At 52.9% G+C, this 57,671-nt stretch carries 39 protein-coding genes, 1 tRNA gene and 2 rRNA genes (2 of these 42 running past the window's edge); 16 read left to right on the forward strand and 26 right to left on the reverse strand.

The window, feature by feature from the left end; translation table 11 throughout:
- The 4 genes from H027_RS0108505 to H027_RS0108520 all read left to right on the forward strand — a co-directional run.
- Nucleotides 1-2,312, forward strand: a 23S ribosomal RNA gene (locus H027_RS0108505); it begins 575 nt to the left of the window's first position.
- A 75-nt stretch (nucleotides 2,313-2,387) separates the two neighbouring features.
- A 5S ribosomal RNA gene (rrf, locus tag H027_RS0108510) occupies nucleotides 2,388-2,502 on the forward strand.
- A 62-nt stretch (nucleotides 2,503-2,564) separates the two neighbouring features.
- A tRNA-Asp gene (locus H027_RS0108515) sits at nucleotides 2,565-2,641 on the forward strand.
- Between the two features lie 73 nt (nucleotides 2,642-2,714).
- Complete coding sequence (locus H027_RS0108520) at nucleotides 2,715-3,758, forward strand: glycosyltransferase family 9 protein (protein ID WP_024872036.1); 1,044 nt, start codon at nucleotides 2,715-2,717, stop codon at nucleotides 3,756-3,758.
- On the opposite strand, the gene H027_RS0108525 is transcribed toward H027_RS0108520, so the two are convergent.
- On the reverse strand, nucleotides 3,755-4,531 hold the full coding sequence (locus H027_RS0108525; RefSeq protein WP_024872037.1) for a glycosyltransferase family 2 protein: 777 nt from the start codon (nucleotides 4,529-4,531) through the stop codon (nucleotides 3,755-3,757). The genes H027_RS0108520 and H027_RS0108525 overlap by 4 nt on opposite strands.
- The gene (locus H027_RS0108530) at nucleotides 4,531-5,592 is read right to left on the reverse strand and encodes a glycosyltransferase family 9 protein (protein ID WP_024872038.1); all 1,062 of its coding nucleotides are present in this window, start codon (nucleotides 5,590-5,592) and stop codon (nucleotides 4,531-4,533) included. The genes H027_RS0108525 and H027_RS0108530 overlap by 1 nt, the downstream gene beginning before the upstream one ends.
- Nucleotides 5,593-5,797: 205 nt before the next feature.
- Between H027_RS0108530 and H027_RS0108535 the strand changes: the two genes are divergently transcribed.
- Nucleotides 5,798-6,889, forward strand: a complete 1,092-nt coding sequence (locus H027_RS0108535; RefSeq protein ID WP_024872039.1) for a glycosyltransferase family 9 protein — start codon at nucleotides 5,798-5,800, stop codon at nucleotides 6,887-6,889.
- A gap of 9 nt (nucleotides 6,890-6,898) precedes the next feature.
- Here H027_RS0108535 and waaF read toward each other — a convergent pair whose 3' ends face one another.
- The 9 genes from waaF to malK (H027_RS0108580) all read right to left on the reverse strand — a co-directional run bounded on the left by waaF (nucleotide 6,899) and on the right by malK (H027_RS0108580) (nucleotide 17,822).
- A complete protein-coding gene (gene waaF, locus H027_RS0108540; RefSeq protein ID WP_024872040.1) occupies nucleotides 6,899-7,933 on the reverse strand; it encodes a lipopolysaccharide heptosyltransferase II in 1,035 nt (344 codons plus the stop codon).
- Nucleotides 7,934-7,974: 41 nt separating this feature from the next.
- Nucleotides 7,975-9,072, reverse strand: coding sequence for a glycosyltransferase family 9 protein (locus H027_RS0108545; RefSeq protein ID WP_024872041.1), 1,098 nt, complete (start codon nucleotides 9,070-9,072; stop codon nucleotides 7,975-7,977).
- A 19-nt stretch (nucleotides 9,073-9,091) separates the two neighbouring features.
- On the reverse strand, nucleotides 9,092-10,345 hold the full coding sequence (locus tag H027_RS0108550) for an O-antigen ligase family protein (RefSeq protein ID WP_024872042.1): 1,254 nt from the start codon (nucleotides 10,343-10,345) through the stop codon (nucleotides 9,092-9,094).
- Entirely contained in the window at nucleotides 10,342-12,108 is a 1,767-nt protein-coding gene (locus H027_RS0108555; protein WP_024872043.1) for a bifunctional glycosyltransferase family 4 protein/polysaccharide deacetylase, read from the reverse strand. Before H027_RS0108555 ends, H027_RS0108550 begins: the two co-directional genes overlap by 4 nt.
- A gap of 42 nt (nucleotides 12,109-12,150) precedes the next feature.
- Nucleotides 12,151-13,104 (reverse strand): ADP-glyceromanno-heptose 6-epimerase, encoded by a 954-nt coding sequence (rfaD, locus tag H027_RS0108560; RefSeq protein ID WP_024872044.1) that lies wholly within the window; start codon nucleotides 13,102-13,104, stop codon nucleotides 12,151-12,153.
- 72 nt (nucleotides 13,105-13,176) lie between these two features.
- On the reverse strand, nucleotides 13,177-14,313 hold the full coding sequence (gene malK / locus H027_RS0108565; RefSeq protein ID WP_024872045.1) for a maltose/maltodextrin ABC transporter ATP-binding protein MalK: 1,137 nt from the start codon (nucleotides 14,311-14,313) through the stop codon (nucleotides 13,177-13,179).
- A gap of 150 nt (nucleotides 14,314-14,463) precedes the next feature.
- A complete protein-coding gene (gene malM / locus H027_RS0108570; protein WP_024872046.1) occupies nucleotides 14,464-15,333 on the reverse strand; it encodes a maltose operon protein MalM in 870 nt (289 codons plus the stop codon).
- A 66-nt stretch (nucleotides 15,334-15,399) separates the two neighbouring features.
- On the reverse strand, nucleotides 15,400-16,638 hold the full coding sequence (locus tag H027_RS0108575; protein WP_272912536.1) for a maltoporin: 1,239 nt from the start codon (nucleotides 16,636-16,638) through the stop codon (nucleotides 15,400-15,402).
- Nucleotides 16,639-16,712: 74 nt separating this feature from the next.
- Nucleotides 16,713-17,822, reverse strand: coding sequence for a maltose/maltodextrin ABC transporter ATP-binding protein MalK (malK, locus tag H027_RS0108580; RefSeq protein ID WP_024872048.1), 1,110 nt, complete (start codon nucleotides 17,820-17,822; stop codon nucleotides 16,713-16,715).
- A gap of 448 nt (nucleotides 17,823-18,270) precedes the next feature.
- On the opposite strand from malK (H027_RS0108580), the gene malE reads away from it, so the two are divergent.
- The 5 genes from malE (at nucleotide 18,271) to H027_RS0108605 (ending at nucleotide 25,843) form a co-directional block, all read left to right on the forward strand.
- Nucleotides 18,271-19,452, forward strand: coding sequence for a maltose/maltodextrin ABC transporter substrate-binding protein MalE (gene malE, locus H027_RS0108585; protein ID WP_038149229.1), 1,182 nt, complete (start codon nucleotides 18,271-18,273; stop codon nucleotides 19,450-19,452).
- Nucleotides 19,453-19,523: 71 nt separating this feature from the next.
- Nucleotides 19,524-21,110 (forward strand): maltose ABC transporter permease MalF, encoded by a 1,587-nt coding sequence (gene malF / locus H027_RS0108590; protein ID WP_024872050.1) that lies wholly within the window; start codon nucleotides 19,524-19,526, stop codon nucleotides 21,108-21,110.
- A gap of 11 nt (nucleotides 21,111-21,121) precedes the next feature.
- Complete coding sequence (gene malG, locus H027_RS0108595) at nucleotides 21,122-22,012, forward strand: maltose ABC transporter permease MalG (protein WP_024872051.1); 891 nt, start codon at nucleotides 21,122-21,124, stop codon at nucleotides 22,010-22,012.
- A gap of 393 nt (nucleotides 22,013-22,405) precedes the next feature.
- Nucleotides 22,406-24,709: an isoamylase gene (locus H027_RS0108600; protein WP_024872052.1), complete on the forward strand. Its 2,304-nt coding sequence runs from the start codon at nucleotides 22,406-22,408 to the stop codon at nucleotides 24,707-24,709.
- Between the two features lie 156 nt (nucleotides 24,710-24,865).
- Entirely contained in the window at nucleotides 24,866-25,843 is a 978-nt protein-coding gene (locus tag H027_RS0108605; RefSeq protein ID WP_237657936.1) for an MBL fold metallo-hydrolase, read from the forward strand.
- Between the two features lie 42 nt (nucleotides 25,844-25,885).
- Here the strand turns inward: H027_RS0108605 and malQ are convergent, their stop codons facing one another.
- Both malQ and malP read right to left on the reverse strand, forming a co-directional pair.
- Nucleotides 25,886-27,967: a 4-alpha-glucanotransferase gene (gene malQ, locus H027_RS0108610; RefSeq protein WP_024872054.1), complete on the reverse strand. Its 2,082-nt coding sequence runs from the start codon at nucleotides 27,965-27,967 to the stop codon at nucleotides 25,886-25,888.
- Nucleotides 27,968-27,976: 9 nt separating this feature from the next.
- On the reverse strand, nucleotides 27,977-30,412 hold the full coding sequence (gene malP, locus H027_RS0108615; protein WP_024872055.1) for a maltodextrin phosphorylase: 2,436 nt from the start codon (nucleotides 30,410-30,412) through the stop codon (nucleotides 27,977-27,979).
- 212 nt (nucleotides 30,413-30,624) lie between these two features.
- On the opposite strand from malP, the gene malT reads away from it, so the two are divergent.
- Nucleotides 30,625-33,390: an HTH-type transcriptional regulator MalT gene (gene malT / locus H027_RS0108620; protein ID WP_237657937.1), complete on the forward strand. Its 2,766-nt coding sequence runs from the start codon at nucleotides 30,625-30,627 to the stop codon at nucleotides 33,388-33,390.
- Between the two features lie 61 nt (nucleotides 33,391-33,451).
- On the opposite strand, the gene mak is transcribed toward malT, so the two are convergent.
- Nucleotides 33,452-34,366: a fructokinase gene (gene mak / locus H027_RS0108625; RefSeq protein ID WP_024872057.1), complete on the reverse strand. Its 915-nt coding sequence runs from the start codon at nucleotides 34,364-34,366 to the stop codon at nucleotides 33,452-33,454.
- A gap of 57 nt (nucleotides 34,367-34,423) precedes the next feature.
- Between mak and H027_RS0108630 the strand changes: the two genes are divergently transcribed.
- On the forward strand, nucleotides 34,424-35,239 hold the full coding sequence (locus H027_RS0108630; RefSeq protein WP_237657938.1) for a response regulator: 816 nt from the start codon (nucleotides 34,424-34,426) through the stop codon (nucleotides 35,237-35,239).
- Here the strand turns inward: H027_RS0108630 and H027_RS0108635 are convergent, their stop codons facing one another.
- From H027_RS0108635 to H027_RS0108665, 7 genes are all read right to left on the reverse strand, one after another.
- Nucleotides 35,240-36,265 carry a carbohydrate kinase family protein gene (locus tag H027_RS0108635; protein WP_024872059.1) on the reverse strand — a complete coding sequence of 342 codons (1,026 nt, stop codon included), beginning with the start codon at nucleotides 36,263-36,265 and terminating at the stop codon, nucleotides 35,240-35,242.
- Complete coding sequence (locus H027_RS0108640; RefSeq protein ID WP_024872060.1) at nucleotides 36,265-37,125, reverse strand: ketose 1,6-bisphosphate aldolase; 861 nt, start codon at nucleotides 37,123-37,125, stop codon at nucleotides 36,265-36,267. The genes H027_RS0108635 and H027_RS0108640 overlap by 1 nt, the downstream gene beginning before the upstream one ends.
- Nucleotides 37,126-37,135: 10 nt before the next feature.
- Nucleotides 37,136-37,825: a D-lyxose/D-mannose isomerase gene (locus tag H027_RS0108645; protein WP_024872061.1), complete on the reverse strand. Its 690-nt coding sequence runs from the start codon at nucleotides 37,823-37,825 to the stop codon at nucleotides 37,136-37,138.
- A complete protein-coding gene (gene xylB, locus H027_RS0108650; RefSeq protein WP_024872062.1) occupies nucleotides 37,826-39,271 on the reverse strand; it encodes a xylulokinase in 1,446 nt (481 codons plus the stop codon).
- Nucleotides 39,272-39,375: 104 nt separating this feature from the next.
- Nucleotides 39,376-40,317: an ABC transporter substrate-binding protein gene (locus tag H027_RS0108655; protein ID WP_024872063.1), complete on the reverse strand. Its 942-nt coding sequence runs from the start codon at nucleotides 40,315-40,317 to the stop codon at nucleotides 39,376-39,378.
- A gap of 46 nt (nucleotides 40,318-40,363) precedes the next feature.
- A complete protein-coding gene (locus H027_RS0108660; RefSeq protein WP_024872064.1) occupies nucleotides 40,364-41,347 on the reverse strand; it encodes an ABC transporter permease subunit in 984 nt (327 codons plus the stop codon).
- A 25-nt stretch (nucleotides 41,348-41,372) separates the two neighbouring features.
- On the reverse strand, nucleotides 41,373-42,896 hold the full coding sequence (locus H027_RS0108665; RefSeq protein ID WP_024872065.1) for a sugar ABC transporter ATP-binding protein: 1,524 nt from the start codon (nucleotides 42,894-42,896) through the stop codon (nucleotides 41,373-41,375).
- Between the two features lie 157 nt (nucleotides 42,897-43,053).
- On the opposite strand from H027_RS0108665, the gene H027_RS0108670 reads away from it, so the two are divergent.
- Together H027_RS0108670 and H027_RS0108675 are read left to right on the forward strand one after the other, a co-directional pair.
- Entirely contained in the window at nucleotides 43,054-45,666 is a 2,613-nt protein-coding gene (locus H027_RS0108670; protein WP_024872066.1) for an ATP-binding protein, read from the forward strand.
- Between the two features lie 216 nt (nucleotides 45,667-45,882).
- Nucleotides 45,883-46,131, forward strand: coding sequence for an Lpp/OprI family alanine-zipper lipoprotein (locus tag H027_RS0108675; RefSeq protein ID WP_024872067.1), 249 nt, complete (start codon nucleotides 45,883-45,885; stop codon nucleotides 46,129-46,131).
- A gap of 207 nt (nucleotides 46,132-46,338) precedes the next feature.
- Here H027_RS0108675 and yjfF read toward each other — a convergent pair whose 3' ends face one another.
- From yjfF to H027_RS0108700, 5 genes are all read right to left on the reverse strand, one after another.
- Nucleotides 46,339-47,346, reverse strand: coding sequence for a galactofuranose ABC transporter, permease protein YjfF (gene yjfF / locus H027_RS0108680; protein ID WP_024872068.1), 1,008 nt, complete (start codon nucleotides 47,344-47,346; stop codon nucleotides 46,339-46,341).
- Nucleotides 47,339-48,358 (reverse strand): galactofuranose ABC transporter, ATP-binding protein YtfT, encoded by a 1,020-nt coding sequence (ytfT, locus tag H027_RS0108685; protein WP_051448971.1) that lies wholly within the window; start codon nucleotides 48,356-48,358, stop codon nucleotides 47,339-47,341. The genes yjfF and ytfT overlap by 8 nt, the downstream gene beginning before the upstream one ends.
- A gap of 13 nt (nucleotides 48,359-48,371) precedes the next feature.
- A complete protein-coding gene (gene ytfR, locus H027_RS0108690) occupies nucleotides 48,372-49,880 on the reverse strand; it encodes a galactofuranose ABC transporter, ATP-binding protein YtfR (protein ID WP_024872070.1) in 1,509 nt (502 codons plus the stop codon).
- An 84-nt stretch (nucleotides 49,881-49,964) separates the two neighbouring features.
- Nucleotides 49,965-50,924 (reverse strand): galactofuranose ABC transporter, galactofuranose-binding protein YtfQ, encoded by a 960-nt coding sequence (ytfQ, locus tag H027_RS0108695; RefSeq protein ID WP_024872071.1) that lies wholly within the window; start codon nucleotides 50,922-50,924, stop codon nucleotides 49,965-49,967.
- A 398-nt stretch (nucleotides 50,925-51,322) separates the two neighbouring features.
- Nucleotides 51,323-52,255, reverse strand: coding sequence for a L,D-transpeptidase family protein (locus tag H027_RS0108700; RefSeq protein ID WP_024872072.1), 933 nt, complete (start codon nucleotides 52,253-52,255; stop codon nucleotides 51,323-51,325).
- A 176-nt stretch (nucleotides 52,256-52,431) separates the two neighbouring features.
- Between H027_RS0108700 and recC the strand changes: the two genes are divergently transcribed.
- Together recC and recB are read left to right on the forward strand one after the other, a co-directional pair.
- Nucleotides 52,432-55,935, forward strand: a complete 3,504-nt coding sequence (recC, locus tag H027_RS0108705) for an exodeoxyribonuclease V subunit gamma (protein WP_081741443.1) — start codon at nucleotides 52,432-52,434, stop codon at nucleotides 55,933-55,935.
- Nucleotides 55,932-57,671, forward strand: partial view of an exodeoxyribonuclease V subunit beta gene (gene recB / locus H027_RS0108710; RefSeq protein ID WP_024872074.1) — the beginning only. 1,800 nt of this gene lie beyond the right edge of the window; only the first 1,740 of its 3,540 coding nucleotides appear in the window; its start codon is at nucleotides 55,932-55,934; the stop codon falls past the right edge of the window. Before recC ends, recB begins: the two co-directional genes overlap by 4 nt.

The following is a 57,671-nucleotide window of genomic DNA, read 5'->3' on the forward strand; positions in this document are numbered from 1 at the left end:
CTTACATTCTGTAGCAAGGTTAACCGAATAGGGGAGCCGTAGGGAAACCGAGTCTTAACTGGGCGACTAGTTGCAGGGTGTAGACCCGAAACCGGGTGATCTAGCCATGGGCAGGTTGAAGGTGCCGTAACAGGTACTGGAGGACCGAACCCACTAATGTTGCAAAATTAGGGGATGACCTGTGGCTAGGGGTGAAAGGCCAATCAAACTCGGAGATATCTGGTTCTCCCCGAAAGCTATTTAGGTAGCGCCTCGGACGAATACTACTGGGGGTAGAGCACTGTTTCGACTAGGGGGTCATCCCGACTTACCAACTCGATGCAAACTCCGAATACCAGTAAGTACTATCCGGGAGACACACGGCGGGTGCTAACGTCCGTCGTGAAGAGGGAAACAACCCAGACCGCCAGCTAAGGTCCCAAAGTACTAGTTAAGTGGGAAACGATGTGGGAAGGCTTAGACAGCTAGGATGTTGGCTTAGAAGCAGCCATCATTTAAAGAAAGCGTAATAGCTCACTAGTCGAGTCGGCCTGCGCGGAAGATGTAACGGGGCTAAACTAGTCACCGAAGCTGCGGATTTGCCGAAAGGCAAGTGGTAGGGGAGCGTTCTGTAAGCCTGTGAAGGTGTGTGGTAACGCATGCTGGAGGTATCAGAAGTGCGAATGCTGACGTGAGTAACGTTAAAGGGAGTGAAAGACTCCCTCGCCGGAAGACCAAGGGTTCCTGTCCAACGTTAATCGGGGCAGGGTGAGTCGGCCCCTAAGGCGAGGCTGAAAGGCGTAGTCGATGGGAAGCGGGTTAATATTCCTGCACTTTTTGTAACTGCGATGAGGGGACGGAGAAGGCTAAGTAGGCCAGCGGTTGGTAGAGCTGGTGAAAGGTGGTAGGGAAGTACGGTAGGCAAATCCGCTGTACTATATTCCGAGAGCCGAGACGAAGTGACTACGGTCATGAAGTTACTGATGCCACGCTTCCAGGAAAAGCCTCTAAGCTTCAGGTTACAAAGAACCGTACCCGAAACCAACACTGGTGGTCAGGTAGAGAATACCAAGGCGCTTGAGAGAACTCGGGTGAAGGAACTAGGCAAAATAGTACCGTAACTTCGGGAGAAGGTACGCTGATGTTGGTGAAGAGATTTACTCTTGGAGCGAATGTCAGCCGCAGTGACCAGGTGGCTGGGACTGTTTAACAAAAACACAGCACTCTGCAAACACGAAAGTGGACGTATAGGGTGTGACACCTGCCCGGTGCCGGAAGGTTAATTGATGGGGTTAGCGCAAGCGAAGCTCTTGATCGAAGCCCCGGTAAACGGCGGCCGTAACTATAACGGTCCTAAGGTAGCGAAATTCCTTGTCGGGTAAGTTCCGACCTGCACGAATGGTGTAACCATGGCCACGCTGTCTCCACCCGAGACTCAGTGAAATCGAATTCGCCGTGAAGATGCGGTGTACCCGCGGCTAGACGGAAAGACCCCGTGAACCTTTACTACAGCTTGACACTGAACATTGAACCTACCTGTGTAGGATAGGTGGGAGGCTTTGAAGTGATGACGCTAGTTGTCATGGAGCCGTCCTTGAAATACCACCCTGGTATGTTTGATGTTCTAACCTTAGCCCGTTATCCGGGCCAGGGACAGTGTCTGGTGGGTAGTTTGACTGGGGCGGTCTCCTCCCAAAGAGTAACGGAGGAGCACGAAGGTGGGCTAATCACGGTCGGACATCGTGAGGTTAGTGCAAAGGCATAAGCCCGCTTAACTGCGAGACGGACAGGTCGAGCAGGTGCGAAAGCAGGTCTTAGTGATCCGGTGGTTCTGAATGGAAGGGCCATCGCTCAACGGATAAAAGGTACTCCGGGGATAACAGGCTGATACCGCCCAAGAGTTCATATCGACGGCGGTGTTTGGCACCTCGATGTCGGCTCATCACATCCTGGGGCTGAAGTTGGTCCCAAGGGTATGGCTGTTCGCCATTTAAAGTGGTACGCGAGCTGGGTTCAGAACGTCGTGAGACAGTTCGGTCCCTATCTGCCGTGGGCGTTGGATGATTGAGTGGGGTTGCTCCTAGTACGAGAGGACCGGAGTGAACGAACCGCTGGTGTTCGGGTTGTCATGCCAATGGCACTGCCCGGTAGCTAAGTTCGGAAAAGATAACCGCTGAAAGCATCTAAGCGGGAAACTTGCCACGAGATGAGTCATCCCTAGGACTTTAAGTCCTCTGAAGGGCCGTTGGAGACGACGACGTTGATAGGTGAGGTGTGTAAGCGTAGTGATACGTTGAGCTAACTCATACTAATGACCCGAGAGGCTTAACCATACAACACCCAAGTGGTTTCAAACCCCAATGCTTGTTTGACTGATTGAATGATAGCTTTCCAATGAACCGAATATGCCTGGCGGCGATAGCGCGATGGAACCACCTGTACCCATTCCGAACACAGAAGTGAAACGTTGTAGCGCCGATGGTAGTGTGGCATTCGCCATGTGAGAGTAGGACACTGCCAGGCACCGAATTAATGCGAAGACCTTGACTGGGTGACAACGGTTGAGCGAGCATGAAGGAAAACGCGGAGTGGTAGTTCAGTCGGTTAGAATACCGGCCTGTCACGCCGGGGGTCGCGGGTTCGAGTCCCGTCCACTCCGCCAATAAAATGAAAAAGCCCTGAGCAGTTGCTCAGGGCTTTTTGCTATTCAGTCGACAGCAATAAGGAGCAGCTGTATGCGGGTTCTGGTCGTTCGGAATGACAAAATTGGGGATTTCATGCTGGCGTGGCCTGCATTTGCCATGCTGAAACAATCCTGTGATTGTGAAATTACTGCTTTAGTTCCGAAATACACAGCACCTCTGGCCGAATTGTGTCCATGGATTGATAAGGTCCTGATTGATCCGGGGAAGAATGGTTCTAAACAAGACCAAGCAAAACTGTTGACGCAGATACGACGCCAATTTGATGCGGTTGTGACATTGTTTTCCACAACGCGGATTGGCTGGTTAGTTTGGCGCGCAGGGATTCCTTATCGTCTGGCTCCTGCGACCAAACTGGCGCAAATTTTTTATAACCATCGTCTGACACAACGTCGTTCACGTTCGGAAAAACCGGAATATGAATATAATTTAGATTTGATCCGACGTTTTCTGCACGACCAGCAATTATCTGTTGTTGACCCGGCACCACCCTATCTTTCTTTCCCTCATGAGCAATTGTCTGCTATCCGTCTTCAGATAGCGAATGAACTGAATATCAGCTCATCCGTTGGTTGGTTGATGGTGCATTGTGGCAGTGGTGGCTCGGCGAATAATTTGTCGTTAGAACAGTATGCAGAACTGGTTATGCTTCTGCAGAAAGCTAAGCCGAATTGTTGCGTGGTTCTGACAGCAGGGCCTGGTGAAGAGACAAAAACGGCTGAACTGGCTGAACTATTACGCCAAAAAGGTGTGCAGGCAGTTGTTTATGTATCGACAGAAGGCTTAGTACGTTTTGCACAGGTACTAGCGAACGCCGAGCTGTTTGTTGCCGGCAGTACCGGTCCATTACATATCTCGTCTGCATTGGATGTACCTACTGTGGGTTTTTTCCCGCAACGTCGTTCTGCTACACCATTGCGTTGGCGACCACTTAACAGTGATGGCCGTCATCTGGCTTTTTCTCCACCGGAAGGTGAATTCAGTGAACAAAATATGAGTCTTATCAGTATGCCTGAATGTGCACAAGCCATCGCAAAATGGTGGGGCGGCTGGGTCTCTGAAGACAAGCCTGATTAATCAGGCTTGTTTTTTTGTTTTCGCGACCAGAGATCGGCATATTTCACAAAGGTGGAGTGTGCGGATAGGACAGAGAGTAAAAAACCAGCTTTTCCATCCAGGAAGCCTGTTCGCAACAGGTACATCCGCAGGAAGCAGCCAATGGCGTGTATGATCCCCTGCCACAAACTGGTTGTTTTTCCCTTTGCTTCGCGCCCATCAGCCCATGCTTTTGCATAGCGTGCTGATTTAACGAGGTAATGTTCTAGATTTTTATACGGGATATGCAGCAAATCACCGGTGAGTGGTTTAAGTGCTATCTGGTTGTTTATTTCTACTTTTTCATGGACTAACGCGGCGTTATAGCGCGTTAGCCGGGTTGGATAAAAACGGATCACTCGGTCGGGATACCAGCCACAGTGACGGATATAACGGCCGAATACCCAGTTTAGGCGGGGAACTGTATAGGCAACATTCTCTGTCGGGTTGCTGAGTATGCTCTGGATACTTTCCTGCAATTGCGGTGTGACACGTTCATCGGCATCCAGCCAGAAACACCAGTCACTGCTGACGCGTTCCTGTGCCATTTGACGTTGGCGCCCATAACCCTGCCAGCTGGGCTCTATTTCATATTTAGCATTAAATTCAGCGGCAATGTCAGCGGTATTATCACTGCTGCCGGAATCCAGAATAACGATTTCATCAACCCATCCGGCAACGGATTGGAGACAGGCTCGCAGGTTTTCCCCTTCATTTTTGACGATCAGGACTGCCGCAACGCTTGCTTTACTCATCATGAACCTTTAATTGCAGGAAAATCTTGCAGCAGTTTATCAAATCCAGCCTTCACTTGTTCTATTGTGATCTGTTGCATCGCGGAATCGTCTTTTAACCGGGTGCGCCAGGCTAGTTCGCCAACCGGCTTACCGGTTTGTGCGGTGATGAGCGATTCATAAACGCTGACAACGTAGGGGCGACACAGGTAGGGCCCCGTACGTTGAGGATTATGGTGTGCATATAAACCGAGGACGGGAATGCCGGCTGCAGTTGCCATGTGTGTGGGGCCTGTGTCGGGTGCCAGCACCATGCTGGATTGTTTAATCAACGCCATCAGTTGCTTAAGATTCGTCTTACCAATCAAACTGAGGGGATTGCTCTGGCTGAGATTGCAGATTTCTTCTGCCATTGTTCGTTCCAGTTCACTGGGGCCGCCACACAGGATAACTTGCAGACCGTGTTCGGCTGCATAATCGGCGAGTGCGGCATACCCGGTGGTTGTCCAGTTTTTGAAGGCTTTACTGGCGGCAGGACAGATTAGCAGTGTCGGTTTGTTTTGTATTTGCTCCTGCGCCCAGGCATCGTCTGTTGTTGATGTGGGAATATACCAGCGCGGGGTGAGATCCTGTATACCCAGCGTCTGAGCAAACGCCATGAAACCGTCGAGTACGTGCAGAGAAGTCGGTGATGTGACTTTGATATTGGTGAACAGGCTTTGGCCGTCACCAGCGCGTTGTTTGTCAAAACCGAGTCTGATTTTGGCTTTGATCCCCAGACTCAACACACTGGCTCGCAGGGCGCTCTGCATATGCAACAGGGCATCAAACCGGATGGAACGAAGCTGACGCCAAATCTGCAGGTAACCTTTTAGCCCGGCTTTTTTATCGAATGCGATCACGTCGATGCCGGGTAGATCCCCAAGCAATTGCGCTTCCATTTTCCCCATGATCCAGACAATCCGGGTTTGTGGCCACTGGCGTTGAATGGCCTGTACCATCGCAACTGCGTGGACACAGTCACCGATCGCAGAAAGACGAATAAGGCAAAGGGCTTTGGGAGGGCTGGAAAACAACGGCATAGCAATGACAGGCATGATTGATTATATCGGCATTATGCGTTGTGGTGACAGGATTGTAAAACAGCATCATTTTTATCGATTCAGTGACTTAGTTCGTTTTTTCTCATATTGAATAATCGGAGTAAAAACTTTTGTAACTGAAACATGGCACAATGGCAGACAGATAATTTGCATTGGCTTTTAAATCAGTAAAGAGGCGGTGGTTGTGAAATATTTGGTTGTGCAAACCAAGCAGATTGGTGATGTGCTGGTATCTACCGCCCTGTGTGACAATTTGAAAAAACATGACCCATCTGGTGAGGTGCATTATCTGGTGATGGATTACTGTGCGGGCATGGCACAAGGCAATCCACATATTGATAAGGTGATCCAGATTGATAAATCCCAGCGCAACTCCTGGCGTTATATGTGGCCATTACTGAAACAGTTACGGCAGGAAAAATATGATGTTGTGGTCAATAGTCAGGGACAAATGATTGGTTTGCTGACGTGCTTGTTCAGTGGTGCGCGCATCCGGATTGGGTTCGATTCTTTTCCCTGGCGGCTGGGACATAACCGTATCGTTCACTTTGGCCGTGATACGGAACATCAGGGAAACTGTTCCCTGCTGGATGATCGTTTTGCTCTGCTGAAACCGCTGGGATTACAGCGGGAAGACCGGGCTTATCATCTCTGGCTGAGTGATGCTGAAATCATGGCAGCGAAACAGCAGTTAGTGTTAGCCGGCGTGGATTTGCAGCGACCATTGGTAGCCATGGGGGTGAACTCCCTTGGTGCTTATAAGCGCTGGGCGTTGGATTATTTTGCGCAGGTAGCCCAATGGTTGATGGAACAATATGGGGCGCAGATCCTGATTTATGCGGCGCCGAATGAGCGAGACTATAACCGGCAATTAAAACCATTATTGCCGACACAATGGCAGCCCTTTGTATTTGATCAGATTGAAACAGCGAATGTGCGGGGGTTGGCGGGTCTGATGGCGCATTGTTCGTTATTTGTCGGCAATGATACCGGCCCGCGGCATATTGCTCAGGCGCTGGATCTGCCACTGTTGACCATAGTGGCACCCAAGGGAGCTAAAATTATCGCGAATCCGATCAATCACCCGCGTTATCGGGCGATCGATGTCTGGGATGTGATTGGCGAATCACAAAAACAGCAGTGGCAATCTGTTCTGGAGAAGGATGGCGATGATCAAGCGCTCTTTCGTTTGCTGACACCACAGCATGTGATGGCGGCTCTGAGCGCACTCATTGAGGAGCAGAATCCGGGTATGCATACACACCCGGTATCTTAACTATACGGTTTATACCCGGTCGGTCAGGTTGTTCAACGCCTGCCAGACCTGATCTGGCGGTAATTCCTTCAGACATTTAAGATGACCCAGCGGGCATTCTCGCTTGAAGCAGGGACGGCAAACAATATCAGTGTGAACGATTTGTACCTTGTCAGCCAGTGGCGGAGTATAACCTGGTGAGGTCGAACCATAGACGGCAACCAGCGGAGTTTTGACTGCAGCTGCGATGTGCATGAGACCCGAGTCGTTACTGACGACTTTGGTGCAGGCGGCCAGCAGATCGATGGCTTCCTCCAGCGACGTTTTCCCTGCCAACAGATGGCAGGATGCCTGTAGTTCAGCGGGCAAATGCTTTTGAATGGCGCTAGAAACCGATTGATCCTTGTTGGAACCGAATATCCAGACTTGTCCACCTGCTGCAATCCAGCGTTGGGCTATTTCGGCATAATGCTGCTCCGGCCAGCGCTTGGCTGGGCCGAATTCGGCTCCAGGACAAAGCCCCAAAACCGGTTGTTCAAGCGATAATGCCAGCCGAGTCAGAGCCTGTTGCTGTTGTTGCGAATTGACTCGAAGAGTAGGAAAAGGGATACCCTGCAGATCCACCGATGAACGCATCTGGCTGGCAGGGAAGGCCAGTGCCAGATAACGCTCCACCATCAGCGGAAAGGCGTTCTTATTGCGCCGCAGGTCATTCAATAAGCCATAACGGCTTTCACCTTTCCAGCCGGTGCGCGTTGGAATACCGGCAAACAGCGGAATGAGTGCCGACTTCAAGGAGTTGGGGAGAATGATGGCTTGCTGATACTGCTGTTGTTTCAGCATACGGCCTAATTTCCAGCGTACACGTAAGTTGAGATCACCATGACCGAGCGGCATTTCAATGGCGTGATCCACCTCGGGCATCCGCGACAGCAGCGGCAGACACCAGCGCGGAGCCATGACATGCAATTCCATATCCGGCTGCTGTTCTTTCAGGGTGATATAGAGGCTTTGCGACATCACCATATCGCCAACCCAGGATGGGCCGATTATCAGGGTTTTCATCGATAAGTTTTCAGATTATATATTGCCAGCATATTAATAGACTATGTTAGTCCATTGCTCTCTATTTCTTGCCACCAAGTCAGAATTTGTTGTGGCAATTCTGCCCATGGCAAGGCATTGATATCTTCTGGTTGACGTTTTTCAGCAAAGACAACACGACTGGTTTTGGTATTTGGTCCCCATTCTGCAAAATTAATGGGGTCGGGATTATATAAACCCAATATGGGGGTATTGAGCCCTGCTGCAATATGGATGGTCGCGGTATCGACAGAGATTAAACCTTTAGCCTTCTTGATTTGAGCGACTACATCCGAAATAGTCGTGCTTTCTGGATAACAAAATGTGCGGGGTAGTTGGCTGCATAATTGGATGATTTTTTGTTTATTGTCTGGTGAAAATAATAAACAGAACCGGACATCACTGGGTAACGTGTTATCTAATGCGTGTAGCAGTCGCTGAATACTTTCCGTAGAAAGCCGTCTGGACTGGCCGCTTCCAAAAGGATTGATTGCGATAACCGGGTTTGCTGGCCAATAAGGTGTGATTGCCTTCTGGCTTGCAGGACTATACGGCAATAAATAATCGGTTTGGGGTGATGAGACACCGCAAACTTTCACTAATTCAGCAAATTTATGACAAAAATGAAGACCGGATGTTTTCTGACCAAGCTTGATATTAATGCATGCGAGCTCATCATCTAAACCTGCCACATACTGACTTGCGATCATGCGAATGAAGAAAATATCTTTCATCTTGAGCTGTTGCCCAAAATGGACGAGTAAATCAATTTGACCTATTTGTTTTGCCAGATGTGCTAATTGACGATAATTGGTTCTTTTCGGGCATTCATAGACGATGTCGGCCCCAAAATGTTCCTTGAACAACCAGGCCATGGCAGGAGAGGTGATCACTTCAATACTTGCTGCTGGATATTGTTTTTTCAGTTCTCGGAAAATCCATGATGATACGATCGCATCACCCAGCTTGGCATCCCAGCGGACCAGAACGATTCGCTGAAGATGCGGGATAGGGAGTGGTGCTATGCGTGGTTTATCAAATAGGACACGTCCTAGTGCTCTTCGGAACTGATCGCGCCCCAGTTGCAGACGCGATTTTAGATATGGAAGGATGGTTCTCATTTCATGGCAATCTGTATTTTTATACCGAGGCGAGAGATATCTTTTGTGTATTGGCATACTGAGCGGAAAATAGCATGCACACACTAAAAGAATAAAAAATAATTCCGGAGTTATGATTTAAAAACGCCTGACTAAGGCAATAGTCGATGGTGGAAAGGATAAGAATAATACCGCATGCAGCGATAACTGTTTTTTCAGGATCAGATGAGGATTGGTTCAGTTGCTGTTTAAATATAAATAACGGCAGCAAGAACAGGACGAGTACAGCGGCTAAACCGATCACACCACGTTTTGCCATTTCATCGAAAAATTGATTGTGAGCATGGGTATTCGCATCATAAGCGTCTTTACTGATAAAACCGGCATCGTATTGCTGCTTTTGTGAAATGCGAACACTGTGATTGCCCCAGCCGAATATGGGCTTTTTAGCAAAGCTATCGAGTGCACTTTTCCAGAATTCAAAGCGTAGCCCCAGCGAGGTGTTTGTTGTTTCGCCGGAAACATACTGACTGATATCCTGCTTGGCGGCTTCAATGCGTTGCGTGACACCACTTTGTGGAATGAGACAAAATACCACTAACAGGCAAAGTGTGGCGGTTAAAATTAATTTCGCGCGTTTGGATAACCAACACTCAAAAATACGATAACCGACAAATAAGGTCACGGGTAACAACACCCAGCCGCCACGGGAACCGGATAACAGGCTGCCTAAAATCCCCATAATGCTGGCTACACTGAAAAAACAGAGATAGCGATATCGCATGGTTTTTATGGCCCACATGACGCCACATAAACTAAACAGACCAAGCGACATACTGATATCGCCCCCCTGAATCGGAGTGATCCATTCAAATGCACGATCGTATCCTGAGATCTGACGATCCCAGATCGCATGGAGGCCTGCGGCAATGGCGCCTGTAGCAATGCCATTCATCATCCAGAGAAAACGGGGAGGATAGCGTAGGCAAAGCAATAATATGGATACTGTCATTAGTGCTCGACTCGGGCGATCGAACTCTTTGATGGTGCCGCCATCCCATACAATGGAGATGGCCTGAATGACGACGTAACTGAGTAGCGCCAACAAAATTAACTGAGTGTGCGTATCCAACACCGGATATTTTTTTCTGTTTATCAGAATGGGCAATGACAGTAGTAATAAAACTGATGGACCATAGGAATAACCGCTTGGAATACAGATACAAAGTGCACCGAATAAGAAATAGCAGAGCTGGATTATCCAGTATTTTGTTTGTTGATTATTTTGGATCATTTCACTTTCCGAAAGAGATAGTTTCCACGGATTTTTCGCCACAGCCCAAACACATCAGTTTTCGGAAAAATAGCGATACGGCGGATGGCCCATTTATCCTGGTGCATAGCCAGCGGGCCAGAGTTGGTGGCGACCGCGAATTGATAGCCGCTGTCGGCGACGATCTGTTTGCTGGTTTCGTTATAGTCGCCGTAAGGATAGGCGAACGTCGTCAGCGGATGGCCGAGTAACTGTTCGAGTTGTTGTTTATTCTCTGTAATTTGACGACGTTGTTCATCGTCATTCAGTTGACTGAGACGTGGGTGGGTCAGAGTATGCCCGCCTATTTCGACATGACCACTGGCAGCGAGTGTTTTCAGTTCATCGCGGGTCATCAGCGATACGGGGCGATCCGGATTTTCGCTGACGTCGACGTCCCAGCGGTTGTGATCTTCACCGGTGACGGCGAACACCACGGCTTTGAAATTATATTTCTGCAACAACGGCAACATCAGTGTCAGGTTATCGCGGTAACCATCATCGACGGTGATGATGACGAATTTCTTGCCCGGCTGTAAGCGGTGGATAAAACCGTGCGTAGCCAGATCCTGAAAGGTCAGCGTCTCATAACCAAGGCGTTGCAGCAGTTTGAAATGCTTCTCCAGCATGTCGACGGGCAGCCAGGTGCCATGCACGCCTTTCTCGCTGTCATGCTGAATGAAACGGTGATACATGATCACTGGGACTTCGCGTTGCCGGGTATAGATGTAGGCATCCTGATAGACGCTTTCCAGAGCCGCAACGACGCTGTCGAGCTGGTATTCGCGCTGGATCTGCTGACAGACGACGGGGTCGCTTTGTCGCAGCAGAACACCTCGTGTGAGTTCGTTTTTCAGCGCAGGAAAATCGATATCGAGATCTTTCGGGCCGATGTCACCGAAATTACTGGCCAGTGCCTGTGGCAGATTTTCTGCCGTAATGATGCCAATTGCTTTGGCCTCACCGATCGCCAGGGTTGGTCGCCCGCAAAGCAGGGCTTCCATGGCAACCCGACCGGCGCCGATCACCAGATCGGCCTGTTGCATGCGGGCGGGAATGTCCTGTACGTATCCGACGAAGGCGACTTGGTTCTGGAAACGGGCAAAACGCTCCGTCACCTGACTGCCGCTGATCACCTGCACCTGATACCGTTCCAGATCGATGACCTCATCCAGCAGACGATAGCAGACATCGCCTTTGGGACCGGTGAGTCGGCCGACGATCATGATCAGCGGCTTGTCATTTTGCGGTGGTGCGATAGCGGTGAATTTATCGGTTTCGATACCATTGCGGATCACCTGTATTTTGTCGGCCGCTACGCCGAGGGAATCGATCAGCTGCTGCTTGATGTCTTCGCAGACGGCCACTGCCGCATAACCCAGGGCATGGAATGCCTTGCGGGAGGCATGGACCGGCTGGCGGCCATGGACGGTGGTGATCATCGGGGTGCCAGTCAGTTTGCAGGCGACATAACTGCTCCACCCGGCAGCGCGACTGTGGGCGTGCACGAGCTGGATGTGATGCTTTTTGATCAACCAGATGAGATAGGCCACATGCCAGAAACGGCGCGGAATGCTGCGTTTGTTAAAGCGCAGCTTGAAGTAGCGTCCTTTCGTCGGTTTGGTCAGCGTATCGGATACGAAAAAGACCTGATGGCCTTTTTCGATCAGTTTGTCACCGATGGTAGTGGCATAGACTTCCGCCCCAGTTACTTCTAACTGGGAGAGGGCCATCAGGATATTCATGTATCAACCTCGCAAAGCGGGGCCTGAGACCCCCGAACCGCTTTATTTATTCAACCACGCCATGTAGGCGGCAACGCCTTCGGCCACGGTACGGAACTGGACATCACAGCCCGTGGCGCGCAGCTTGGTCAGATCGGCCTGGGTATAACTCTGATAACGACCTTTCAGGTGATCCGGGAACGGGATGTATTCAATTTCCCCTTTACCGTGATATTTGACGACCGCTTCGGCGACATTCTGGAAGGGCTCGCCACGACCGGTACCACAGTTGAAGATACCGGATTTTTCCGGGTGATTCAGGAACCACAACACGACCTTGGCCACATCTTCGACATAGACGAAGTCGCGGGTCTGACCGCCGTTCGGGAAGCCGTCACAGCCTTCGAACAGTTTGACGTTTTCGCCCTTCAGCACCTGATTGTTCAGATGGAAAGCGACGCTGGCCATGCTGCCTTTGTGCTGCTCGCGCGGACCATAGACGTTGAAGTATTTCAGGCCGACGATCTGGCAGTCGGTTTCCGGCATGATACGACGCACATATTCATCAAACAGGAACTTGGAATAACCGTAGACGTTCAGCGGCTGTTCAAAGCGGCGATCTTCGATAAAGTTGTCGTTGCGACCACCGTAGGTTGCCGCAGAGGAGGCGTAAATGAACTGCACGCCATATTCAAGACAGTAATGCAGCAGGTCTTTGGAGTATTCGTAGTTCACATCCATGACGAACTTGCCGTTCCACTCGGTTGTTGCGGAGCAGGCGCCCTGATGCAGAATGGCACTGATGCCACCCCATTCCTCAAAATGGTCACCGGAAACGATGCGGGCAATAAACTCGTCTTTGTCGATGTAATCGGCAATGTCTAAATCGACCAGATTGACGAACTTGGTACCGTCGGTCAGATCGTCAACCACCACGATGTCTTTCCGACCGGCTTGGTTCAATGCTTTTACCAGATTACTGCCGATAAAACCGGCGCCACCAGTTACGATGATCATGTGCTATCGCCTCGCAGACGTTATCTAATGTTGTTCAGTTTCCACTGAGATTATGCGGGTAGTTTACCATATTTAACGATCGCTGCAGTTTGTTCTGTCAGCGACGCCGGGTTCCGGATGCAAACGTGTGCAGGCGCGTCCGTCGGCGTGGAACAGATGACAGCGCGTGGCCGGCAAACCGACCTGATAAGCGGTGCCTTCAACGACTTCGGCCACATCGTGATGACGGTAAACCAGCGGTGTTTCTAATCCGTTCAGTAACAGATGAATGTGCGTTTCATTGCCGAGTTGTTCGACGACCTGAATTTCACCGGACAGGTGATGTTCGGCTTTTTCGGCATCCAGTAAGTGTTCGGGGCGAACACCCAGGATCATCTCATCACCGGCCGTGACGCTGGTGCCGTCGACGGGCAGCCAAAGCAGGGTTTGACCGTCCAGTTCAACTTGCACCCGCTCTTTTTCTGCCGCTTTGACCGTGACCGGTAAAAAATTCATTTTCGGGGAACCGATAAAACCGGCCACAAAACGATTGGTGGGGTAGTGATAGAGCTCCAGCGGAGTGCCCACCTGGGACACCTGGCCACCATCCAATACGACGATTTGGTGGGCCAGTGTCATGGCTTCAACCTGATCGTGGGTGACATAAATCATGGTGCAGCCCAAGCGTTTGTGCAGCTTGGCCAGCTCGATACGCATCTGTACCCGCAGCGCAGCATCGAGGTTGGAAAGCGGTTCATCCAGCAGGAAGACATGCGGCTCGGCCACCAGTGTCCGGCCGATCGCGACGCGTTGCCGCTGACCGCCGGAGAGTGCTTTGGGTTGCCGTTCCAGCAAATGATCTAATTGCAGAATTTCAGCGGCCTGCTGTACGCGCTGGGCAATTTCGAGCTTGTTGGTGCCGGCCAGTTTCAGGCCAAACGACATGTTGTCGGCCACCGACAGGTGCGGGTAGAGCGCATAGGATTGAAACACCATGCCGACACCGCGTTCGGCGGGCGGGATGTCATTCATGCGCTGTTCGCCGATAAACAGATCGCCGGAGGTAATGTCTTCCAATCCGGCAATCATGCGTAACAGGGTGGATTTACCACAGCCAGATGGGCCAACGAAGACGACGAATTCGCCGTCGTTGATGGTGAGATTAATATCTTTGGAGATGGCGTTCTCGCCAAAAGTTTTGCAGACATTACGCAGGGTTACACCCGCCATACCAGACTCCTTTTACGACGTGTTGCTGCTGGTTAAGGTCAGACAGTGTGCCTGTAGTTGTCGCTAGAGGAAATCGTGAAAGCATTTTTTTGCGAGGTTTAAAGGTTTTTGGCAGAGGAATGGCCTGATATTGCATCAGGCCAGGAAAGCTTATTTGCGGGGCTGGATACTGTTGACAAAGGTTGGTCGTGCGCTTTTCGAACCAAGGTGTTCGGCTTCTTCCACTAACGTCATGGCTCGGGTCATGTCGCCTTTCGTGACAGCTTGTTTGATCTGTTGATTGAAATAGGCTTCTGTTTCCGGCAACAGGGCGGTGGTCGCTGGTGCGACGCTGGTGGACGTTGCCACTGGCACCGCTGTGGCAACGTCGGTCGGGTTGCTGCCAATGGTCACGGCGTCATTATTGCGTTCGGTGGTGACCCGCAGGCTCAGTTTTCCTTGGGTTGAATGCTGGGCAATCGGATCAGGAATATTAGGCGGTTGGTTCCCGGTGGCCTTGGCATAGGCTTTGGCGGCTCCTTCCAGCGAAGTGGTTTTGCTTAAATCTTGCGGGGTGGTGTAAATCAGCAGATAAATATTTTTTTGTCCGGGGGCTGGTGCCAGTTTAATGGTGCCTTCCAGTCGATCGCCGGTAAACAGCGAGGCAGGCTGATAGCTGAACTGATTACTGGAGTAAAACGCGGCAGGTTGTTGTTGCTGATCCAGCACCAGAATATTGGGCGCAAACACTTGCTTGTTGTCGATTAGGCTGCGCAGCCGCAGGGTCAGGGTGCCGTGATCGGCGGGGAGTTGCAGCGCCAGCACGTTGCCACTGATCTGATTCAGCGCCATGCTCTGGCCTGCGGTATCCATGTCAAATTCGGTATTTTTACCGGCGGGCAGCGTTTGCCAGTGAATGGCTTGTAACTGTGTTGCCGTGATAGCCGGTGCGGTGGAGACGTTATCTTCTGTGGCGGAAACAGGGAGTGCCAGGCTACCCAGCGTAAACGAGATCAGGAATGCAAGCGTGGTGTATTTCATAACAGCGACCTTATATCAGACGATAACAAAACAAATCGCCGGCTCAACCGAGCCGGCGTTGAACTATTACCACCAAGCTTCGAATTGAGCGCCGAAGGTGACCTGGTTATGGTCAGCCAAACTGCCTGCGCTTGTGCCGAAATTCTCATTCCATTTCGCATAGGTGGTGTACAGGCGGATTGCAGGACGAGCCCAAATGTTGTTGCCGGCTTGCCATTGTTGCGCCAGTGTTACTTTGTACTGGTGGTTCTGTTCGCTGGTGGCTTGATCTTTCACGTGATCATAGCCAGCTTCCAGCAGGGTACTCATAATCGGTGTCCATTTGTACATCGGACGGAGACCGGCACTGTACCAGGTGCTGCCGCTGTGGTTGTCCAGGTTGGTATCCTGGTATAAACCAACGTACATCATTTCCCATTTGTCGTTCAGGCTGATGGCACCGTGGTCAATTACGCGAACCATTTTACCTTTGTTGCTGGTGCTGGCGCCCTGAGAGTGACCATTGTTCCAGGAAGTCATCGCATCAGTTGCGTATTGCACCACAAATTTGTTGAAGCCACCCATCATGCTTTGAGTGTGTTCAGCCGTTGCCATCACACCGCTTTTTGATGCGCCGTCAGCCAGAGAGTAGTCTTTGGCTGTGTTGGCGTGACCATAGTCAACACCCAGTTCCAGCGTGCCGCCCTGATTGGTTGCCAGATTAGCTAAGCGAACGTCGAAGATGTCGTTATTAACATCTTTGGTTTGAGTTGCGCCGTTGATAAACGCACTGGAGCCGCCGCTTTCAGTATCACGAGTTACGGCAGCAGACAATTTACCAAAGCCCAGATCCATGTTTTCCAGACCGGCACCTGGGCCAGAGATATCCCAGTAGTAGAAGTCGATCATGTGAACGTCATGACGCTGATAGAAGCGTTTACCTGCCCACAGGGTTGAACCTGGTAATGCCGCAATCAGGTTTTTACCCTGTACGTTCATTTCACGGAAAGCCGGGTTGGTAGATTCCCAGTCATTTTGTTGTGACACAGAGTAGGCCACGTTGCTATCCAGAGCGAAAACCTGATCGCCGTCTTTATACAGATCTTGGCCCAGTTTCAGTTCAGAATAGGTTTCACATTCGTTACCCAGACGGTATTTGGCACCTGCACCTGCCAATTTGTGACACTGTTGCTCGCCACCACTGCCAGTCCAGCCGATACCGGAACGGGCATAACCGTGAAAATCGACGGCCATGGCTGAAGCTGAAGTCAGCACGGCACCAATGGCCAGAGCCAGTGGCATTTTTTTCATCAGATGATGCATCATTGTTGTTTTTCTCCTTGCACTTGGCGTTGAGATTGGCCCGGGTGAAACACGAGGGTTCCGGGCCAAGGTAAGGGCTAGATGCCCAATTCTTTATGCAAACGGCGACAGGCTGTGCCGTCTTCACGGAACAGATGGCAACGATGAACCGGCAGTCCGATTTCGATCGGCGTGCCTTCTTCCACCAGGGCGACGTCGTTATGGCGATAGACCAGGTTTTGCTGGATGGTTGGCATCTGGACATGGATCTGGGTTTCATTGCCGAGCTGTTCGACGACACTGACTTCACCGCGCAGACGGTATTCGGCGTCGTCACCGGGCAGCAGATGTTCCGGGCGGATACCGAGCGAGAGCATGGTGCCCGGTTGCAAATCACGGCCCTCAACAGGGATCCAAAGCTGTTGCTGATCGTGCAATTCAACCTGAACCCGTTCCGCTTCGGCGGCGATGACCTTGACCGGCAGGAAATTCATTTTCGGTGAGCCGATAAAGCCGGCGACGAAACGGTTAGCCGGATAGTGATAGAGTTCGAGCGGTTTACCGACCTGTGCGATGCGGCCACCGTCGAGTACGACAATTTTGTCGGCCAGCGTCATCGCTTCGACCTGATCGTGGGTCACGTAAATCATGGTGCTGCGCAGACGCTTGTGCAGGCGGGCGATCTCAATGCGCATCTGTACACGCAAGCCGGCATCCAGATTCGAAAGAGGCTCATCCAGCAGGAACACCTGCGGTTCGGCGACCAGTGTTCGACCGATAGCAACACGCTGGCGTTGTCCGCCAGAGAGGGCTTTAGGTTTGCGATCCAGCAGGTGTGCCAGTTGCAGCACTTCCGACGCATGGTTGACCCGTTGCTGGATCTGCGGTTTTTCGGCACCGGCCAGTTTCAGACCAAACGACATGTTGTCGGCGACCGACAGATGCGGATAGAGCGCATAAGACTGGAACACCATGCCGACACCACGCTCGGCTGGTGGCACTTCATTCATGCGGCGATCGCCGATCATCAATTCACCGGCACTGATATCTTCCAGACCGGCGATCATGCGCAGTAAGGTGGATTTACCACAGCCGGACGGACCGACAAAGACCACAAACTCGCCGTTATTGATCTCCAGATTAATGTCTTTGGAAATCGCTACCTCGCCGTAGGTTTTGCATACATTACGCAGTGTCACGCCCGCCATGAGTTACTCCTTACCACTACTACCACTGAACCGTTCCGCATTGCCTGTGCAACCGGATTACTGACTGAGATGCATAGTGAGGCGTGTTGACGAGGACGAAATCCTCCGGTGGAGTACTTTTTTGAGGGGGATGAGATGGGTGGAGGAGGTTGGAGGAAAACCCGGAGGGGAGCGCGAGGACAACGAAATATTGTGAGGCTGACCTCAATCTCGATACGCATTTTTGTTGCGCCAGCGCACAAAATCTATGGTTGTGTCGACTGGGTCACATAAAACGGGGGGAGGGGCGTAGAGAGGAGGAGGATGCTGGACTAGCTACGCCATTGCAGACTGTGTACCGCTGCCGGAAGAGAATGAGTCATCCCCTGTGCTCAGTGACAGTGATTAACACACTTTTCCGCCACATTTATCCATGCGAAGTGTTATGCCATTCAAGAAGGACGTGACAATGAAAAAGATAAAAACCCTGGCCCTGACCGCGTTAGCCGCTCTGGTGATTTCAGCTCCGGCCATGGCCAAGCTGCAGGAAGGAAAACTGGTTATCTGGATCAACGGTGACAAAGGTTACAACGGTCTGGCAGAAGTCGGTAAGAAATTTGAGCAGGATACGGGCGTTCCGGTAGTGGTGGAACATCCAGACAAGATGGAAGAGAAATATCCACAGGTTGCAGCTTCTGGTGATGGTCCGGATATCGTGTTCTGGGCTCACGACCGTTTTGGCGGTTATGCGCAATCTGGTCTGCTGGCTGAAGTTCATCCTTCCAAAGAGTTGAGAGCTAAAATGTTCCCATTCACATGGGATGCCGTTCGCTTTAATGGCAAGCTGATTGGTTATCCGGTCGCCGTAGAAGCGCTGTCGCTGATTTACAACAAAGATCTGATCAAGACACCGCCAAAAACCTGGGAAGAAATTCCTGCTTTAGATAAAGAACTGCGTGCGAAAGGCAAGAGTGCCATCATGTGGAACCTGCAGGAACCTTACTTCTCCTGGCCGCTGCTGGCTGCGGACGGTGGTTATGCCTTCAAGGCCACTTCCAGTGGTTATGACGCGAAGAATGTGGGTGTGAACAATGCGGGTGCACAAGCCGGTCTGCAATTCATTGTGGATATGGTGAAAAACAAACACATCTCTGCTGACGTGGATTACTCCATCGCCGATGCGGCCTTCAACAAAGGTGAAACCGCGATGACCATCAATGGTCCGTGGGCGTGGAGCAACTCCGACAAGAGCGGTATCCACTATGGCGTTGCTCAGTTACCAACTTTCAAAGGCAAACCATCGAAGGCTTTCGTCGGTGTGTTGACGGCCGGTATCAACTCTGCCAGCCCGAACAAAGATCTGGCGACCGAGTTCTTGGAAAATTATCTGCTGACCGACCAAGGTCTGGATCAGGTGAACAAGGACAAACCACTCGGCGCGGTTTCTCTGATGTCTTATCAGAAGAAACTGGAAGCGGACCCACGCATTGCGGCCACCATGGCCAACGCGCGTGAAGGTGAAATCATGCCTAACATTCCGCAGATGACCGCGTTCTGGTATGCCGAGAAAAACGCAATCGTCAATGCGACAGCTGGTCGTCAGTCAGTGAAAGCCGCATTGGATGAAGTTGCAAAACAAATGACGAAGTAATATCCCCGCTCGTCAGTAGTCGTAAAAGAGGGCGGGCTGCCGCCCTCAGTTGTAATTAGACGGAGTGTCTCATGCAGTTATCTGTTGCCCATCCCACTCCGCCGCGCCTGCCACAGAATCAGAAGTGGTGGCGCAGCGCGATGTTTACCCGTTCGTTACTTGGCCTGGTGGCTGTGCTGAATGGCTATTTAATTGTGCAGATGTACGCGCAGCGCGAATATCTGTTTGCGATGTTGACGTTACTGTTGGTTGGAACCGGCTTGTATCTGTTTGCCAGTCGCAAAGCTTACTCGTGGCGTTATGTCTATCCGGGTCTGGTGGGCATGGGGCTGTTCGTACTGTTTCCGTTGTTTTGCACAATCGGTATCGCCTTCACCAACTTCAGTGCCGTGCATCAACTTAGCTTTGAACGGGCTCAGACTGTGCTGCTACAGCGCCAGTTCCAGAGCGGCAACACCGTGAATTTTAACCTGCTGGGCAGTGATGGCCACTGGCAACTGCAACTGCAGGATGACGCGCATCAGCAAGTCTTGTTATCGGCGCCGTTTGCGCTGGACAAGCAACCACAGCGCTTAACGATGGTGCCGCAAACCGCGGATGCCGGTTTAAGCAAAGCACCGTTGAAAGTGATCACCAAAAACCGTCAGGCACTGGGCCAACTGACTGCCGTGATGCCGGATGGCAGCGAGCTGGTGATGAGTTCATTACGGGAATTTTCCGGCATCAAGCCGCTGTACAATCTGCAAAGCGATGGTCGTGGGTTGTTGAATAACCAGACCGGCGTGCTCTATCTGCCAAACAATGCGACCGGTTTTTATCAGGCGGTCGATGCCAAGGGACAATGGGTTAACGATGCACGTCTGAGCCCTGGCTACACCGTGAATATTGGTTGGGCTAACTTCCTGCGCGTATTGCAAGATAAAGGCATCCAGCAGCCGTTCATTAAAATCTTTATCTGGACGGTGTTGTTTGCCAGCTTAACCGTGCTGTTTACGCTGGCGGTGGGCATGGTGCTGGCCTGTCTGGTGCAGTGGCAGCCGTTGAAAGGCAAGGCGGTGTATCGGTTACTGCTGATCCTGCCGTATGCGGTGCCCGGCTTTATCTCGATTCTGATTTTCAAAGGGTTGTTCAACCAGAGCTTTGGTGAAATCAACATGCTGTTGCAGCAGATGTTTGGTATCAAGCCGGAGTGGTTCACCAATCCGATGTTGGCCAAGGCCATGATCCTGATCGTCAACGTCTGGCTGGGTTATCCGTACATGATGATCCTATGTATGGGGCTGTTGAAGGCGATCCCGGATGACCTGTATGAAGCGTCAGCGCTGGATGGCGCGACCCCAGGGCAGAACTTCTTCCGCATCACGCTGCCGCTGCTGATCAAACCGCTGACACCGCTGCTGATTGCTTGCTTTGCCTTTAACTTCAATAACTTTGTGTTGATTCAGTTGTTGACCAATGGTGGCCCGAACATGCTGGGCACCAGCACGCCGGCCGGTAATACCGATCTGTTGGTGAGCTACACCTACCGTATCGCGTTTGAAGGCAGTGGCGGACAGGATTTCGGTCTGGCTGCCGCGATTGCGACGTTGATTTTCCTGCTGGTCGGTGCGTTGGCTGTGCTGAACCTGAAAGCCAGCAAGTTAAGTGTGGAACAATAAGGAGCTGTTGTATGGCTATCGTTCAAACCAAAGCATTACGTTATCGCCTGTGGGCTGCCCACGCCGGATTGGGATGCTTTATCGCCTTGATCATGTTCCCCTTGCTGATGGTCATTGCCATCTCCCTGCGTAGCGGTAACTTTGCGACCGGGGAGCTGATCCCGTCCCATCCGTCACTGGAGCATTGGAAGCTGGCGCTGGGTTTCAGCGTCACCAATCCGGACGGTTCGGTCACGCCGCCACCTTTCCCGGTGCTGCTGTGGCTGTGGAACTCGGTCAAGGTGGCGTTTGTCACCGCGACCGGCATCGTGACCTTGTCCACCACCTGTGCCTATGCCTTCGCCCGCATGAAATTCCGTGGCAAGAGTGCGCTGCTGAAAGGGATGCTGATTTTCCAGATGTTCCCGGCGGTGCTGTCGCTGGTGGCGTTGTATGCCTTGTTTGATCGCATCGGCCAGTACATTCCGTTTCTGGGCCTGAACACGCACGGCGGGCTGATTTTCGCCTACCTGGGCGGCATCGCCCTGCATGTCTGGACCATCAAAGGCTATTTCGAGACCATCGATGGCTCGCTGGAAGAGGCCGCTGCACTGGATGGTGCAACCCCGTGGCAGGCATTCCGTCTGGTGCTGTTACCGTTGTCGGTGCCAATCCTGGCGGTGGTGTTCATTCTCTCCTTCATCGGTGCCGTCACCGAGGTGCCGATTGCTTCGCTGCTGTTGCGTGACGTCGACAGCTATACGCTGGCGGTGGGCATGCAGCAGTATCTTTATCCGCAGAACTATCTGTGGGGTGATTTTGCGGCAGCGGCAGTGTTATCAGCAATCCCCATTACGGTGGTATTCCTGCTGGCACAACGCTGGTTGGTCGGTGGTCTGACAGCGGGAGGTGTCAAAGGGTAATTCAGTTTCTTTATGGTTGTGTTCATTAATCTTTCCTTGTTTTGACGGAGCTTATTTCCGAATGCCAGTCTGATGACTGGCATTTTTTTAAATGCAGGTGATTTCATTCAGCGATAAATATTAACTTCAAATTTTTATTGGTTATTTCTGTCAGAGATTTGAATTTAATAAACACACAACAGGGAGGTCTTTAAAAGGAAATAAATAATATGAACATCACGGAAAATTAATTTTCAGATTTTCCATGAGGGACGTCATGCCGTTTTGCGCCAGTTGTTTGAGCAATAAACAAACATCTCTGATATCAACACGTGCGCGGATGTCTATTCATTGCGTTGTTTGTCGGTTGATATGGGGAGAAATAGCAATAACCAAACAATGCGAGTGAAAATAATGAAATTAAATAAATTGTCTCTGACCTTATTGCTGACGCTGGGCGTCGGTGCTTTTAATTTTCCTGCGGTTGCTGCCATTAATACGGATAATTTGGGTGCAAGTTATTCCGCCGATCAATCTCAAATCGCATTTCGGGTATTTTCTTCCCGTGCGACGCATCTTGAAGTTTATATTTATTCCGTTGCAGCCGGGCAGGACGAAGTCGCCCATTTCCCGTTGACGAAAGACAGTAATAATATCTGGTCAGTCAATATTTCCTCGTCGCAACTGCAAGCACTCGGCGTGACCGGCACTGTCTATTATGGTTACCGTGCCTGGGGCCCTAACTGGCCGTATGATGCCAACTGGACCAAGGGCAGTAATGTTGGTTTTATTCAGGATGTTGACAGTAACGGCAACCGCTTTAACCCGAACAAATTGCTGTTAGACCCTTACGCACTGGAGATGTCGCACGATCCGGTCAATGCTAATTGGTCTGACGGGACGATTTATGCGTCAGGGCCGACCTATCGTGCGGTCGACAGCGGGTTGAATGCGCCGAAAGGCATCGTGCTGACCGGTGATAGCCAGTCAATAGGTGTTAAACCGACTCGCGCTCTGAAAGATGATGTGATTTATGAGGTCAATGTGCGCGGCCTGACGATGAACGATTCGGCGATCCCGGCGGCCGACCGGGGCACCTATAAGGGGGCAGCCGAAAAAGCCGACTATCTGGCTTCGCTGGGGGTCACGGCGGTGGAATTCCTGCCGGTGCAGGAAACCCAGAACGATACCAATGATGTCGACCCGACCTCGACCACCGGTGATAACTACTGGGGCTATATGACGCTGGATTATTTTGCGCCGGATCGTCGCTATGCCGCCGATAAAACCCCGGGCGGGCCAACCCGCGAATTCAAGGCGATGGTGAAGGCATACCATGATCGCGGTATCAAGGTGCTGATCGATGTGGTGTATAACCACACCGGCGAGGGTGGTGCATGGAATGCCAGTGATACCAGCACCTACAATCTCTACTCCTGGCGGGGGCTAGATAACCCGACGTATTACTCGCTGACCTCAGACATGCAATCCTCCTGGGATAACACCGGTGTCGGCGGCAATTACAATACGCACAACGTGACCGCGCAGAATCTGATCGTCGACTCGCTGGCCTACTGGTCCAATACGCTGGGGGTGGATGGCTTCCGTTTCGATCTGGCGTCGGTGCTGGGTAACACCTGTGAACACGGCTGCTATAACTTTGACAAGATGGATTCAAACAACGCACTTAACCGCATTGTCCGTGAACTGACGCCACGTCCGGCAACGGGTGGCAGCGGTGTCGATTTGATTGCGGAACCGTGGGCCATTGGTGGCAACTCCTATCAGGTGGGTGGTTTCCCGAGTGGCTGGTCGGAATGGAATGGTATTTTCCGCGATACGATCCGCAAGTCGCAAAACAAACTGGGTAGTGAAGCCATTACACCGGGGCAACTGGCAACGCGGTTTGCCGGTTCGGCTGATCTGTATCAGGATGATGGCCGTAAACCGTGGAACTCGATTAATTTCATGGTGGCACATGACGGTTTTACGCTGAAAGATCTCTACAGCTGCAATAGCAAAAATAATTCGCAGCCATGGCCGTACGGGGTCTCGGATGGCGGTGAGGATAACAACAACAGTTGGGATCAGAACAGTGTCGCGGCGGATCAGCGCAAAGCTGCCCGCAACGGGTTGGCGCTGATGATGCTCAGTGCCGGCACGCCGATGATGACTGGCGGGGATGAATTCCTGCGTTCCATCAACTGCAACAACAACCCTTATAATCTGGATTCGGTGGCGAACTGGCTGAATTTCAGCCTCAATGCCGATCAACAAACCTTCGAGCTGTTTACCCAGCGCCTGATTGCGTTCCGCAAGGCCCATCCGGCACTGCACCCTGTCGATTTCTACTCGGGTGTGGATAACAACGGTAACGTGATGGAGCAGTTGCGCTGGTTTGAGCCGAACGGTTCGGTTGCCGACAGCACCTATTTTAATGATTCCAACAATCATGCGCTGGCCTACCGGATTGATGGTACCGAGTTTAATGATCCGGCTTCCAGTATCTATGTGGCCTACAACGGCTGGAGCGACAACGTCAACTTTGTGCTGCCGTGGCCGGGGACGGGCAAGAGCTGGTACCGCGTGATGGATACCTCCAACTGGAATGAAGGTGGCGCCAACATCGTGGCTCCCGGTTCAGAAACCTATATCGGCGGCGAAGGCACCAACTATGGCCTCAACGGCCGAGGTGTGCTGGTGTTGATCGCGAAATAACCGCAATTTAAAAGGTTCGTTCTTGTAGCGAACCTTTTTTCAAACCCACCTGCCAAACGGTGTTTTGCTGACTGACCCGCACTGCGACGGGTTATTTTCTGCTACGCTTTTCTAAAGATAGATTTATGGTCTGTGTTTCCTTGGTGGCAGGAAGGTATGACGATGCGTTACAGCAATCAGGATGGCAGCCAGCGATCCTTTCCTTTCAAACATGTTCTGCGCCGTCAGACCGGCTGGCATGCAGAACGTCAGCCGCGTTCTCCCGGCACCGGCGTACCGGTACCGCAGGTGCATAACGATGGTGCCGAGCTGCATCATCCTCTGCATGACACGCTCACCTGGATTGGTCACTCCTCTTTTCTGCTGCAACTCGGCGGGCTCAACATGCTGATTGATCCGGTGATGTCCTCTTCACTGGGGGGCGTCGTGCCACGTAATGTTCCGCCGGGCTTAAGCTGGTCGGCGCTGCCGAAGAAAATCGACGTGGTGATGATCACCCATAATCATCGCGATCATATGGATGTGCCGACGCTGAAGCGACTGGGTGCGGAACCGCACTATCTGGTGCCGCATGGTATGCGGCGCTGGTTTCTGAAAAACGGCTTCCCTAAGGTGCAGGAGATGGCATGGTGGGAGCAGGCGCATATTGGGCAGACCACCATGACCTTCGTGCCGGCGCAGCACTGGAGTCGTCGCGGCCTGATGGACATGAACACCAGCTGGTGGGGCGGTTTTGTCATGGAACATGACGGCTTTCGTCTCTACCACGCCGGGGATACCGCCTGGTTTGACGGGTTCCGTGAAATCGGTCAGCGGTGCGGTGCGTTGGATGTCGCGATGCTGCCGATCGGTGCGTATGCCCCGCGCTGGTTTATGCGTTACCAGCACATGGACCCGGATGATGCGCTGCGGGCGTTCATGGCGCTGGAGGCCAAGCTGTTTGTGGCGATGCACTGGGGCACGTTCAAGCTCACCGATGAACCCTTAACGGAACCGCCGCTCCGGTTGCGAGACCTGTGGCATCGACTGCAGTTACCTCAGGGGAGGCTGGCCATTCCGGCCATTGGACAGACACTGGAATTTGCCCGGCATGCTTTGTCTGACGAGCTGCAGACAAAATATCTGGGGGCATAAAAAAGGGACTGCCAAGGCAGTCCCAAATACCGAACAGCGGGATTACTGTCGGCGGCGCCGGTTTATTTCGGCCAGAAGCGAGATGACATCAGGATTTTGGAACATTGCTTCTAGCGGAGTGCTCAACTTGCGACGCCAGTTGGGGTAAATCTCATGGGTGGTGCCAGGAATATTGACCGGCATTGTCATGTTCAGCCAGTCTTCCGGTTGCAGGCCCAGCAACGCACTGTTGCTTTGTGCCACGTGCAAATGAATGCCACGGTTCAGTACCGGGTTCATCATCATGCCGTGGGCGTTACGGCTGTATTCCTCTGGCAGACTGTGCTGGCTGTGCAGACTGTCGAGCATGCGTTGTTTGGCATGTTCGCGATCGGCATACAGACTCGCCAGTACTTCGGCATCCGGATACAGACCGAGGTGTTGCCCCAGCGTCAGATCATCCGCCTGCCAGTAGCCGTACAGCGTTGGCATATCATGGGTCGACAGGGTGGTCATCGCCTGCGCCGGATAATCCTGTGGCGCATAGAAGCCGCTGTCCGGTGCCGGAGCGCGTTCAAAGTAGAACACCTTGTAGGAATAGACGCCGTTGTCACGCAGCTTGGCGACAATCTCAGCCGGTACGGTGCCGAGATCTTCACCAATCACCATGCACTGATGACGCTGACTTTCCAGCGCCAGAATGGCGAGCAGATCATCGACCGGGTAGCTGACAAACGCGCCATCTACCGCGGTGCAACCCTGCGGCACCCACCACAGACGCAGCAGACCCATGACATGGTCGATACGCAGCGCGCCACAGGCTTTCATGTTGGCCTGGATCAGGTCGATGAAAGGCTGATAACCACGTTGCCGCATCACCTGCGGACTCATCGGTGGCAGACCCCAGTTCTGACCGAGTGGGCCGAGAATATCCGGTGGTGCGCCAACAGAGGCTTTCAGGCAATACAATTCACGGTCACACCAGGTTTCGGTGCCGCCTTCGGTCACGCCGACCGCCAGATCGCGATAGAGCCCGATCAGCATTCCTGCATCACGTGCGGTCTGCTGGCATTCCTGTAACTGGCCTTGCGCCAGCCATTGCAACCAGGCATAGAAACGGATCTCGTCGCCATGTTCCTTACGGAACTGCATGCGGGCAGAACTGTCCCATTGCTGATATTCGACGGGCCAGGCTGGCCAGCCCCAGGCGTTGGCATCCTGCTGTTTCAGCCAGGCATGCAGGGCATCGTAGGTCGCCTGTTGTTGCAGGCTTTCACCGTGTTGTTTGCAGAACTGCTCAAACTCCACCACGCGGGGAATGTCGTGCGGCAGCGATGCAAAATACTGATAGGCCAGTTTCAGACCGGTCAGTTTCAGGGCGGTGACTTGCGGATAATCGACATTGTCGCTGGCGCGCGCCGCCTGCAATTGCTGCTGGACTTCCGGATTTTGCCACCAAAGCTGAGCCGCCGAACTTAATTGGAAGTCGGGCAGTTTATGCACGGCAATGTAAATGATGTTTAACCAGCGACGGGAGGATGGGCTGTACGGACTGGCGCTGTCAGGGCTCGCCGGATAGAGGGCATGCAACGGGTTCAGACCGACAAAATCGGCCCCTTGCGCAGCCAGTGCGCTGACCATTTGTTTCAGATCGGCAAAATCCCCGATCCCCCAGTTTTCCTCTGAGCGCAGGGTATAGAGCTGGACACAAGCACCCCAAGTCTTGTTGCCCTGTTGAATGGCTTCCGGTTCATAACAACGGGCAGGGGCAATGATCACCCGGCTTTCGGCGATGACTTTGCGGCCTTGCAACAGGCAAAGTTTGTAATAGCCGAGCGGCAGATTTTCGGGCAGGGTCAGAAAACCGTGCACCACACCGCCGCGCATGGCTTTGCCGGTTTCCGGCTGTAACCGCCAGTGACAGACATCATCGACGGAATCTTGCAGCAAAATGCGCGGCACCTCGCCCTGGCGGAAGACATTCACCGGTGGCAAGGCGCTGCTCTGGAGGGGGATGTTGCCCAGTGCGTCCAGAATTTTTTCCTGCGTACTGGGAGAGATCCGTACCGGCTCGCCACTCGCACTGATATAACTGTCGGCAATACCGGCCGCTTTCGCGGCCGCTTCGATAACTGAGATATCCATGAGGCTTCCTTATTTTGCAGGTTGCCAAATTTGGCGCTGGTAGTCACGGATTGAGCGATCGGAGCTGAACATGCCAGTCCGCGCGGTATTCAGGATGCAACGACGCAGCCACTCTTCCGGTTGTTTGTACAGCGCATCGACCTGCTGTTGCGCCTGCCAGTAGGCATCGAAATCAGCCAGCACCAGATACGGATCACCCGCTTCCATCAGGCTGTGCCAGAGCGGTTGCAGTGCCTGTGGATTTTCCGGGGTGTAATAACCGCTCATCAGTTCATCCAGCGCCGCTTTCAGACGTGGGTTCTGCTGATAGTACTGCTGAGGGTTGTAACCCGCAGCCTGGATCGCTTTCACCTGCTCGACGGTGTGACCGAAGATGAACAGATTGTCACGGCCGACCTGCTCGGAGATTTCCACGTTGGCACCGTCCAGCGTACCGACGGTCATGGCGCCGTTCATGGCCAGTTTCATGTTGCCGGTACCGGACGCCTCTTTACCAGCCGTTGAGATCTGCTCGGAGACATCCGCCGCCGGGATCAGCAGTTCCGCCAGAGTGACGCGGTAATCCGGCAGGAATACCACTTTCAGTTTATCGTTGACGAACGGATCGTTGTTGATGCGCTCCGCCACCTTGTTGATCGCCAGAATGATGTTTTTCGCCAGGTGGTAGCCAGGAGCCGCTTTGGCTGCAAACAGATAAACACGTGGCGGTACCGACAGGCTTGGGTTAGCACGCAGTTCCTGATAACGGGCGATGATCTGCAGCAGGTTCAGGTGCTGACGTTTGTATTCATGCAGACGTTTGATCTGCACGTCGAAGATCGCATGCGGGTCGAGCTTGATGCCCTGTGTTTTCAAGACATAGTCGGCCAGACGTTGTTTATTGGCAAACTTGATGTCGCGGTAACGGTGGCGGAAGTCGGCTTTGGCTGCAAACGGTTCGAGATCACGCAGGGTATCGAGATCGCACGCCCAGTCGATTTTCAGTGTTTCATCCAGCAGCGTTGCCAGTTCCGGGTTGCACTGTTTCAGCCAGCGACGTGGCGTGATGCCGTTGGTGACGTTATGGAACTTCTGTGGCCACAGTTCGTTGTATTCCGGGAACAGATCGCTTTTCACCAGATCGGAGTGCAACTGCGCGACCCCGTTGATGGCAAAGCAGGTCACTACACACAGGTTGGCCATGCGGATGCGGCCATCATAAATCACGGCGACTTTCTCGCCGATGCTGCCATCATTCGGCCACTGTTGTTGTGCCAGTGCCATGAAGCGGCGATCGATTTCGTCAATGATGTAGAAGTGGCGTGGCAGCAAGGTGGCGACCAGATCCTGCGGCCAGCATTCCAGCGCTTCCGGCAGCAGGGTGTGGTTGGTGTAGGCAAACAGACGGGTACAGATCGACCAAGCATCTTCCCAGCACATCTGGTGTTCATCCAGCAATACGCGCATCAGTTCCGGGATCGCGATGGTCGGATGGGTATCGTTCAGCTGGATCACTTCGTAATCCGGCAGCGATAACAGGGTGCGACCCGCAGCCAGATGACGATGCAGAATATCGGCAATCGAACAGGCACAATGGAAGTATTGTTGCATCAGGCGCAGTTCTTTACCGGGCTGATGGTTGTCACTCGGATAGAGTACTTTGCAGAGCTTGCTGGCGTTTACACCGTTTTCAACGGCATTTAAGTATTCGCCGTCATTGAATTTTTGCAGATCGAGCGGGGTCGGGTGGTTGGCGTGCCACAGACGCAGTTTTTGCACGACCTGATTGTGATAACCAAGGATCGGCAGATCATGTGCATCACCCTGAATGGTGACGGCAGGCACCCAATATTGACGCCCTTCCACATCAGTGCGGACTTCACCGCCAAACCCGACTGGAATGGAGAAATCAATGTGCTTGGTCAGCCATGGATAGTGTTCGCTGTGCCAGTCATCCGGCGCTTCATGCTGTTCGCCATTGCGGAACGACTGACGGAACAGACCATACTGGTAGCTCAGACCATAACCGGTTGCCGGCTGATCGATGGCGGCCATGGAGTCGAGGAAACAGGCAGCAAGACGGCCCAACCCGCCATTACCTAAACCTGGGTCGACTTCCTGCTCCAGCAGATCCGAGAGTTCACGGCCATATTTTTTCACGACGTCCGTGACCACGTCCACGCAGTCGAGACTGATCAGGTTGTTCAGGGTCAGACGACCGACCAGAAACTCCAATGACAGGTAGTTGACATGGCGATCGGCACCACTGGCGGCTCGCAACTGGCCTTCGGCCCGGCGAGCTGCAACTTGTTCGTTTACGGCTGCACTGACCGCTAACCACCATTGATAGGGAGTCATTTCGGTTGCAGATTGCAAACCAAAACGTTGCCATTGACGGGTCAGCGCTGCCTCAAAATCGCTGGCCGAGAATGGAGCTGCTTTCTTACTTTGTTTTTTGCTTATCATTCGTTTTGTCCTTCGTCATCAGGAAAACCCAAATCTATTGATGGCTATCCTGAAGCGAAAAATCAGCCGTTACCTCCTCCTGAAAAAAGATTAATGGGGAGGATGAGTAGGGCGTAGGACAGTCGATTAGTGAGCAGTTAGTATGGTTTTGTGAAGCACTGTATTGAAAAAAGATCCCCCTGCAGGCACCGTGTGCCGCAGTTGGAAATATTATGCTGTGGCCGTTGCGTGACCACAGAACACTGGAAACGACGTTTATGCTGATCCCTTCAAAATTGAGCCGCCCGGTCCGCCTGCAAAATGCCATCATCCGGGAGCGTTTACTGCAACGATTGCAGACCGCGCTCGACTATCGTCTGGTCTTGCTGCACGGCCCGGCTGGTTATGGCAAAACGACGCTGATGGCCCAGTGGGCAGCCACCTTGCCACACGTGGGCTGGTTTTCGCTGGATGACAGTGACAATCAGCCGGAACGGTTTGCCCGTTATCTGATTGCCGCATTGCAACATGCGACGGGCGGGCATTGCGTGAAGAGTGAGGCGCTCAGTCAGAAGCACCAGTATGCCCGTCTTTCGTCGCTGCTCAGCCAGGTCTTTGCCGAACTGGCTGACTGGAGCGAACCGACGTATCTCATCATCGACGATTACCATCTGATCGATAATGAGGATATCCATGAAGCCATGCGCTTCTTCCTGCGTAACCAGCCGGATAACCTGACGCTGGTGGTGATCTCCCGCTCACTGCCTCCGCTCGGGATCGCCAATCTGCGGGTCCGCGAGCAGTTGCTGGAGCTGGATAACCGTCTGCTGGCGTTTAACCATGCGGAAGCGCAGCAGTTTTTCTGCAACCGTCTGGCGACCCCGATGGATGAACAGGACAGTGCCTTCCTCTGTGATGAGGTGGAGGGCTGGGCGACCGCCTTGCAGCTGATTGCGCTGTCATCCCCGGATTCGCGCGCGACGGCGCATCAGTCAGCCCGCAAGCTGTCGGGGTTGAACACGGCCTATCTGTGGGAATATTTGGCGGAAGAGGTGATGGATCGCATCGACGAGCCGACCCGCAGTTTTCTGCTGCGCTGCTCGGTGTTGCGCTCGATGAACGATTCGCTGGTGGCGAAACTGACCGGACGGCAGGACGGGCTGGCACAACTCAGCGAGCTGGAACGACGTGGTCTGTTTGTACAGCGTATGGATATGGATGGCGACACCATCTGGTTCCGTTTCCACCCGCTGTTTGCGTCGTTTTTGCAGAATTGCTGCCAGCAGCAACTCTCGGCCGAACTGCCGGAATTGCATCGTCGGGCCGCGGCAGGCTGGCAGGCACTGAACATTCCATCCGAGGCGATCCATCATGCACTGGCGGCCAACGATGCTCTGCTGTTGCGGGAAATTCTGTTGCAATACGGCTGGTCGCTGTTTCATCACGGCGAGCTGGAATTGCTCTCCGGCTGTCTGGAGGCGTTGCCGTATAACGAATTGATCCAGAGCCCGAATCTGGTGCTGTTGCAGGCCTGGCTGGCGCAGAGTCAGCACCGTTACACGCAGGTGGATGCGCTGCTGGAGCGGGCCAAACAGGCGATGGCCGAACATCAGGTCCGGCTCAACGAGGCGTTGCAGGGGGAATTCAATGCCCTGCGCGCACAGGTGGCGCTGAATGCCAACCGGCCGGAAGAGGCCCTGCAGCTGGCGCGTGAAGCGTTGATGCAGCTGCCGCAAACCAATTTCTATGGCCGCATCGTTGCTACTTCGGTCATTGGCGAAGTGCATCACTATCTCGGCCAACTGAGCAGTGCCCTGCCGATGATGCAACGCACCGAACAGATGGCGCGACGCCACGGCACCTACCATTATGCGCTGTGGGCCCTGTTGCAGCAGAGTGAAATCCTGATTGCGCAAGGCTTCCTGCAGGCGGCCTATGAGGTACAGGACAAAGCGCTGGAGCTGGTGCAGACCCAGCATCTCGAACAGTTGCCGCTGCATGAGTTTTTGCTGCGCATTCGGGCCCAGATCCTCTGGTCATGGTACCGGCTCGATGAAGCGGAAAGCTGTGCCCGCCAGGGCTTGCAGGTGCTGTCCGGTTATGAAGCCAAACAGCAGTTGCAGTGTGTGGCGATGCTGGCGAAAGTCTCGCTGGCGCGCGGTGATATCGACAATGCCAGTCAGCATCTGCAACGCTGCGAGGTCTTGCTGCACAATGCCGACTATCACAGCGACTGGATCACCAATGCGGATATCCCGCGTCTGCTCTACTGGCAGATGACCGGCGACAAGCAGGCGGTGCGCAGCTGGCTGGCGCAGGCGGCACGCCCAGAGGCGGCCTGCAACCACTTCCTGCAGGGGCAGTGGCGCAACATCGCGCGCGCCCATTTGATCCTCGATGAAAACGAGGAGGCAGCGGCGGTGTTACAGCATCTCAACATCGAAGCGCGGCGGCTGAATCTCTACAGCGATCTGAACCGTAATCTGTTGCTCTGCACCGTGCTGCACTGGCAGCGTAACGAACGCAGTGAAGCGCAGCGGGCATTGATGGAAGCGCTGACGCTGTCGAATCGTACCGGCTTTGTCAGCCATTTCGTGATTGAAGGCGAGATCGTCGCGCAGCTGCTGCGTCAATTGTTACAGCTCAATACCCTGTCGGAGATGGAGCTGCACAAGGCGCAACGGTTGCTGAAAGACATCAACCAGCATCACCGTCACAAATTTGCCCATTTTGATGAAGGCTTTGTCGAGAAACTGCTGAATCATCCGAACGTGCCCGAGCTGATCCGCACCAGCCCGCTGACCCAGCGTGAATGGCAGGTGCTGGGGTTGATCTATTCCGGTTACAGCAACGAACAGATCGCCGTCGAGCTGGATGTCGCGGCCACAACCATCAAGACCCACATCCGTAATCTCTATCAGAAGCTGGGCATTCTGCACCGGCAGGATGCAGTGGAACAGGCCCAGAAACTGCTGAGGCTGATGGGGTATGGGGTGTAGCTATAGGAAAGAGGAAAGGTGTCCTTGCGGACACCTCGTTTAACAGCGGAGAAAAACAGGCTTACAGATCGTCTCGTTGCCACAGCCAGGCGGCGCCGCGGACACCGCTGGAGTCGCCATGCAGGGCTTTGCGTACCGGCGTTTCGCATTCACCCCCGAAGGCATACTCTTTCATCAGACGGGGCACGTTCTCGTAAATGCGGTCGATATTGCTCATGCCACCACCCAACACGATCACGTCCGGGTCCATCAGGTTGACGGCATGGGCCAGTGCTTTGGCGAGACGGCGTTCATAATCTTCAATTGCCTTGATGGCGGCGGCATCGCCCTGGGCGACCAGCGCCATGATCTCGGCCCCTTTGCGTTCTATGCCGGTCGCGAATTTGTAACTGTTGGCAAATCCGGTACCGGAAACATAGGTCTCAATACACCCTTTTTTGCCGCAATAACAGGGTGTGGCGTTCTGATAAGTCCACTCTTCTTCATCGATCCACGGCAGCGGGTTATGCCCAAATTCACCGGCGATCCCGTTGCCACCGGCGTGTACGCGGCCATTGATTGCGATGCCGGAACCGCAACCGGTGCCGATGATGACTGCAAATACCACTTTGCCGCCAGCCCCGGCGCCGTCAGTGGCTTCCGACACTGCCAGACAGTTGGCATCGTTGGCAATCCGTACCGGCCGATCCAGCAGTGCTTCCAGATCCTTATCTAATGGCTGGCCGTTCAGCCAGGTGGAATTGGCATTTTTGACCTTGCCGGTGAACGGCGAAATGGTGCCGGGAATGCCTAGACCAACCGAGCCTTTACGGCCGGTGGCCGCTTCGGCATCGAAAACCAACCCTGCAATTGCCGCTAATGTTTGTTGGTAATCGTGGCGTGGAGTTGGCACGCGTTTGCGGAACAACTCACCGCCGTCGCTGTCCAGCGCGATCACTTCAATCTTGGTACCGCCTAAATCAATTCCGATGCGCACGTTTCATTTCCTCTTATTGTTGATGTTGCTGACGCAGGTCAGCTCACAGTTCATAGGTTGTTCTCTGGTCTCATCATCACAAATGACTACAATTTACGTTATCTGTTTTCCTGTTCGAGTCTGATATTACCAATGAAAAACAAGATCCTGGTTGTGGATGATGACATCGCCATCTGCGAATTACTGACCGATGTGCTCAGCGAGCACGTGTTTGAAGTCAGAAGCTGTCATCTGGCGCAAGCAGCGCTACACACGTTGCAGCAAGAGCCGGATATCGCGCTGGTGCTGCTGGATCTGATGCTGCCCGATATGAGCGGGCTGTTATTGTTACAGCAAATTCGCATGCAATTCCCCGATCTGCCCGTGATTATGCTGACCGGTCTGGCGACCGAGTCGGACATGATTGTCGGGCTGGAAATGGGCGCCGATGACTACATCGCCAAACCGTTCGTGCCCCGCATCGTGGTGGCCCGCGTCAAAGCCGTTCTGCGGCGCACGCCGGTCAGCGAAAATGCGCCGCGCCGGGGCATGGTTCCGGTCAGTGGCCCCGGCTATCGCTTCGATGGCTGGTTGCTCAACACGCATACGGGGCGATTGCAAACCCCGGATGGCGAGGACATCGAACTGACTCAGGGCGAATACTCGCTGCTGACCGTGTTGCTGAAAAATGCTCGCAAGGTGCTGAGCCGTGATCAACTGCTGGAACTGACGCACAGCGATGCCCTCGATGTGTTTGACCGGACCATCGATGTGCTGATTATGCGACTGCGCCGCAAAATCGAACCCAACCCGAAACAGCCGGAATATATCCGCACCATCCGTGGTGCCGGTTATGTGCTGTCGCGGGAAGTCACGGTCGTGCATAAAGGCTGATCACTCCTGTTCCTGAGTCGAGTGTGCGGTAATAAAGGCCCGCAATTCGCCAAGCGGAGCAGCACCATCTACGGCGTTGGTGCTGCGCAGGTTAAACCGCGCACAGGCATTTCCCAGTTGCAGCGTCTCGCGTAATCCCCATTGCTGATGCAGTGCATACAGCACGCCGGCGCAGAACGCATCGCCGGCACCGACCGTACCGGCAATTTCCTGTGGCTCAATCCAGTAAGCGGGCACAAACAGGCTTTCCCCATCCGATTTGGCGGCCCAGGCGCCTTCCGGGCTGTGGATCACCACGACCTGTTTTACCCCCAGATGCAGCAGTTCCCGCGCTGCGTCGGCAATTCCGGCGGCATGCGGTGTGCCATCTGCCTGTCGCAGGGGTTTTCCGACCAGCGTCGCGGCTTCCAGCTCGTTAATGATGAGATAGTCGACATAGGGCAGAGTGGGTAACACCACTTTTCTGGCCCGTACCGGTTCATCGACCGATACCAGATCGAGTGCCGTCAGGTAACCCTTCTGCTGTAGCTGGTGGAAGAGGCGGGCTGCCACAATGCCATAATCGGCATCGGGTTTTTCCAGTTGTTGTAACAGCAACAGATAGGCCAGATGGACGATCTTGTGTGGCGTGTGCAGTTCAGCAAGCAGCGATGCGTCAAACGCGGCATTGCAACCGTGGGCATGGAAAAAGGTGCGCTGGCCGTTGCGGTGGTTGGTCATCACCTGAGTCATGCTGGTGGGCAGTGCCGCCGCCTGCAGCCAGCGGCAATCAATATCATCATCGAGCAGACATTGGCGGATAAACTCGCCATCCAGATCATCCCCGACCAGGCCGACCGCGGCTAGCGGCAGACCTGTTTTCATCCGCGCCAGCGTGCGCAACACATTCGGTACCGCACCTCCGGTCGCGCTTTCACTGTGCAGGATCGTCGCCAGTCGCCCTTGTTCCGGCCAGTCATCGATCAGGTGGACATGATCCACCAGCATTGTACCGGCGGCGAGGATGCCACAACGTGCGGCGTTCATCAGGCTTGTCCTGCGCTGCCGAAGATCTGCATCTGGCCTTCCACGGTTTGCTGGATGGCAGATTCAATGCCCATCAGCATATGCGCCAGTTCATCATAGGCGGTTTCACGATGTTGCATGGCCTGTTCCACGGCAATCAGTGCACTTTGTGACATGCCGGTGTAGAAATTGATTTTGTGGATGCCGAGCGAAATAGCTTTGCGGAAATCGGCATCACTGATGCCCGAACCACCGTGTAACACCAAGGGTAAACCGGTCTGCTCACGGATCGCCTGTAAGCGGGGAAAATCGAGCTGCGGTTCGCCACGGTATTTCCCATGCACATTGCCGATCGCGACGGCGAGGGCATCAATGCCGGTACGAGTCACGAAATCGGTGGCTTTGGCCGGATCGGTAAATTTGCTGCTGTCGCAGGAACCATACAGGGAGCCGCCCTCATCACCACCGACCGCGCCGAGTTCGGCTTCGACCGAGATGCCGAGTGCATGACACATTTTCACCACTTCGGTGGTCTGACGGATATTCTCGTCATAACTCAGACCGGAACCGTCAAACATCACCGAGGTAAAGCCCAGACGAATGGCTTTCATGATGGCGTCAAAGCTGGTGCCGTGGTCAAGGTTCAGCACCACCGGAATATCATGCAGCGCCGCTTCGGCTTTGATGGCAGCACAGATCGCTTCCAGAGAAACATATTTAAAATGCACTTCGGCGATATTGATGATGAACGGTGATTTTTGGGCTTCTGCTGCCGCAAACAGCGCACGCAGGAAATGGGTGTCCAGTACATTAAACGCGCCCAGTGCATAACCGTTCTGGCTGGCATGTTTTAAACCCTGAGCAAGAGAAATCAGTGACATGAATGGCTCCTTAAAGAGGCAGGAAACGGGAATATTCGTTACACAGCAGGTGTAACGGTGCTTCGTCTTCGACAATGTCACTGAATCGTGCCTGAGGTTGCAGAAAGCGGTTATCAGCTTTGTCGTCGTTGACCATGGATACTTCGCCGAGAATGACGGCACCTTTCCCTGGTTCGGCCCAGAAGGAGTGGTAGATCCCCTGCGTCAGAGAGATGCTTTGTCCGGCTTTCAGGCGTAGCTGGCTGCCGGGGGCATGACGCTGGCGTTCTCCATCCAGAACAATGTCCACATCCGTGTCTGCACAGCACTCATCAACTGTGCGGTTATACAATTCAATGATGAGATCACCCCCTCCGCGATGGATGATGTCTTCCATCTTGTACCAGTGGAAATGCATTGGGGTACGCTGGCCTTCGCGCACCAGCATGATCTTTTCCGCATAAGGCTTAGGATACGGCTTGCCGCCAACGGAACCGTTGCGCAGCGTGAACAACGTCAAGCCGGTATGGACGAAGTCATTGCTGCCCATGTCGGTGACATCCCAGCCGAGCTGGAGATCAAAGATTTCCTGATAACGAGACAGATCCTGCTGTGCCCAATCCTGCGGCGTGAAATGAGCAAAGGGCGGTAAATAGATACCATGTTGCGCAAAGAACGCTTTGGTTTCCTGAAGAAACGCATTGATCGCTGAGCGTTGCATTCAAGCCTCCTGCCGGCACAGCCAGCGGGTCTGTTGCTGATAGCGCAGGTAGCGTTCCTGCAAAGCCGCCTGCGGTTGTGGTCTGATAATGGCCGAGGCGGGCGTGCTGTGTGAGTTCAGATGGTGTAATGCGTCCGGTTCGATGGCCAGCCGCGCCAGTCGTGCGGCACCAAAGGCGGCCCCCACATCGGCATATGTCGGCACGATGATGCGGCACTGGGTGAGATCGGCGATCAGTTGTAACCAGAAGTGGCTGCGGGCGCCCCCGCCGGTGGCGATCATCTGATTCGGCGCACACCCAGCTTGCTGCAAGGCGCGATAACCGTCGGTCAGTGAAAATGCGACCCCCTCCAGCACCGCCCGGGCCAGATTGCCGCGCTGGCTGTCACTGGCCAGCCCAAAGAAAGCACCTCGGACGTGAGGATTATTCCACGGTGTTCGCTCACCACTGAGATAGGGAGCAAACAACACATCCCCCGCATCATGCTGCTCTGCTTCCTGAGCCAGTTGTGCCTCTGGCGTTGAGGTCAGGGCTGAAAACCAGCTTAGGGAGGCGGCGGCACTTAATGTCACCGCCATCTGATGCCAGCGATCGGGCAGGGCATGACAGAAACTGTGGACGGCCTGCTGCGGGTTGGCGTAATACTGTTCGGAGGCGGAAAAAATAACGCCTGATGTACCCAGCGAGACAAAGCCGTCACCTGCCTGAAGCACACCCAGGCCAATGGCACTGGCGGCATTGTCACCGGCACCCGCGACCAATGGCGTGTTGCGAGGCAAACCCCATTCATCGGCCAGAGAATCATAGAGTGTTCCGGTTACCTGATTGCCTTCGTATAAGATCGGCATCTGGCCCAAACTAAGATTGCAGGCGACCAGCAATTCCTCGCTCCAGCAACGGCGGGCCGTGTCGAGCCACAGTGTACCGGCGCTGTCCGACAGATCACTGGCAAAATCGCCACTCATCCGGTAACGCAAATAATCTTTTGGCAGCAGGATATGGGCGATGCGGGCAAAAATGGCCGGCTCATGACGCTGCACCCAAAGTAATTTCGGGGCGGTGAATCCTGCCATAACCCGGTTGCCGGTAATACCGACAAAGTCAGCTTGTTGCTCCAGCCAGTGACACTCTTCGGCACTGCGGCCGTCGTTCCATAAAATACAAGGTCTGAGTACTTCGCCGTGCTCATCCAGCAATGTGGCGCCGTGCATCTGGCCACTGAAACCGATGCCGCAGACTTGCTGTAAGGCGTCTGCCTGACGGCTTTTGAGCTGTTGCATGGCGTGCTGCAGAGCCTGCCACCAAGCCTGCGGGTCTTGTTCACTAAAACCGGGTCGCGGGTGCTGCACAGTGAGAGATTCGGAGACACTGTCGAGCAGGTTTTCATGGCGATCCAGCAATACAATTTTGAGACTGGAGGTGCCTAAATCAATACCAAGGAACATAAACGGGCTCCTGGAACATTGCCATCAGGTGAGGGCTTTTTCATAAAAGACCTCACCTGAGAGCAAAAAACGCCGCCAGATGGCGGCGTGTCGTACGGGGTAAATTATTTAACGGTCCAGCCTTTGTAGTCCTTCACGTTATTGCGGTCGATCAGGGTTACAGGGATCAGCACTGGTTCTTTCGGTGCAGGTTTGCCCTGCAGAATGTTGTAGCCGATTTCAACAGCTTTAGAAGCCATGACTTGTGGATCTTGTGCTGGTGTTGCTACGAACAGGTTGTCGTTACGTTTCAGCGCCACTTCTGCATCAGGTGAACCGTCGACACCGACGATGAAGAACTCTTTACGTTGTGCCTGTTTAGCAGCTAAGTCAGCACCGATACCGGTTGGGTCGTTAATCGCGAATACCGCATCAATTTTCGGATGTGCTGCCAGCAGAGAAGTCATCACTTCTAAGCCACCTTCACGGCTACCTTTACCGTTCTGGTTAGAAGAAAGCACTTTGATGTTTGGATATTTTTTGAAGGTATCCATACAGCCATCAACACGGTTGGTAACAGCAGATACTGGTGGGCCGTTGATGATCACGACATCGCCGCGACCGTGCAGTTTGTCAGCAATATATTGGCAACCCATTTGACCGGCTTGTGTGTTGTTTGAGGTGACAGTGGCGTTAGCACCTTCTGCAGCTACGTCAACCGCTACGACCACGATCCCGGCTTTCTGAGCACGTTTAACGGCAGGGGCGATACCTTTGGAATCTGCCGCGTTCAATACGATCATATCCACACCAGCGGCGATGAAGTTATCGATTTGAGTCACTTGTTGGCCCAAGTCATAGCCGCTGGAAACCAGAGTCACTTTGACATCTTTGCCTGCCAGCTCACGCGCCTTCATTTCAGCACCTTTGGTGATCTGAACGAAGAAAGGGTTGGCCAGATCGCCCACGGTAACACCGATGGATTTCAGCTCTTTGGCCTGAGCCAGTGGCGCGGTGGTGATAACTGCTGCTGCGAGCAGGGTAGACATCAGTTTGTTCAAACGCATAGTTGTTGTACTCCGTTACTGTTGTTGGAGGTGTTGTTGGGCGCCATTAGGCGCCTGCGTGTTTACGGGTGCGATATTTATCAATCAGAACTGCAATGATGATCACACAGCCTTTGATTACTAACTGCCAGAAGTAGGAGACACCCATCAGCGTCATCCCGTTATTCATGGCGGCAATAATCAACGCGCCGATTAACGTGCCGGTGATGGTACCAATACCACCGGACAGACTGGTGCCACCGAGAACAACGGCCGCGATAGCATCCAATTCATACCCTACACCCAGGTTGCCGTTGGCGCTGTACAGACGGGATGCACTCATGATCCCACCCAGGCCAGACAGCAAACCACTCAGGGCATAGACAAAAGTCAGTACCATTCCGACCTTGATACCGGTCAGACGGGCCGCATTCGCATTACCACCCACTGCATAGACGTGCATGCCCAGTGTGGTTTTGCGCAGAATAAACCAGCAGATACCGATCACGACGAAACCGATCACGACCAGCCAAGGGATAGGGCCAAGGTAAGCGTTACCGATCCATTCAAAACCGATGTTGTTATTGATCACCGTTGTGCCGCCAGCCAGCAAGTACGCTGCACCGCGCAAGGCCGTATAGGTGCCCAGTGTGGCAATGAACGGAGGCAGGCCAATGTAGGCAACCATGACGCCATTCAGTGTCCCCATGATCAGGCCACCCATCAGTGCCACCGGAATGGAAAGCATGCCCAGCGTCGGATCCAGCGAGGTCACCATCGCCATGACTGCGGTCGTGCCCAGAATCGAACCGACGGAGAGGTCAATCCCGCCGGTAATGATGACGAAGGTCATCCCGGCTGCCAGCACCGTATTGATGGAAGACTGGCGGACAATGTTCATGATGTTGGATTCAGTCGCAAAGTTAGGCGTCATCAGACTGAAGCCAACACAAATCAGGATCAGAACAGGCAAGATCCCTACCGATTGGATCACGCTGTGTAGCGTGAATTTTTTGCTCGGGCTCGCAGCCACGGTATTGGGTGTGCTCATAGCGTTACTCATTCCTGTCTCTCTCTCAAGCTACTTCCGCGCCGGCGATATGGTGGGTTGCCCCGGTAGCCAGCTCCATAATGTTTTCCTGGGAAATCGCGTCGCCGTCCAGCTCACCGACAATACTGCCGGCCCGCATGACATAAACCCGATCACTCATGCCGACAATTTCCGGCAACTCACTCGAAATCATCAGTATTGCGACACCCTTGCGCGCCATATCGGTCATCATGCGATAGATTTCGCTCTTCGCACCGACGTCAACACCGCGGGTGGGCTCATCCAGAATCAGCAGTTTGGGATGAATCGCCGCCCAACGGGAGATCAGACATTTCTGCTGATTACCCCCTGACAGCCCGCCAACGGCCACTTGACTGTGGGGAACCCGAATATTTAGCGCCTTGATGGCGGTATCACTGAGCGCCCGGTTTTTCTGTTCATTAAGCACGCCGTGAAAACTATCGCGCTCAATGGTGGCCATCACGATGTTGTCGTGAACGGTCATTTCCAGAAACAGCCCTTGTTCCTTGCGGTTTTCGGTCAGAAACCCGATGCCGTTGTCGATGGCATCACGCGGATGATTGACCACCAGTGGTTTGCCCCGAAGTTTGATGTTGCCGGAGGAGATTTTGCGGGCACCGAAGATCATCTGCGCCAGTTCGGAACGACCAGCCCCGACCAATCCGGACAGCCCGACAATTTCACCGGCCCGTACATCCAGCGTACCCGACAGCACCTTGTCTTCATCCGTCAGGTCGTTGCATTCCAGCACCAGCTCACCTTTCGGAATGTCGCGGTCTTTATTGAATAAGTCATTTAACGGACGGCCGACCATCATGCGCACCAGTTCACTGGCAGACAGCTCACTGCGCATCAGGCTGCCGATATACTGGCCGTCACGCAGTACACTGACGCGATCCGAGAGCTCATAAATTTCGGCCATACGGTGACTGATGTAGATGATGGCCAGACCTTCACTGCGCAGTTTTTTAATCAGCGCGAACAGCATGTCGGTTTCGCGGGAAGAGAGTGCGGCGGTCGGTTCATCCATGACCAGCACCCGACTCTTACGGTGTAATGCACGAGCGATCTCAACCTGTTGCTGTTCTGCAATGCTCAGATGAGAGACTTTCGCCGATGCTTTGAAACGGGCAGCCAGACGATCCAGCACAACCTGGGTCTCTTCTTCCATTTTCTGGCGATTTACCATGCCGTTGCGGGTGATTTCGGAGCCCAGAAAGATGTTTTCTGCCACCGTCAGATTAGGGGCCAGATTGATTTCCTGATAAATTAGTGTGATACCTGCATTCAGCGCATCTTTCGGACCATTGATGGTAAACGGCTGACCATCGATGAAGATCTCGCCTGCGGTCGCGGTGTACGCACCGGCCAGAATTTTCATCAACGTACTCTTACCAGCCCCGTTTTCGCCCATTAGCGAATGTACTTCGCCAGGATAGATAGTCAGGCTGACATCTTTCAGGGCGTAGAACTGGCCGAAGCGCTTGGCGATGTTTCGCATCTCCAGAATGGGTTGTTTATCGCTCATCATCTGCCTCATGGTGAAGTTTCATGTCAGCAGTAAAACACCCTTGTGTAAATGCCGTATGTTTTGTGTGATTAACAATTGTCATATTGTTAACGGCGCTTTTGTTCATGGGGGCGAGCGGCTACTCTGAAGGCCTTGTTGGTTGTGAGAATTCGCTATGTTATCGCCCGTTTCCCATCATAAGCCTTTGTTTTCTGGTGTCAGAGGTCGTCTGCTGTCGTTTTACCTGCTGGTCGTGTTGCTGACCCTGCTGATCGGTGTGATTGCCGTATTTGGTTTTAATAATGCTGGCCATTTATTGACGGAAATGCAGGAAAGCACCCTGACTGAAATGAATAGCGGGATGGAAGTCGGGGTGAACACGGCCAAAGTGGCGACCGTGGCGGTGAGCCTGACGCAGGTCATCGGGGCGATGGAATATCAGAGTGAATCTGATTTGCTGAAAAACGCCATGCAGGCATTACGTGATTCACTCTCCAGAATGGCGGCGGCACCGCTGGCACAACAACAACCAGCCTTGATCGATAGCATCCATCAGCGCAGCAATGAACTGCAGGACAGTGTCCGTCGTCTGCTCGATTTAACCCGGCAACGACATCTGGAACGGCATGAATTGCTCAGCGTGATATATCAGGCGCAGTCCCAGCTTGATTTATTGGCGAAGGAACCGGGTACCGGCTGGCCAAGCGAACTGGAGCAGGGGTTATTACGCAACATGCTGGAAATGACGCTCACCATTCCCGCTTCGCCAGATGTACTGAAACAACTGGTACTGGTCCGCCAGCAATGGCTGGATAAATTAACGCAAGCCAGCATCGGACGGCAGCACACCCTGCAAGCACTGATTGATGCGCTGGCGCCGGTGGATCTGCTGAATGAAAAGCTGCAGAACAGCGACTTGGCGATTGCCTATCACACTTTCCGGATCAAGGCGCTGGTCAATCTGCTGGATCAGGATATTAACCAGTATGTGCAACTCGTCGTGCATTCCGCCAGTTCCCGGGCGGAGCGAACACATAAAGAACTGCTGACCAGCACCGGAACGATTCAGGTCTTTGCGTTACTGGCGGTGCTGATCACCGTGCTCGCCGGCAATTATATCTATGCCAATCTGGGGGTGCTGGTCAGCGCGATTGCCGATGCCATGACCCGGCTGACCAAGGGCGAGCGCACGGTCAAGGTGCCGGCACTGAACCGGCAGGATGAGCTCGGCGATCTGGCACGGGCCTTCAACGTCTTTGCCAACAACGCCGCGTCGCTGGAACGGGTCACGAAGCTGTTCAAAGAAAAGAGTATTCAACTGGAAACCACCTTTCTCTCCATTCGTGACGGCTTCGCGCTCTTTGATGCACAAGGCGCTCTGATGGTCTGCAACCCGCAATATGCCTCCTTGTTACAACTGGATCTGATAGGGCACGGCACCCATTTCCGGGAAGTCCTGCAGCGGCTGCAGCAGCATGGCGCACAGCGCAGTGATGGCAAACCGCTATCTCCGGATCATCTCTGGCGTGAGGATGACAATGTCTTAACACTGGAACTGCAGTTGAGTGGTGAGCGTTACGTTGAATTGCGTCTAAACCGGCTGGCGAATCAGAGTATGGCCAGCATGGTGTTGGATCGTACCGATCGCAAAACGCTGGAAGCCGAATTGATCCATAGTCAGAAAATGAAAGCGGTCGGACATCTGACCGGCGGTATTGCGCACGACTTTAATAACCTGTTGGCAGTGATTCTCGGCAATCTGGAGCTGTTACAGTCCGATGAACTGGAAGATCGAACCCGCCAGCGGATTGAACGCGCCTATAAAGCGGCAGAGCGGGGAGCCCAGCTAACGCAGCGACTGCTGGCATTCTCGCGCAAACAGGCGTTGCGGCCGCGCGCCATCGATCTGGGGGAACTGGTCACCAACTTGCAGGAACTGATGACGCACTCCCTGCCTGCGACCCTGCGGCTGGAATTGGATATTGCACCGGATCTGCGGCCGGCCTGGATGGATGCCAACCAACTGGAAAACAGTCTGCTGAATCTGGTGGTGAATGCCCGCGATGCCATGGAAGGACGCAACGGCGTGATCCGGTTACGGCTATTCAACCAGCGGGTGCTACGCACCAGTGGTCGCGAGCAGGATATGGTGACAATCGAAGTCATCGATCAGGGCTGCGGTATGACGGCAGAAGTGCTGCAACGGGTCTTTGAACCCTTTTTTACCACCAAGGCGGCCGGAAAAGGCAGCGGTCTGGGTTTATCGATGGTGTATGGTTTTGTGCGGCAATCGGGCGGACGAGTACAGATCGATACCGAACCACAGCGTGGCACCTGTGTGCGCCTGCAATTACCATGTGCGGAGGCAGAAACGCAGCCACATCCAGGGAGTGCAGAAATGACGCAGGTCTGGTCCGGGACCGATCTGCCGCTGGTGGTGGTGCTGGAAGATCAGGGTGACGTGCGGCAGACCCTGTGTGAATATCTGCACAGTCTGGGGTGTCTGACCATGGATACCGACCAGAGCGAACAGGCGCTGGCCTGGGTCAGAGACATCGAGGATGTCCGATTGCTGATCAGCGATATTGTCTTGCCGGGGCAGGCGGGTGGTATTGAGGTGGTGCAACGGGCCGGACAACTGAGACCACATCTGAAATTGTTGTTGGTCAGCGGTCATGATTTCAGTGAACAAGCAGCTCAGTTGAGCTGGCCTTTGCTCACCAAACCCTATACTCGCGCGGATCTGGCTAAAAAATGTGCAGATTTGCTGGGCTATACGCCTATTTGATGTTTTTTTACAGAAAAATTTTCACTTTTTTTGATGCTTTAATGCAAGATCCTGATTGTCTGTTGTTATTAAATCGGAGAAGATAGCGCCGAGAATCAAGGGTCATAAATTCCTTTGCAAAATGCAAAAAATTTACAGATCTGTGATTCGTATGGTCATTTTTGTGCCATACTATCTGGGCTTGAAGCCATCCTAATAAAGTCAAAGGAGTTATCCATGAACAAGTATCAAGTACTGCTGGGCACTATCGCTCTGAGCTCAACCCTGCTGGTTGGTTGTGCTAACACTTCTAAAATCGAATCTGACGTTCAGACCCTGACTGGTAAAGTTGACCAGCTGGCTACTGAAGTTGGTTCACTGAAAGACGGTCAGAGCAAACTGGCTGCTGACGTTGCAGACGCTAAAGCAGAAGCTGCTCGCGCTAACGCACGTCTGGACAACATGGCTACTCACTACAAGAAATAATTTTTTCTTAGTGAAGAACCCTCTTGATGTGGCACCGATTTCGGTGCCTCATCATTTTGGGGCTTTCTGAATATCCTCATTACTGGTTTCTGAGTCTTTTTTGTTGTAACCCCTCCCGCGTACCTGTCACCTTATTCAATCCGTTTGTCGATCACGCATAACACAGCCGTCCATACATGATGGATAGTCAGCCCTTTCTTTTAGGTTTTAAAGCGTAGGACTGTTTTCACGGACAGTGAGTAAGGTTGGTTTGCTGGCTTTTTGGTTTTCAGAAAAAGCAGACAGTAGGCGCTGCAGCCCGATGAAACTGAACAGCAAAATACCAATAATGATTTTGGTCCACCATGAACTCAGCGTGCCATCAAAATTGATATATGTTTGTATCAGCCCCTGGATCAATACGCCAAACAATGACCCAAAGACCGTTCCCACCCCGCCGGTAAGCAATGTTCCACCGATAACAACTGCTGCAATGGCATCAAGCTCTACGCCCACGGCAGCCAACGGATAACCGGCTGACGTGTAGATGGCAAACACAATGCCGGCTATGGTTGCTATGGTGGTGGAGAACATATAGATGCCAATCGTTGTGCGGCGAATTGAGATCCCCATCAGTTCTGCGGAGGTTGCATTACCGCCAATCGCATACACGTTATTGCCAAAACGGGTTCGGGTTGCCAGTACGATCCCGATAACAACGACAATCAGCATGATGATAGCCAATAGACTTAAGCGGCCACCACCGATGATGTGCCATGACATGCTGGAAAGCTTACTAAATACGGGGTCATTAATCGGTAACGATTGTTCAGAAATGAGAAAACTGGTGCCACGTAAAAAGAACATACCCGCCAGTGTGATAATAAACGCCGGTATTTTTAATGTATCAATTAACCATCCCATAAAGGCGCCGAAACAAGCCCCCATAATGAGAATAATGGGGATCGCAAATTGCGGTGCGATGGCCCAGTCACCGAGCATTTTCGCAAGAAACACGCCCGTAAATGCGATAACGGCACCAACTGACAGGTCTATCCCACCGGATAAAATGACAAATGTCATGCCAACGGCAACGATACCGAGAAAGGCATTGTCCGTCAGGATATTGCACACGATCCGGGTGGATAGAAAGGCTGGAAAAGACAATAAGCAAATCAGATAGCCAATGATGAAAACACTGATGGTGATCACCAGGGATAAATTGCGTTTAAGCATGATGACGACCCTTTTTAATGAAACGAACGATGACTGGCGATTGCATGATCAAGACGAATAGCACGACTGCTGCTTTGACGATCAAATTCCATTGTGGCTGATAGCCAGACAATAAAATCCCCGTATTTACGCCTTGAATAATGAGGGTTCCGACGAGCGAGAGCAGCAAATTAAACCGACCGCCCATGAGCGATGTTCCGCCAATGACTACCGCCAAAATGGCATCCATTTCCAGCCACAAACCGGCATTATTAGCATCTGCCCCACGAATATCCGCTGCAACAATGATCCCTGCCAGTGCGGCCAGAATGCCGCTCAGAATATAAGTCGCAATCACGACCATCGGTGTATTCACACCGGCATTTTTTGCAGCACGGATGTTGATCCCAACCGCTTCAATGAATAAGCCTAAAGCCGTTTTTTTCGTGAGTAACCAGGTGAGACAGGCGGCCAGTATCGTAATGACGATGGGTGTGGGTACAAATAAGAATGAGCCGTTACCAAACCAGGCTAAAGCGGCATTGTTGAAGGTAATGATCTGACCTTCGGTAATGAGTTGCGCAATGCCGCGGCCTGCCACCATCAATATCAAGGTGGCGACGATGGGTTGCATCTTTAAGACAGCCACCAAGCAGCCATTCCAGAGACCACAGAGCGCACCAACGCTCAGTGAGGTCAGCAAAATAACTGGCAGAGAGTAATTTGCGGCCATGCTGGCCATTGTTGCGCCACTAATGGCCATGATGGCACCGACGGACAGATCAATACCACCCGTGGCAATCACCAGTGTCATGCCTATAGAGAGTAAGGCAACAGGTGCGCAGCGGTTTAATATATCTATCAAGCTTCCGAATAAACGACCATCTTGCAGATGAATGGAGAAAAAATTATCGGCCACTAAATTGTTTATTAGTAACACCAATATTAACGCGGCGAACTGCGCACTGCCTTTCGGCCAGCCTTTTTTAAAGGTCGGCACTTTTTCCGATAACGGTAGAATAGAGGGGATCATTTTTATGCCGTCCTTACATCGCGATTGCTTTCATGATGGCGGGAACAGAAAGTTCTTCTGTCGGAATTTCTGCTACTTTTCTTCTGTCTTTCAGCACGACCACCCGGTCGGCATAACCAACCAACTCTTCCAGTTCTGACGAGATAACCAGTAAAGCCAGACCATTCGCGCACAGTGATTCGATCAACCGGATAATTTCCGCATGCGCCCCCACATCAATCCCCCGTGTTGGCTCATCCAGAATTAGAAATTGTGGTTTTGTTAGCAGCCAGCGGGCTAGCAATACTTTTTGCTGATTACCGCCGGACAAAAACTGAATAGGCTGTTCCGGGCTGGGCGTTTTGATCGCCAGTTGTTGAATAAAGCGTGCCGCAATATTGTCCTGTTCTTTCTTGGGTATTAAACGCAGCCACCCACGTTGGGCTTGCAGTGCCAGAATAATATTTTCGCGTACAGATGCCGCGGCGATGATGCCATCTGTTTTACGATCTTCCGGACAAAAACCAAAACCAGCAGCGGAGGCTTGTCGGGCAGAACGGATGCTGATTTTGGTATCTTTGACGTGACATTCGCCAGAATCGGTTGGTGTAATACCAAAAATGACTTGTGCTGTTTCCGTCCGTCCTGAACCGAGTAAACCCGCTAAACCGACAATTTCTCCGGGCATGACTTCCAGATCGAACGGCTCGATGATCCCTTTTTTGCTGTAATCTTTGAAAGATACCACTGGTTTATCACTGTGTAAGGTGCGGCCTGCCCGTTTCAGCGCATTGTCTTCCAGTTCGCGGCCCAGCATCATTTTAACCAGTTCAATCTGATCCAATTCCGCAGTAACACGGGTTCCGACCAGTTCACCATTGCGCAGAACAGTGATGCGGTCGGATATTTCATAGACCTGGTCCAGAAAGTGAGTGATGAAGATCAGACTAATACCTTGCGCACGTAAATCACGCATGATGCTGAACAGCATTTTCACTTCATTGGTATCAAGGCTTGCGGTGGGTTCATCAAGAATCAGTACTTTGGCAGAGAGGGATACCGCTCTGGCAATCGCAACAATTTGTTGTATGGCGACGGAATAGTGGCCGAGAGGCAGCGTAACATCCATATCAAAACCATAACTTCGCATGATACTGTTGGCATCACGGAGCATTTTTTTTCGGTCAATTAGGTGAAATTTTTTAGGTTCGCGGCCTATAAATAAATTATCGGCTACCGACATGTTGGGTAATAAATTAACTTCCTGATAAACCGTTCCTATACCCAGTTGCTGCGCATGTGCGGTATTGGCCGGGTTAATCATTTCGCCATCAAAACAAATTGTGCCTGAATCACGAGGATAAACACCGGTTAACGTTTTGACTAAGGTCGATTTTCCCGCCCCATTTTCTCCCAGCAATGCCATGATTTCGCCCTGCTTCAGCGAAAAATCAACATTATGTAATGCTCTGACACCAGGGAATGTTTTACAAATTCCTTTGATATCCAAAACAACATAATCATCCGGATGTTTATTGCTCATATGCGCTCCATGAACAGAACACCATATAAAAACATTCATATGGTGTTCTTGTGTGAAATTAATATGGATTTTTAAATGGTATTGTTAGTAACCCATATTCTTTTTCAGTTCATACTGTTCTTTGGCATCGGCTGGCTGGAATAGTTTTGATTCCGTGGTGATGTTTTTTGGTGGAATAACACCTTTGTCTTTATAAGAAATTAATGCGTCAAAAGCCGGGCCGGCCATATTTGGTGTTAATTCAACAGAGGCATTCGATTCGCCTGCTAACATGGCTTTAAATATATCAGGCACCCCATCAATAGAGATGATTTTAATATCTTTTCCTGGTTTTAATCCGGCTTCTTTTATCGCCTGAATGGCACCAATAGCCATATCATCGTTATGGGCATAGACGGCACAGATATTTTTCCCGTTATTCTCTGCTTTGATAAAGCTTTCCATAACTTCTTTACCCTTGCTGCGGGTAAAATCACCAGATTGGGTACGTATAATTTTAATATTCGGGACTTTGGCTATTGAATCCTGAAACCCTTTTTTACGATCTAATGCAACGCTGGCACCCACGGTACCTTGTAGTTCAACGACATTACATGGCTTACCATTCATGTTATCTATCAGCCATTTGGCGGCTACGTTGCCTTCATGAACGCTATCGGCAGCAACGCCTGTCATAAACAAAGAATTATCTTTGACGGTAATATTACGGTCTAACAAAAATACAGGGATCTTAGCCTCTTTAGCTTCTTCTAAAACAGGCTCCCATCCGGTTTGTACGACGGGTGCTATGAAGATGGCATCCACGCCTTGTGCAATGAATGAACGGATGGCTTTAATTTGGTTTTCTTGTTTTTGCTGTGCATCGGCAATTTTCAGGGTAATTCCTCGTTTAGCGGCTTCTGTTTTAGATACCGAAGTTTCAGCAGCCCGCCAGCCAGATTCAGAACCTATTTGCGAAAACCCGACGGTCATTGATGCAGAATAAACACTACCTGAAATTAAGATGGCACTGATTGCGCTGACTAATGATAATTTCTTAAACATATATAGCTCCTATCTGGTTGGATCATATGGCCATTAATGTTGGAAACCATTTTATTATTTTATGAGAGATTAGATGGTTGCTGAAAACAAGAGGAGATGTGCATCACACAACACTGGCTGTAGCATAATAATTCATATAAATAGCAAGGGATGACATATTAACCACCTAAAGGATCGCTTTAATTAAGGTTGTTAAATAAAAACGACTTGGTGTTGTTTTATATGAGGAACGATTCATATAAAGAGGTTACGTAGAATAAATAAAGGTATTTATTATTGATAATGTAAAGGTCAGTTGAATATTCAATAAGTCGTAGATGGTGAAAATTAATTGAAATAAATTTAAGCGGAAAAAATAAAACCCCGCCGAAGCGAGGTTTTAATGCAATCTGCAAAGATTAATTGGTTTGCGGATTGATCTGTGTCGGCAAGCCAGTACGATCTTCCAACGCTTGTTTAACCACGTGAGAGTCGGTATCTGCTTTGGCGATGAAGTGACCGACGAATGCAGACAGCGGCAGTGGTGATTTTGCTGTGGAGTTCAGCTCATCCATGGTGCGTGACAATGGTTCATGCACTTCCATATAACGGCGTCCATCCGGCTCCTGAGTCACTTTGATCGGCTGGTTGACGAACTGCACACGGGTACCGACCGGCACTACACTGAACAGATGTTTGATGTCGTCATTGCGCAGGCGCACACAACCGTGGCTGACGCGCAGGCCGATACCGAATGAGGCATTGGTACCGTGGATGGCATACAGATTGCCGATATACAAGGCAAACAGACCCATCGGATTATCCGGGCCGGCAGGAACTACGGCTGGTAACGGCTCACCCATTTCGGCATATTCTTTATGCACTTTCGCGGTTGGGGTCCAGGTTGGGTTCGCCTGTTTACGTTGTACGGAGGTCACCCAGTTTTCCGGGGTGTCTTTACCCAACTGACCGATACCAATCGGCAGCACTTCCACGATGTTTTTGCCTTTCGGGTAGTAATATAGACGCATTTCCGCGACGTTGATGACAATCCCTTCACGGGGTGCATCCGGCAGGATCAACTGATGCGGGATGATCAGGGTGCTGCCAGGCTTAGGCAGGTAAGGGTCAACTCCAGGGTTGGCCTCCATCATACCGCTCAGGCCGATCTGATATTTGGCCGCGATGGTTTCCAACGCTTGCTTGCTGTCAGCAGGAACCACATATTCCACATTCTGACCGAGAAGACGACTGTTGGCTGGCGGCAATTGGTATTCAACGGCTGACGCTGACAGGCTGGTTAGTGTTAGACCGCACAGCAGAGCCGGTAGGGCATTGCGCATGATGTTCATAGAGATCCTGTAATAACTGCTTTTATCTGATTGGGTTGATGCGTTATCTGTTGGTATATTTTTATGCTCAGTCTATTGGCCACGATCTGCGACAGGCCAAGGTGCGCATTTTGCCCTGTCTGTGCAATATTTCAACTTTATGATGCTGATCACGTGTAAATGAGTATATATCGCAAATGCTTCCGCTGGAAAATGGGGGGCTTTCCGGTTTTTTTCCCGAGGCGGATAGTGGTGGGAGGGGGCTTTCCTCTATTATCGATGGATTAGCACGGAGACGGATCACCGCCATGTTCAGGGTTTATCATTCTAATCAATTGGATGTACTTAAAAGTCTGTTAGCTCATCTGATCAACCGATCGCCGTTACAGCCGGTACTGGCCGCCGAGACAATTCTGGTACAAAGCCCCGGCATGGCGCAGTGGCTGAAACAGGCGCTGGCGCAGGAGATGGGCATTGCGGCGAATATTACCTTCCCGCTGCCGTCGAGTTTCATCTGGCAGATGTTTCATCAGGTGCTGCCCGAAGTCCCGCAGGAAAACCCCTATACCAAACCGGCCATGTTATGGCGGCTGATGCAGTTATTGCCGCAGTGCATGGATGATGTGCTGTTTAGTGCTCTGGCCGGTTATCTCGCGGAAGATCAGGATGGACGGCGCTGTTATCAGCTTTGCCAGCGCATCGCGGATCTGTTTGACCAGTATCTGGTGTATCGCCCCGACTGGATTGTCGACTGGGAAGGTGGCGGGGCCGCAGGCGCCGAGGCCCAGCCGTGGCAGCCGGTATTATGGCGGAGACTGGTGGCGATGACCGAACAGCAGGCCAGCCATCTGCACCGTGTGAACCTGTTTTCGCAGTTTATTCATACTCTGCAACGTGGCAAACCGGCGGCCGTGTTGCCGCAGCGGTTGTTTGTGTTCGGGATCTCCTCTCTGCCACCGCATTATCTCGAAGCACTGGTGGCATTGGGTGAACATTGCGAAGTGCATCTGTTGCTGACCAATCCGTGCCGTTATTACTGGGGCGATCTGCAGGAAGAAAACCAGATCAACCAGCGGATGCTGAACAAACTGCTGGTGCAGCGGCGTGAGCAATGGCAGCAACAAGCACTGACCTCGCCCTTATTGCCGGAGCAGGACTGGTCGCAACTGTTCAATGAGGAAGGGGAGCAGCAGGGTAATCCGTTGCTGGTCTCACTGGGAAAACAGGGGCGGGATTATCTGGCCTTGCTGGCGGAGATCAGTGCTGCCGAAATTGACGCCTTTGCCGATGTCGGCACCGATTCATTACTGCACCTGCTACAACAGGATCTGCTCGACTTACAGGACGGCACCCGGCTGCGTCCGAAGCGGCTGATTCAGCCACAGGATCGCTCGCTGGTGCTGCACGGTTGTCACAGCCCGCTGCGGGAGGTGGAAGTCTTGCACGATCAACTGCTGCAGCGGTTTGCGGCCGATCCGACACTGACACCGAAAGAGATTGTGGTCATGGTGGCAGACATCAACCGCTACGGCCCCTACATTCAAGCGGTGTTCGGCAGTGCGGCCGGTGAGCGGGTGATCCCCTATTCGATTTCGGATCGGGCGGCCACGCAGGAAAATCCATTGTTGCAGAGTTTTCTGACCTTGTTGTCGCTGCCGGATTTACGCTGCACCGCCGCCGAGTTACTGGAGCTGCTGGCGGTGCCGGCCTTGTTGCAGCAGTTTGGTCTGGTCGAAAGCGATCTAACCACGCTGCGGCAGTGGGTGGTCGAATCCGGCATTCGCTGGGGGTTGGCTCCAGAAGATGGCAGTCATTTTCAGGTGCCGCCGCGTGAACGGCATACCTGGTCATTCGGGCTGGAGCGGATGCTGCTCGGATTTGCCAGCGGCAACGAAACCCTGTTTGCCGACATTGCACCGTACACGGCCATTGAAGGACAAAATGCCGTCAAGCTCGGGCAGATGGCCCGGTTCATTACTCAGGTGATTGCTCTGCGTACCGAGCTGCAGACGACACGTCCGATCACCGAATGGCAGAATCTGGTCGATCGCATCCTGTTGACGTTTTATCTGCCGCAGGAACAACTCGAAGAAGCGGATGCCGACGCGCTGAGCCTGATCCGTGCCACGTTGCAGCGCTGGCAGCAGCGTCTGACGGCGATGGACTATCAGCAACCGTTGTCGCTGACGGTGTTCCACGATCATATGCAAAGCGAACTCACCGCCGTGCGCGGCGGCCAGCAATTTCTGGCCGGCCGGGTGAATTTCTGTACGCTGATGCCGATGCGGGCGATCCCGTTTCGGCTGGTCTGCTTACTGGGCATGAATGATGGCGTCTATCCGCGCAGCATGCCGCCGTTGGGGTTCGATCTGATGGCCGATCAGCCACGCAAAGGCGATCGCTCCCGCCGTGAGGATGATCGCTACCTGTTTCTGGAAGCCCTGCTGGCCGCGCAGCAGCAACTCTATATTTCCTATGTGGCGCATAGTGCCATCGATAACCGGGAGCAGATGCCTTCGGTCCTGGTCAGTGAATTGCTGGAATATTGCCAGCGTTCGTTTCTGCTGCCGGAGGATCAGGCCAAACCCGAGACGGAGCAGGAAACGGCGCTGTCTCAGCATCTGCTGATTGAACATCCGCTGGTGGCGTATGACCAACGCTATTTTGCGCCGCAGGCACAGCTATCGGATGCGCGCTGGTTCAGTTATGCCGCCGAATGGTTACCGGCGCTGACGCCGGGTGAGCAAGCCCCGTTTTTTGATGGCCGACTGGCATTGCCCGCAGAACTGGCCGCCCACCCCGAGATTGAGCTTTCCGATTGGTTGCGCTTCTTCCGCAATCCGGTGGCCGGATTTTTCCACCGCCGCTTGCGCGTGCAGTTTGCCGCCCGAGAAACCGCACTGGAGGAGGTCGAACCGTTCTGGCCGGATAAATTGCAGCAATATCAGTTGCGGGAGCGGTTGCTACGTTATCAGCGCCGTGAGGTGGCTTCCGATGTCTGGCAGTCGCGTCTGCTGGCGGAAGGGGCGTTGCCGGATGGAGAATTTGGGCGTCTGGCCTTAACCCAGGATGCGAATAATCTGCAACCGCTGGTCGACGCGTTCCGGGCCTGGCCACTCGCGGCGGCGCAACGGGAAACCTTCCATCTCGATTTCAGTGGCTGGCAATTACTGGGGAGTGTCGGCGAGCTTTATGACGGTCAGTTGGTACGTCATCGGGTGAGCCAGCTGAAGGCCAACTGGCTGATTGCGATCTGGCTGGAACATCTGGCGTTGTGCGCGGCCAACAAACTGCATAAGCCGACCCATTTACTGGTGCTGGATAACGGCAAATTGAGCGAGTGGTCACTGGCGCTGCTGAATGTCGCCGATGCCCGGCAACAGTTGCAGCGTTGGTATCAGGCATTTATCGACGGCCTGCAACAACCGCTCTGTCTGCCGGTGAACACTGCCTGGCACTGGCTGGAGAAAGCCATGACCGAGCAGGGAGAACTGGGGGATGCTGCGCAGCAACTGCTGGCGCGGGAGGCGGCGCTGAAAACCTATCTTGGTGACGGGCAGTTTATTCTGGGAGAAGTGGAAGACAGCTATCTGGCCCGTACCTTCCCGGAACTGGATGCCGTGCATTGGGACGTGCTTTGTCATTGGGCGGAGCATTTATTGCTGCCACTACGTCAACATTTGCAGGAGGCTGCCGTATGAGCCAGCAACCCAGTCAACCGCTCGACATCCTGACCTTTCCCCTCAGCGGCTTGCGACTGATCGAGGCCAGTGCCGGTACCGGCAAAACTTACACCATTGCCGGGCTTTATCTGCGCCTGTTGCTCGGGCATGGTTCGGCCGATGCGGCGTTCGGTATGCCCTTGCCGGTGGATCGTATTCTGGTGGTGACCTTTACCGAAGCGGCGACGGCAGAGTTACGGGCGCGCATTCTGAAAGCCATCCGCGATGCCCGACGGGCGCTGGAGGTGGGGTACAGCGAGGATGCCTTGATCCAGCAACTGCTGGCGGCATGCCCGAATAAAAAACTGGCGTTGCGTCAGCTCTTGAATGCCGAACGCCAGATGGATGAGGCGGCGATTTATACCATTCATGGTTTCTGTCAGAGGATGCTGACTCAGAATGCCTTTGAATCGGGCAGCCTGTTCGATAATGAGTTTCTGACGGAAGAACAACAGCTGCGGGAGACCGCCGTTGCCGATTTCTGGCGTCAGATCAGCTGGCAGGCCGATGCCGTGCTGGCGCAGGCGTTGCTCGATCACTGGAAAGGGCCGGCGGAGCTGCTGCAAACTATCCGCCCGCATCTGGCGTTGACCGGGCTCCAGTGTTCAGCGCGGACCAGCGAGACCCTGACCGAACGCCATCAGGCCATTGTGTCCCGTCTGACCGGCCTGCAACGCGCCTGGCTAGACGCAGCCCCAGAGCTGGAGGCGCTAATCAGCCAGTCGGGAGTGGATAAGCGCAGTTATTCGAAAAAAAATCTGCCGAACTGGCTGCAAAAAGTCGGTCTCTGGGCGGCGGCTCCTATCACCCGCTATCGGGTGCCGGATGAACTAGCACGCTTTTCTGCACAACTGCTGGCCGAGAAGACGAGCAAAGGCGAAGTGCCACAGCATGTGCTGTTTACGCAGATCGATGATTTTCTGGCCGCACCAAATGATATTGATGACGTCGTGGTGGCCAATGCGTTGTCACAGGTGAACGCACGGTTGCAGAAACAGAAATTGCAGCAACAACAACTCTCGTTTGATGATCTGCTGACCAATCTGGCGCGGGCCTTGCGTTCAGAGCGGGGGACCCTGCTGGCCGAGCGGATCCGGGAGCAATATCCGGTCGCCATGATTGACGAATTTCAGGATACCGATCCGCTGCAATATCAGATTTTTTCTGCCCTCTATACAAAGAATCCGGAATGCGGCTTTTACATGATTGGCGACCCGAAACAGGCGATTTATGCCTTCCGCGGGGCCGATATCTTCACCTATATGCAGGCCAAGAAACAGGTAACGGCCCATTACACACTGCAAACAAACTACCGTTCCACGCATGAACTGGTGGCCGCAGTGAATGCACTGTTTGCGCAGTCGCCGGCCCCGTTCATCTATCAGGAGAGCATCCCGTTTGAGGCGGTGAACGCCAAGGGCAAAGCTGCCGGATTTGTCTTGCAGGGGCAACCACAAACGGCGCTGCAATGTTGCTTTATGCCTGAGAGCGGTGAAGTCAGCGGTGCGGTCTATCAGCAAAGCATGGCACAGGCGGCGGCCGCACAGATCCATCACTGGTTGTGTGCGGCCCAGCAAGACGCGGCACTGCTGAATGGCGAGCGACTGCAACCGAATGATATTGCTGTGCTGGTACGTAGCGGACGGGAAGCGGCCATCATGCAGCAGGCCCTGCAGGCCTGCGGTATTGCCAGTGTCTATCTTTCCAACCGCGAA

The sequence above is a fragment of the Tolumonas lignilytica genome (assembly GCF_000527035.1).
GTDB lineage: Bacteria > Pseudomonadota > Gammaproteobacteria > Enterobacterales > Aeromonadaceae > Tolumonas > Tolumonas lignilytica.

Excerpts from the sequence above, each read along its gene's own strand:
- H027_RS0108520 (WP_024872036.1), top strand. The coding sequence starts at position 2,715 with ATGCGGGTTCTGGTCGTTCGGAATGACAAAATTGGGGATTTCATGCTG.
- H027_RS0108525 (WP_024872037.1), bottom strand. The coding sequence starts at position 4,531 with ATGAGTAAAGCAAGCGTTGCGGCAGTCCTGATCGTCAAAAATGAAGGG.
- H027_RS0108530 (WP_024872038.1), bottom strand. The coding sequence starts at position 5,592 with ATGCCGTTGTTTTCCAGCCCTCCCAAAGCCCTTTGCCTTATTCGTCTT.
- waaF (WP_024872040.1), bottom strand. The coding sequence starts at position 7,933 with ATGAAAACCCTGATAATCGGCCCATCCTGGGTTGGCGATATGGTGATG.
- H027_RS0108545 (WP_024872041.1), bottom strand. The coding sequence starts at position 9,072 with ATGAGAACCATCCTTCCATATCTAAAATCGCGTCTGCAACTGGGGCGC.
- H027_RS0108550 (WP_024872042.1), bottom strand. The coding sequence starts at position 10,345 with ATGATCCAAAATAATCAACAAACAAAATACTGGATAATCCAGCTCTGC.
- H027_RS0108555 (WP_024872043.1), bottom strand. The coding sequence starts at position 12,108 with ATGAATATCCTGATGGCCCTCTCCCAGTTAGAAGTAACTGGGGCGGAA.
- rfaD (WP_024872044.1), bottom strand. The coding sequence starts at position 13,104 with ATGATCATCGTAACTGGTGGCGCCGGTTTTATCGGCAGTAATCTGGTA.
- malK (WP_024872045.1), bottom strand. The coding sequence starts at position 14,313 with ATGGCGGGTGTAACCCTGCGTAATGTCTGCAAAACTTTTGGCGAGAAC.
- malM (WP_024872046.1), bottom strand. The coding sequence starts at position 15,333 with ATGAAATACACCACGCTTGCATTCCTGATCTCGTTTACGCTGGGTAGC.
- H027_RS0108575 (WP_272912536.1), bottom strand. The coding sequence starts at position 16,638 with ATGATGCATCATCTGATGAAAAAAATGCCACTGGCTCTGGCCATTGGT.
- malK (WP_024872048.1), bottom strand. The coding sequence starts at position 17,822 with ATGGCGGGCGTGACACTGCGTAATGTATGCAAAACCTACGGCGAGGTA.
- malE (WP_038149229.1), top strand. The coding sequence starts at position 18,271 with ATGAAAAAGATAAAAACCCTGGCCCTGACCGCGTTAGCCGCTCTGGTG.
- malF (WP_024872050.1), top strand. The coding sequence starts at position 19,524 with ATGCAGTTATCTGTTGCCCATCCCACTCCGCCGCGCCTGCCACAGAAT.
- malG (WP_024872051.1), top strand. The coding sequence starts at position 21,122 with ATGGCTATCGTTCAAACCAAAGCATTACGTTATCGCCTGTGGGCTGCC.
- H027_RS0108600 (WP_024872052.1), top strand. The coding sequence starts at position 22,406 with ATGAAATTAAATAAATTGTCTCTGACCTTATTGCTGACGCTGGGCGTC.
- H027_RS0108605 (WP_237657936.1), top strand. The coding sequence starts at position 24,866 with ATGACGATGCGTTACAGCAATCAGGATGGCAGCCAGCGATCCTTTCCT.
- malQ (WP_024872054.1), bottom strand. The coding sequence starts at position 27,967 with ATGGATATCTCAGTTATCGAAGCGGCCGCGAAAGCGGCCGGTATTGCC.
- malP (WP_024872055.1), bottom strand. The coding sequence starts at position 30,412 with ATGATAAGCAAAAAACAAAGTAAGAAAGCAGCTCCATTCTCGGCCAGC.
- malT (WP_237657937.1), top strand. The coding sequence starts at position 30,625 with ATGCTGTGGCCGTTGCGTGACCACAGAACACTGGAAACGACGTTTATG.
- H027_RS0108635 (WP_024872059.1), bottom strand. The coding sequence starts at position 36,265 with ATGAACGCCGCACGTTGTGGCATCCTCGCCGCCGGTACAATGCTGGTG.
- H027_RS0108640 (WP_024872060.1), bottom strand. The coding sequence starts at position 37,125 with ATGTCACTGATTTCTCTTGCTCAGGGTTTAAAACATGCCAGCCAGAAC.
- H027_RS0108645 (WP_024872061.1), bottom strand. The coding sequence starts at position 37,825 with ATGCAACGCTCAGCGATCAATGCGTTTCTTCAGGAAACCAAAGCGTTC.
- xylB (WP_024872062.1), bottom strand. The coding sequence starts at position 39,271 with ATGTTCCTTGGTATTGATTTAGGCACCTCCAGTCTCAAAATTGTATTG.
- H027_RS0108655 (WP_024872063.1), bottom strand. The coding sequence starts at position 40,317 with ATGCGTTTGAACAAACTGATGTCTACCCTGCTCGCAGCAGCAGTTATC.
- H027_RS0108660 (WP_024872064.1), bottom strand. The coding sequence starts at position 41,347 with ATGAGCACACCCAATACCGTGGCTGCGAGCCCGAGCAAAAAATTCACG.
- H027_RS0108665 (WP_024872065.1), bottom strand. The coding sequence starts at position 42,896 with ATGAGCGATAAACAACCCATTCTGGAGATGCGAAACATCGCCAAGCGC.
- H027_RS0108670 (WP_024872066.1), top strand. The coding sequence starts at position 43,054 with ATGTTATCGCCCGTTTCCCATCATAAGCCTTTGTTTTCTGGTGTCAGA.
- H027_RS0108675 (WP_024872067.1), top strand. The coding sequence starts at position 45,883 with ATGAACAAGTATCAAGTACTGCTGGGCACTATCGCTCTGAGCTCAACC.
- yjfF (WP_024872068.1), bottom strand. The coding sequence starts at position 47,346 with ATGCTTAAACGCAATTTATCCCTGGTGATCACCATCAGTGTTTTCATC.
- ytfT (WP_051448971.1), bottom strand. The coding sequence starts at position 48,358 with ATGATCCCCTCTATTCTACCGTTATCGGAAAAAGTGCCGACCTTTAAA.
- ytfR (WP_024872070.1), bottom strand. The coding sequence starts at position 49,880 with ATGAGCAATAAACATCCGGATGATTATGTTGTTTTGGATATCAAAGGA.
- ytfQ (WP_024872071.1), bottom strand. The coding sequence starts at position 50,924 with ATGTTTAAGAAATTATCATTAGTCAGCGCAATCAGTGCCATCTTAATT.
- H027_RS0108700 (WP_024872072.1), bottom strand. The coding sequence starts at position 52,255 with ATGAACATCATGCGCAATGCCCTACCGGCTCTGCTGTGCGGTCTAACA.
- recC (WP_081741443.1), top strand. The coding sequence starts at position 52,432 with ATGCTTCCGCTGGAAAATGGGGGGCTTTCCGGTTTTTTTCCCGAGGCG.